The following is a 57,671-nucleotide window of genomic DNA, read 5'->3' as shown; positions in this document are numbered from 1 at the left end:
ATTTCCGGCGAGGGTCTGGCAAAGCTGCCGCAGGACCGCCTGCCGGTGCTGTACTGCAAGACGGGAGTGCGGTCGGCCCGGGCGCTGGCGGTGCTGCGCGAGGCCGGATTCGCCGATGCGGTGCATTTACGGGGCGGGATCGTGGCGTGGGCGCGGCAAATGCAGCCCGACATGATCATGTACTGACTCAGAACGTCTGTTGGACTCGTTAGAGTACCGGTGTGACAGTCGCGCCACCGCCGGACCATGTGCTGTCCGCGTTTGGCTTGGCCGGCGTGAAGCCCGTCTATCTGGGTGCCAGCTGGGAGGGCGGCTGGCGGTGCGGCGAAGTCGTCTTGTCGCTGGTGGCCGACAACGCGCGCGCAGCGTGGTCCGCCCGGGTCCGCGAGACCTTGTTCGTCGACGGCGTTCGGCTGGCCCGGCCGGTGCGCTCAACCGACGGGCGCTATGTCGTTTCCGGGTGGCGGGCGGACACTTTCGTGGCCGGGACGCCCGAGCCTCGCCACGACGAGGTCGTCTCCGCGGCGGTACGGCTGCACGAGGCGACGGGCAAACTGGATCGCCCCCGCTTCCTCACCCAGGGCCCCGCCGCGCCGTGGGGCGACGTCGACATCTTCATCGCCGCGGATCGTGCGGCCTGGGAGGAACGGCCGCTGGCCTCGGTGCCGCCGGGCGCCCGGGCGGCCCCTCCCGCGGCGGACGCCGAGCGATCGGTGGAGCTGCTCCAGCAACTCGCCACCTTGCGCAAGCCCACCAAGAGCCCGCACCAGCTGGTCCACGGAGACCTCTACGGCACGGTGCTCTTCGTCGGCTCGGCGGCGCCGGGGATCACCGACATCACCCCGTACTGGCGGCCCGCGTCGTGGGCGGCCGGCGTGGTCGTCGTCGATGCGCTGTCCTGGGGGGAGGCCGACGACGGCCTGATCGAGCGCTGGAACGCCCTGCCGGAATGGCCGCAGATGTTGTTGCGGGCGTTGATGTTCCGCCTCGCGGTTCACGCGCTGCATCCACGGTCGACCGCGGAGGCGTTCCCCGGTCTGGCCCGCACCGCGGCGCTGGTCCGGCTGGTGCTCTAGCGTCCGGCCGGGAACGTGTAGCGGACCTCGTTCAGTGCGATTCTGCCGTCGGTCGCCAGCACGCCCTCGGCGCGGAGCAACTCCAGCTGCCGGGTCGTCAGGTGACGCGCCGGGCGCCCGGAGGCGGTGATCACCCGGTGCCAGGGCAGGTCCGAGGAGTCGGTGCGCATGATCCAGCCGACGATGCGCGGGCTGGAAAGCCCTGCGACAGTGGCGATGTCGCCATAGGTGCAGACCTGGCCAGCCGGGATCGCGGCGACCAGTGCGCGCACCCGTTCGACCTGCTCGTCGGTCACCGGCGCCACGGTCAGCGGGCTTCCAGCAGCTCGCGGGTCAACGCGGCGACCTCGTCCGGCTTGGCGTACGGCACCATGTGGTTGCAGTCGAAATCCAGCAGCCGGAAATCCGATCCCAACCGCTGCGCCAACCCGTCGATCAGTCGGTCGGTGACGTACGGCGGGGTAGTCCGCTTGGCCCGCACCAGCACGGTCGGGGTCTTCGCCGGCGGCAGCACGGTGTCGCGGGCCAACTCGCTCCAGTACGACATCATCGCCGGCAGGCTGACCCGCCAGCCGTAGCGCCCGCCCGGCAGCGCTATCAGATGCTCGTCGATCTCGGCGTCCAACAGCGCGGGTTCCACATCGGACCAGGAGCCGTGCACCTTTTCCAGGCGCGATTCCTCGGCGTCCGGATAGTCGGGCGAGGACAGCATCGCCTCGGCGATCTCGCGCATCCATTCGCCGTCCAGCCCGACCGCCGGGTCGAGCAGCAACAGCCCCGACACCCGGTCGGGCCGCGCCGCGGCCAGATGCATCGCCAGCCCGCCGCCGAACGAGTGCCCCACGATCACCACGGGCGTGTCGGGTTGCTCGTCGAGCAGCGCGGCCAGCGCGGCGACGTTGGCGTCGATGGTCCACGGCGCGGCCCAGGACGACCGGCCGTGGCCAACCAGATCCGGTGCGGCGAAGCCGATCCCGGGCAGCAGCCCGGACAGATGCTGCCATCGCCGGCCGTGGCCGGTCAGTCCGTGCAGCGCCAGGACCCGCGCTGGACCGGACGGGCCGTAACGGTGGACATGCAACTTTGCGGTCACGCGTCGATGGTGCCAGCCGCCACTACCGACGGCGGCGGGCGGTCCTCACAGTCCATCCCGATCGTCGTCGGCGGGGACGATGTACGCCTGCTCGAGCACGTCCGCCTCATTGGCTTCCCGGTCTCCGGCGGACACGTATTCGATGTCCAGACCCGTATCGTCGTCGGAATCGACGGGCCGCAGTTGGTCCACCGCGTCGGCTTCCGGCGCCTCGTCGCCGGGAAAGCCGCGTTCGTCGTCCTGCATGGTCTTCAACCCCTCTCCACGGTCGCCGGTGCTCCGGCCTCCAGGGTAGGTGCCGGACGGGTGCGCCGAAGCGTCCGATCGTGTCCAAGGCACCAACGGGCGCGTTCGACCACCGGGTGTTGCAGGCCGCCCTCGTCGCGCGCTGCAATCTGTCGGACCCTCGTGATGTCATGCCGTCATGGCCTACACGTGGGATGCCGAAGCGCACACCGTCTTACACCCGGGTGTGCGCGGTGAACTGCGCGTTCTCGGCGGGCCCGGTACCGGCAAGAGTAGCCTGCTGATCGACGCCGCGGTGGCCCAGATCGACGCCGGGGTCAACCCGGAATCGGTTCTGCTGCTTACCGGTTCCGGCCGGCTCGGGATGGCCGAGCGCAGCGCGTTGACGACGGCGCTGCTGCGCTCGCGATCCGGCGGACCGGGCCGGGCCGCCGTCAGCGAGCCGCTGGTGCGGACCGTGCACGGGTACGCCTACGCGGTGTTGCGGCGCGCCGCCGAGCGCGCCGGCGAGGCACCCCCGCGCCTGGTCACCAGCGCCGAGCAGGACGCCATCATCCGGGAGTTGCTGGCCGGAGACCTCGAGGACGGACCGCGCGCCGCGACGGCGTGGCCGGCCCAGCTGCGGCCGGCGTTGAGCACCGCGGGCTTCGCGACCGAGCTTCGAAACCTGTTGGCGCGCTGCGCTGAACGCGGAGTGGATCCCCACGAGCTGGAGCGGCTGGGTCGTCGTTGCCGGCGGCCGGAATGGGTCGCCGCGGGCCAGTTCGCCCGCCAGTACGAGCAGGTGATGCTGCTGCGCGCGGCGGTGGGCACGGCCGCGCCGGAGGCGACCACACCCGCGCTGGGCGCCGCCGAATTGGTCGGCGCCGCACTGGAATCGTTCGCGGTGGACCCCGAGTTGCTGGCGGCGGAACGCGGCCGGCTCCACGTCTTGCTGGTCGACGACGCCCAGCAGCTCGACCCGCAGGCGGCCCGCCTTGTGCGGGTGCTCGCGGCGGGCGCCGAGCTGGCGCTGATCGCCGGGGATCCCCACCAGGCCGTATTCGGCTTCCGGGGCGGCGAACCCGCCGGGTTGCTCGGCGGTGACGCGCCCTCGGTGACGCTGACGACGTCGCATCGGTGCGCCCCGGCCGTGGCGCGCGCGGTCAGCGGTATCGCCGGCCGGTTGCCCGGCGGTGGGGGAGGTCGGCAGATCGATGGCGCCGGGGCGGGGGGTGGATCGGTCATGGTTCGTCTGGCCGCGTCGGCGCATGCCGAGGGGGCGACCATCGCCGACGCGCTGCGGCGCGCTCACCTCATCGACGGCGTGCCCTGGTCGCAGATGGCGGTGATCGTGCGGTCGGTGCCGCGGGCCGGCGCGCGATTGCCACGTGCACTGGCCGCCGCCGGTGTGCCGGTGGCCGCACCTGCGGTACCCCGGCCGCCGTCCGAGGAGCCCGCCGTGCGGGCCCTGCTCACCGTGCTGCTGGCCACCGCCGACGGGCTCGACGGGCAGCAGGCGCTGGCGTTGCTGACCGGCCCCATCGGCCGTGTCGATCCGGTTTCGCTGCGCCGGCTGCGCCGAACGCTGTTGCGCGCCAACCCCGGTCGCCACCCGAGAGATTTTCCCGACCTGTTGGCCGAGGCGCTGTCCAGGCGCGCGACGCCAGCGGCTCCGCAGTTCGCCCCGCTGCGCAGGGTCCGCGCGGTGCTGGACGCGGCGGCGCGCTCCCACCGCGCCGGTGATGACCCGCGCTACACCCTGTGGGCCGCCTGGCACCGGTCCGGGCTGCAGCGCCGCTGGCTATCGGTGAGCGAGCGCGGCGGCCCTGCCGCCACCCAGGCCACCCGGGACCTCGAGTCGGTGACCGCGTTGTTCGACATCACCGACGACTACGTGTCGCGCACGTCGGGCGCGTCGTTGCGCGGCCTGGTCGAGCACATCGCCGCGCTGGCGCTGCCGGGCGCCGCCCCCGAGCCGGTCGCCACCGTCGAGCAGGTCAGGGTGCTCAGCGCGCATGCCGCGCTGGGGCACGAATGGGATTTCGTGGTCATCGCCGGATTGCAGGATGGCTTGTGGCCCAACACCGTTCCGCGTGGCGGTGTGCTGGCCACCCAGCGGCTGCTGGACGTGCTGGACGGCGTCGACGCGAACGCCTCGGTGCGCGCGCCCCTGCTGGCCGAGGAACGCAGGCTGCTGGTGGCCGCGATGGGCCGGGCCCGGAGCCGGTTGCTGGTGACGGCCGTCGACAGTGACACCGGCGGGGCAGGTAACGAGGCCGCGCTGCCTTCGGTGTTCTTCGCCGAAATCGCGCAGTGGGCCGACGACGTCGAGAGTGCCGACGTGCCACCGGTCTCGGCGCCGCGGGTGTTGTCCGCGGCCGCGCTGGTGGGGCGGCTGCGCGGCGTGGTGTGTGCGCCCGATGGGGCGGTGGACGAGCGCGATCGCCGTTGCGCGGCGACCCAATTGGCGCGGCTGGCCAAGGCCGGCGTGCCCGGCGCCGACCCGACCGGGTGGTACGGCCTGATCCCGGTCAGCACCAGCGAACCGCTACGCGACGGTGGCGACGCAATCACCCTGACGCCGTCGACCCTGCAGACCCTCAACGACTGCCCGCTGCGCTGGCTGGCCGAGCGGCATGGCGGATCCGGCCCGCGCGAGGTGCGCTCGGCGATCGGGTCGGTGGTGCACGCCCTGATCGCCGAACCGCATAAGAGCGCCCCGGAGTTGCTGGCCGAACTCGACCGCGCCTGGAAGCATCTGCCCTTTGCGGCGCAATGGCATTCGGCCAACGAGCTGGCCCGGCACCGCGCCATGCTGGAGGCGTTCATCGAGTGGCGGGCGCAGACCCGGGGCGCGCTGACCGAAGTCGGCGTCGAGGTCGAGATCGAGGGCACCGTGGCCACCCGGGACGGCGAGGTGCGGCTGCGTGGCCGGGTCGACCGGCTGGAGCGCGACGCCGCCGGCCGGCTGGTGATCGTCGACATCAAAACCGGCAAGACACCGGTCAGCAAGGACGACGCTCAACAACACGCCCAGCTGGCCCTGTATCAGCTGGCGGTGGCCGAAGGTTTGGTCGGCAGCGGCACCGACACCGTCGAACCCGGTGGCGCGCGACTGGTGTACCTCGCCAAGACCGGGGCGTCCGGAGTGGTCGAGCGCGAACAGGATCCGCTCACCGCTGCCGGCGGCGACGAATGGCGCGACGTCATCGCGCGGGCGGCCGGCGCGACGTCTGGTCCGCAGTTCATCGCGCGGCGCAACGACGGCTGCACCCACTGCCCGGTGCGGCCGAACTGCCCGGCCCACGCCGACGGGCCGCAGCGATGACCCGGCCGCGCTACAGTCCCGCCGAATTGGCCGACGCGCTCGGGCTTTTCCCCCCGACCGACGAGCAGGCCGCCATCATCGCCGCGCCGCCGGGACCGCTGGTGGTCATCGCAGGCGCCGGCGCGGGCAAAACCGAGACCATGGCCGCGCGGGTGGTGTGGCTGGTCGCCAACGGCTACGCCGATCCCGGTCAGGTGCTCGGATTGACGTTCACGCGCAAGGCCGCCGGCCAGCTGCTGCGCCGGGTCCGGTCCCGGCTGGCCAGGTTGGCCGGAGTCGGCCTCAGCGTGCGGGTCGACGCCGGTGCCGCGGCCCTCGACGCCGAGGCCGCGCCGAGGGTCAGCACCTACCACGCCTTCGCCGGCTCGCTGCTGCGCGACTACGGGCTGCTGCTACCGGTCGAGCCCGACACCCGGCTGCTCAGCGAAACCGAGTTGTGGCAACTGGCTTTCGATGTGGTGAACGGGTATCCGGGGGAGCTGCGCACAGACAAGAGCCCCGCCGCCGTCACCTCGATGGTGTTGCGGCTGTGGGGGCGACAGGCCGAACACCTGGTGGACACCGGCCAGCTGCGCGAGACTCACGTGGAGCTGCAGCGGCTGATTCTCTCCCTGCCCGCGGGTCCGTATCAACGGGACCGCGGTCCCAGCCAATGGCTGCTGCGGCTGCTGTCCATGCAGACCGAGCGCACCGAGCTGGTGCCACTGCTCGACGCGCTCAACGACCGCATGCGCGCCGCGAAGGCGATGGACTTCGGCATGCAGATGGCCTCGGCGGCCAAGCTGGCGTCGACGTTCCCGCAAGTCGGCGTCGACCTGCGCAGCCGCTACCGGGTGGTGCTGCTCGACGAATATCAGGACACCGGCCACGCCCAACGCATCGCGCTCGCAGCACTATTCGGTGGTGGAGTCGATGACGGGCTGGCGCTCACCGCGGTCGGCGACCCCATCCAGTCGATCTACGGGTGGCGTGGCGCGTCGGCGACCAACCTGCCCCGGTTCGCCACCGACTTTCCCCGGTCCGACGGTACCCCCGCGCCGATCCTGGAGTTGCGGACCAGCTGGCGCAATCCGCCGTCAACCCTGCGGGTGGCCAACGCCATCTCCGCGGAGGCGCGGCGGCGATCGGTGGCCGTGCACGCGCTGCGCCCGCGCCCGGATGCCTCGTCCGGCAGCGTCCGCTGCGCATTGCTGCCCGATGTGGTGGCCGAGCGGGAGTGGATCGCCGGCCACCTCGAGGCGCAGTACCGGCGGGCCCGCGACGAGGGCGTGAGCCCGCCGACGGCGGCGGTGTTGGTGCGCCGCAACGCCGATGCCGCACCCATCGCGGACACGTTGCGGTCCCGCGGCATCCCCGTCGAGGTCGTCGGGCTCGCCGGGCTGCTGGCCATCCCGGAGGTCGCCGAGGTGGTCGCCATGCTGCGGCTGGTCGCCGATCCGACGGCGGGAGCGGTCGCGATGCGGGTGCTCACCGGATCGCGCTGGCGCATCGGTGCCCGCGACCTCGCGGCGCTGTGGCAACGTGCGCGCTCACTCGCCGGGCCCGCGCAGCCCGCCGAGGCATTTTCGCCCGAGTCGATCGCGAGTGCGGCCGGCCCCGACGCCGATACCGCGTGCCTGGCCGATGCGATCGCCGATCCCGGTGTGGCCGAAGCGTATTCAGCCCGGGGGTATCGGCGCATCACCGCGCTGGCCGCCGAATTGGGCGCCCTGCGCGCCCACCTCGGCCATCCACTCCCGGATCTGGTCGCCGAGGTGCGCCGGGTGCTGGGCATCGACTGCGAAGTGCGGGCCGCGGCGGGGGTGGGGGCCGGCTGGGCCGGCGCCGAGCACCTTGATGCGTTCGCCGACGTCGTCGCCGGTTACGCCGAACGCATCGACGCCGCAACCGGGCGAGCCGACGGTTCGGCGTCCACGGTGGCCGGCCTGCTGGCATACCTGGACGTCGCCGAGTCGGTCGAGAACGGTTTGGAGCCAGCGTCTCTGGCGGTCGCCCGCGACCGCGTGCAGGTACTTACCGTGCACTCCGCGAAGGGGCTGGAATGGCAGGTCGTGGCGGTGGCGCACCTGTCCGGCGGCACCTTTCCGTCGACGGCGTCGAAGAGCACCTGGCTCACCGACGCTGCCGAGCTGCCGCCGCTGCTGCGCGGCGATCGCGCGGAAATGGGTACGCTGGGCGTCCCGGTGATGGACACCTCGGACGTTACCAATCGAAAGCAGCTGTCGGACAAGATCTCCGAGCATCGCCGCCAGCTCGAACAGCGGCGCATCGACGAGGAGCGGCGGCTGTTGTATGTCGCCGTCACCCGGGCCGAGGACACCCTGCTGGTGTCCGGGCACCACTGGGGGGCCACGGGCATCAAGCCGCGCGGCCCGTCCGACTTCCTCTGCGAGATCAAGGCCGTCATCGACGACTCGTCCGCGTCCGGCAACCCCTGCGCAACGGTGGAACACTGGGCCCCCGTCCCCGTCGACGGCGAACGAAACCCGCTGCGCGACAATGTTGTCGAGGCGGTATGGCCGCCAGAACCGTTGGCGGAGCGGCGCGGCGACGTGGAGCGTGGCGCCGCGCTGGTGACGCAGGCGCTGGCGGCCGACACGACCGAGGCCGGCGTCGATGTGGAAGGCTGGGCCGCTGATGTCGACGCACTGCTGACCGAGCGCGCCCGGTCGGCACAGCCGGCGGCCCGCGGGCTGCCCGGTCAGCTGTCTGTCAGCTCCCTGGTCGGCCTGGCACGCGACCCGGCGGACGCCGCGCGGCGGCTGATGCACCGGTTGCCGTCTCGGCCCGAGCGGTATGCGTTGCTGGGCAATGCCTTTCATGCATGGGTCCAGAAATTCTACGGCGCCGAGTGCCTGTTCGAGCTCGGAGATCTGCCGGGCGCGGCGGATTCCGGCGTCGGCGACTGCGCGGAATTGGCAGCACTGCAGGATGCCTTCACCGAATCGCCTTGGGCGGCAAAGACTCCCGTTGCGGTCGAGGTGCCGTTCGAAATGCCGATCGCCGGCACGTTGATACGCGGACGCATCGACGCGGTATTCGCCGACCCCGACGGTGGGGCCACCGTGGTGGACTGGAAGACCGGTGAACCGCCGCGCGGGCCGGAGGCCATGCGGCAGGCCGCCGTTCAGCTCGCCGTGTACCGCTCGGCGTGGGCCGCGTTGGCCGGCGTCCCGGAATCCTCGGTGCGCACCGCCTTTTACTACGTGCGTGCCCGCACCACGGTGGTCCCGGAGGAGCTGCCGAGCGACGCTGAGGTCGCGGCGCTGCTGATGGGTCCCGACGGCGACCGTCGCGTGCGGGGTGACCTGCGCCGCCCGAGTAGGGGGGAGGCTGTGGCCGTGGTTACATAAGACCCGTGCGTCTCTCGTGCGCAGAAGGTAAGCCGATGACGGACCGCCGTGGGCAACGGTAGGTCCCGGAGGCTGAGCAGTCTGGACCAGACCCTGACTGCCCAGCGCGGTCACCAGCTCGTCGGCGTCGTGCGCATCCCCGAGGAGCACGCGAGTCCCATCCGCGTCATCACCCGCAGGCTGGCCATCGCGTTGGTGGTGCTGTTCGCCGCGTCCGTCATCGTCTACCTGGACCGCGACGGCTTCCGCGACGTGCGCAACGAATCGCTGTCGTTCCTGGACTGCGTCTACTTCTCCGCGGTGTCCCTGTCCACCACCGGCTACGGCGACATCACGCCCTACACCGAGACCGCGCGTCTGGTGCACACGCTGATCTTCACCACGCTGCGGATCGCGTTCCTGGCCGTGTTGGTCGGCACCACGCTCGAAGTGCTCTCCGAGCGGTCTCGCCGGGGATGGAAGATTCAGCGTTGGAGGAGCAGAGTGCGCAACCACACCATCGTGATCGGCTACGGAACCAAGGGGAAGACGGCGGTCGCCGCCATCCTCGGTGACGAGACCGTACAGGCCGAGGTCGTCGTGGTCGACACCGATCGCGGCACCCTCGAGCACGCGGAAAGCGCGGGCCTGGTCACCCTGCACGGCGACGCCACCAAAGCCGACGTGCTGCGACTGGCCGGAGCCCAGCATGCGGCCTCCATCGTCGTCGCCACCAGCCGCGACGACACCGCGGTGCTGGTGACGCTGACGGCGCGCGAGATCGCACCCAATGCCAAGATCGTCGCGTCGATCCGGGAAGCCGAGAATCAGCACCTGCTGCAGCAGTCGGGCGCGAACTCGGTGGTGGTCTCGTCGGCCACCGCCGGCCGGCTGCTCGGCCTGGCGACCACCACGCCGAGCGTCGTGGAGATGATCGAAGATCTGCTGACCCCCGACGTCGGGCTTGCCATCGCCGAGCGCGAGGTGGAACAGGCCGAGGTCGGCGGATCGCCGCGGCACCTGCGCGACATCGTGCTCGGTGTGGTGCGCGACGGCCGGCTGCTTCGCATCGGCGCACCGGAAGTGGACGCCATCGAAGCCAACGACCGACTGCTCTACATCCGAAACGCCGACCACTGATGGCGATCGCGGACTTTCAGCTGCGCAGCGTCCCGCTGCTGTCGCGCGTCGGCGCCGACCGCGCCGACCAGCTGCGCACCGACGTGGAGGCGGCGACCGCGGGCTGGGCGGATGCGGCCCTGCTGCGGGTGGACTCGCGCAATCAGGTGCTGGCCGCCAACGGGCGGGTGGTGCTCGGCGCCGCCGTCGACCTGGGCGACAGGCCCCCGTCGGAGGCCGTGTTCTTGGGCCGACTCGAGGACGGCCGGCACGTGTGGGGCGTCCGCGGGGCGCTGCAGGCCGCGGAAGATCCGGACGCCCCCGGCGAGGTGGTGAACCTGCGCAGTCTGGGCCCGATCTTCGACGACACCAGCAGCCAGCTGGTGTCCGCGGCCGTCGCGCTGCTCAATTGGCACGAAAAGGCCCGCTTCAGCTCCGTCGACGGTGCGCCGACGAGACCGGCCCGGGCCGGCTGGTCACGCGTCAACCCGGTCACCGGCCACGAGGAGTTTCCCCGGATCGACCCGGCGGTGATCTGTCTGGTCCACGACGGCGGTGACCGCGCGGTGCTGGCCCGACAGGCTGTGTGGCCGGAGCGGATGTTCTCGCTGCTGGCCGGGTTCGTCGAGGCGGGCGAGTCCTTCGAGGTGTGCGTGGCCCGGGAGATCCGCGAGGAGATCGGTCTGACCGTGCGCGACGTGCGATACCTGGGCAGTCAGCCGTGGCCGTTCCCGCGCTCGTTGATGGTCGGCTTCCACGCGGTTGGCGACCCGGCCGAGGAATTCTCGTTCAATGACGGCGAGATCGCCGAGGCAGCCTGGTTCAGCCGCGATCAGGTGCGTGCCGCGCTGGCGGCGGGGGACTGGTCCAGCGCGTCGGGGTCGAGTCTGTTGCTGCCCGGGTCGATTTCGATCGCCCGCGTGATCATCGAATCCTGGGCTGCGATCGACTGACCGGGCGCTTAGTTGCCGGCCTCGGCCAGCTTCGCCTTCACCTGGGCCGCACTCGGATTGGTCAGGGTGGATCCGTCGGCGAACTTCACCGTCGGGACTGTCCTGTTGCCGCCGTTGACCGAGCCGACGAAATCAGCCGCCGCCGCGTCGTGCTCGATGTCGACGGCCTCGTAGGGGATTCCGTTGGACTTGAGCACCGTCATCAGCCGGTGACAGTAACCGCACCATGAGGTGGTGTAGACGGTGAGCGGGGCAGACGTCATAGCTGGTTAACCTAGCCCGGCGACGATGCATTCCGCGCAGCGGGATGCGGAGGAGCGGGCGGTATCCCATAGACACGCCGGGCAACTCGCCGACGCGCACCGACAGCGTCGGCGCTTTGTCGGCGAGCACTGCCAAGATGGACGCCATGCCGACTGTCGCCGATCCATTGACAGCCGGGCTGGACGACGAGCAGCGCGAGGCCGTGCTGGCTCCCCGCGGCCCGGTGTGCGTGCTCGCCGGCGCCGGAACGGGTAAGACCCGCACCATCACTCACCGGATCGCCCAACTGGTCTCGGGCGGTCATGTCGCAGCCGGTCAGGTGCTGGCCGTCACGTTCACGCAGCGGGCGGCGGGGGAGATGCGTTCGAGGCTGCGGATGATCGACGCCGCGGCGGGCGGGGGCATCACCGTCGGCGCGGTCTCGGCCCTGACGTTCCACGCGGCCGCCCACCGGCAGCTGCGGTACTTCTGGCCGCGGGTGGTCGGCGACACCGGGTGGCAGCTGCTGGACAGCAAATTCGCCGTCGTCGCCCGGGCCGCGGGCCGTGCCCGGATCAACGCCGGCACCGATGACGTGCGCGACCTGGCCGGTGAGATCGAGTGGGCCAAAGCGTCGTTGATCGGGCCGGAGGAGTACCCGGCCGCGGTCGCCGCCGCCGCGCGCGACATCCCGCTGGACGCCGCCCGGGTCGCGGCCGTCTACGCCGCCTACGAGGCGCTCAAGGCCCGCGGCGACAACGTCACCCTGCTCGACTTCGACGACCTGCTGCTGCACACCGCGGCCGCGATCGAAAACGATCCGGCGGTGGCCGAAGAGTTCCGCGACCGCTACCGCTGCTTTGTCGTTGACGAATACCAGGACGTCACGCCGTTGCAGCAGCGGGTGCTGTCGGCGTGGCTGGGCGACCGCGACGATCTGACGGTGGTGGGCGACGCCAACCAGACCATCTATTCCTTCACCGGGGCCTCGCCGCGATTCCTGCTCGATTTCTCCCGCCGGTTTCCCGACGCCACCGTGGTGCGCCTGGAGCGCGATTACCGCTCCACCCCACAGGTGGTGTCGTTGGCCAACCAGGTGATCGCGGCGGCCCGCGGCCGGGTCGCCGGCAGCAAGCTGCACTTGGTGGGGCAGCGGCCCCCGGGTCCGGCGCCGTCGTTCCACGAGCATCCCGACGAGCCGGCCGAGGCCGCCGCGGTCGCGGCGTCGATCAAACGGCTCATCGAATCCGGCACCCCGCCATCGGAGATCGCGGTGCTGTACCGGGTCAACGCGCAGTCGGAGATCTACGAGGAGGCCCTGACCGAGGCGGGCATTCCGTATCAGGTCCGGGGCGGCGAGGGATTCTTCAACCGGCAGGAGATCAAGCAGGCCCTGCTGGCGCTGCAGCGGGCCGCCGAGCGTGGGGGCGACGAGCCCCCGGGGTCCCCGCTGCCCGATGTGGTCCGCACCATCCTGGAACCGCTGGGGCTGACGGCCCACGAGCCCGTCGGCACCCGGGCCCGGGAGCGCTGGGAAGCGCTGAGCGCGCTGGCCGAGCTGGTCGACGACGAGGTGGCCCAGCGCCCGCAGCTCGACTTCCCCGGGCTCGTGGCCGAACTGCGGACCCGGGCCGATGCCCGGCACCCACCGGTGGTGCAGGGCGTCGCGCTGGCGTCGCTGCATGCCGCCAAGGGTCTCGAGTGGGACGCGGTGTTTCTGGTCGGGCTGGCCGACGGCACGCTGCCCATCTCGCACGCGTTGGCCCACGGCGCCGAGAGCGAAGCGGTCGAAGAGGAGCGCCGACTTATCTATGTCGGAATCACCAGGGCCCGAACACATTTGGCGCTCAGCTGGGCGCAGGCACGCAGCCCGGGTGGGCGCCAGAGCCGCAAGCCGTCGCGATTTCTCAACGGCATCGCGCCCCAGGCCCGCGCCGACGCGGCGCCGAACAAGTCTCGGCGCAACCGCGGCACCGCGACCCGCTGCCGGGTCTGTAACAACAACCTGACCACCCCGGCGGCCATCATGCTGCGGCGCTGTGAGACCTGCGCCGCGGACATCGACGAGGACCTGTTGTTGCGGCTCAAGGCGTGGCGGCTGGACATCGCCAAGGAACAGAAGGTGCCCGCCTACGTCGTCTTCAGCGACAACACGCTGATCGCGATCGCCGAACTGCGGCCCGGCGACGACGAGGCGTTGATCGCGATTCCCGGCATCGGCGCCCGCAAGCTGGAGCAGTACGGACCCGACGTGCTGGAGCTGGTCCGCGGGCGCTGACGGCTGAAACCCCCGGTCAGAAAATCGGTTGTGGTCAGCGGCGGTGACCGTTTACCCTCGAATCCGCGACTCGGTACGGCAGAGAAGGAGGGTGGCCACGATGATCAGCGACGCGTTCGGTATCGGTGTGACCCGCCCTGTCCTGGCCGCGGGTACCGCCCATGCCGCCCACGCCGCCACGGCGGCCGCGCGTAAGCATCGCGCCGCCGCCGCGACCGACGCGTCCGTCCCTGTCGGGGGCCCACCGAAGGCAAGGTAAGCACCAGCCCGGTTTTCCCAGATGGCCACGGACCCGAAGTCACCAGGATCCGTGGCCATAGTTGTAGGTCGGCAACTTTCGACCTGGTCCGGATCACTGCCAAAGGACAGCAACCCAGACCAGGAAGTAGGTGGTAGGACATGTCGGCAGCGACGGTCCCCAGACAAGCCCTGCCGTGTCACGTCGGCGATCCCGACCTGTGGTTCGCCGACACCCCGGCCGACCTCGAGCGCGCCAAGAAGCTCTGCGCCGGCTGCCCGGTCCGGCGGCAGTGCCTGGCCGCAGCGCTGGAACGGTCCGAACCCTGGGGCGTGTGGGGCGGTGAGATCATCGACCGCGGCACGGTGCTGGGCTTCAAGCGGCCCCGCGGACGTCCGCGCAAAGCCCGGCGGGAAGACGGGGCCGCCGCGTAGCGAAAGCTAGACGATCGCGCTGTCGGGTTCGGCGAAGCCGGGCACCAGCTCTTCGGACAGCGCCCTGATCGGCACGTGGGCATCCAGCTGGCACAGGATCGCGGCCACCGACATGATCACCCGCATCGGGATGACCAGCTTGGGTGGCAGGTCCATCTGGCGGGCCGTCCGGATCTGCGACACGGACCGGTCGATCTCGATGGCCGACATCTTCTGCAGCCACTTGCGGGTGTAGTGGAACACCTCGACCTCGACCGGTTCGACGTACTGGCGCAGCATGTCGTCGATGTCACGCACCGAGACCTGCTGGCCTTTCTGGATGAAGCCGGCTTTCTCCATCGTCGGCAACAACATGTCGTAGTTCTTATCGCGGGCCAGCCGGATGCTCATGCCGAGCTCGATGGGCAGGCCGTCGGGCAGGGCGGCGACGGCGCCGAAGTCGATGACTCCCATGCGGCCGTCGGAAAGGAGCATGAAATTGCCGGGGTGGGCGTCGCCGTGCAGCATTCCCAGCCGGCGCGGGGCGTCGAAGGTGAGCTCGAGCAGCCGGGTGCCGACCAGGTCGCGCTGCTCGACGGTGCCGTGCCGGATGATCTCGGCCATCGGGGTGCCCTGCAGCCACTCCTGGATCACCACTTTGGGGGCGCTGGCCACGATGTGCGGCACGGCAAAGTGCGGGTGGCCCTGATACGCCTTGGCGAAGGCGCGCTGGTTCTCGGCCTCCAGCCGGTAGTCCAGCTCCATCTCGGTGCGCTCGATCAGTTCGTCGACGACGCCCTGGATGTCGGCGCCGGGCGCGAGCTGCTTGAACACCCCGACCATCCGCTGCATGGTCTTGAGGTCGGCCCGCAGCGCCTCGTCGGCGCCGGGGTATTGGATCTTGACCGCCACCGGACGTCCGTCGGCCCAGACGCCCTTGTGTACCTGGCCGATGCTGGCCGATGCGACCGGCGTGTCGTCGAACGAGCTGAACCGCTCGCGCCACTTGGTGCCCAACTGGGCGTCGAGCACCCGGTGCACCTTCGCGGCGGGCAGCGGCGGGGCGTCCTTTTGCAGCTTGGTCAGCGCTTCGCGGTACGGCTCGCCGAACTGCTCGGGAATCGCGGCCTCGAGCACCGACAGGGCCTGGCCCACCTTCATCGCGCCGCCCTTGAGCTCACCGAGAACGGTGAACAGCTGGTGCGCGGCCTTTTCCAGGAGCTCGGCCTGGACCTCGTCCTTGGACTTCCCGGTCAGTCGTTTACCGACGCCGAGCGCTGCGCGGCCGGCGAAGCCGACCGGAATGCTGGCCAGCTTCGCGTTCCGCGCGGCCCGGCCCCTTTTGATGTCTGCCACGTGTACATCATCCATGATGGCCAGGCCGATGTGGAAAGAAGTCGACAACGCTCGTTGTCACGCACGGTCAGGGCGGCGACCGAAGTGCGCCTCAGCACGAGCACAACGGATGTTTGGCCCACTGCCGGGTGACGATCGTGCCACGGTGCAGGTCGAATTCCAGCGTCGCGTTGAGCGTCTGGGGAGGCCCCGGCTCGGCCGTCGCCTGCCCGTGTACGGCCGCGATCACGCGGTTCACCTGGCTCAGCGCCAGCGCCGCGGTCGCCAGCACGGTGGCCCGATCGGCAACGCCGACGGTCTCGCGCAGCTGCGCGCAGATGACCGGCCACGCCGCGTCGCGGTCCCGGCGGTGCAGGTCCGCGCAGCCCAAACAGCTGGTCACGCCGGGTATCACCAGCGGACCCACCAGCCCGATGCCGTCGCGCACCCGCACCAGCAGATGCGCGACGGCCTGGCTGTGCAGGTCGCGGACCATGCGGGGGTCGGCGACCAGGAAGTCCGACAACACCACTAGATCGACGTCGTGGGCCGTCACCGCGGCGTGCGGTTGGCTGCTGTGCGCGATCCGGGCGCCCGAGCGGCGCAGGGACTCGGTCAGCAGCTCGGAGAGCGGCCCGCGTCCGTGCACCCGCACCGAGGCCGTCCGGGCGCGCGCTCGCCCGCATTCGCTGGCGACCCCCGCACCGACCAATTTCGTAACCAGGTCTCGCAGGCCGTCGGCGTCGGTCAGGCCGCGGTCGAGCGCGCGCCGCTGTAACTCCGCGAGCGGGGTGGGTGCCGACATGGACCGCAAGATCGTGGCCAGCTCGGCCGCGGCCAGACCACCGGGCGGACGGACCAGCACCGCGCGGCGCGGGTCCCAGCCCACCTGGACCGCCCCGTCGGGCCGCAGCAGCACCGGCAGCGCGGGATCGAGCGCATAGGTGGACAGCGCGGCCGACGACATCGCGCCACTGTGTCACGCGGGAGCCGCTGGCCGCGGTCAGTTATCCACAGCGCCACCGTCGGCGCCGGGCCCATCCGGACCCTGGCCCTCGCGCTCGAGTTTGGCGATCGCTTCGTCGATGCCGCTGGTGTCGCCGCCGATGACCCGGTCGATGAAGCCTGCCGGCTCGTCGAGGTCGTCGGCGTCGGGCAGCAAGTCGGGGTGTTGCCAGATGCCGTCGCGGGCGTCGACGCCCGCAGCCTCCGTCAGGCGCTCCCACAACGCGGCGGCCTCACGCATCTTGCGCGGGCGCAGCTCCAGGCCGACCAGCGTCGCGAAGGTCTGCTCGGCGGGCCCGCCGCTGGCCCGGCGGCGACGCATCGTCTCGCCCAGCGCGGCCGCGCCGGGAATCCGGTCGCCCAGCGCCGCTGCCACCACCACTTGCACCCAGCCCTCGATCAGGGCGAGCAGTGTTTCCAGACGTTCGAGTGCCTGGGTCTGGGCCGGGGTCGCCTTGGGCTCGAAAACGCCCTGCCCGAGCAGGCTTTCGATCGCCGCCGGATCGGACAGCGACGCCGGATTGAAGTCGCGCGCGAGTTCTTCGATGCCGGACATGTCGATCTGCATGCCCGTCGCGTAGGCCTCGACGGCTCCCAGCAGTTGGCTCGACAGCCACGGCACGTGACCGAACAACCGGTGGTGGGCGGCCTCACGCGCCGCCAGAAACGTCAGGACCTCGCTACGCGGCCGCTCGAGCCCGGTGGCGAACGACTCCACCGCCTCGGGAAGTATCGCCGCAATTCCCTTGGGCCCCAAGGGCAAACCGATGTCCGTCGAAGTCAGCACCTCGCGCGACAACCGGCCCAGCGCCTGCCCCAACTGGGAGCCGAACGCCATGCCGCCCATCTGCGACATCATCTGCAGCAGCGGCCCGGCCATGCTCTTGGCCTCTTCAGGCAGCGACGCCGCCCACACAGTCGAAATCTGTTGTGCCATAGGGTCGCACAGCCGTTTCCACGTCTCCAGCGTGCCTTCGACCCAGTCGCTGGGCGTCCAGCCCAGCGCCTTGGTGGTGCCCGCGGGCAGGGCCGTGGCCCCGTCCAGCCACGTCTCGGCCAGCCGCACCGCGTCGGCGATCGCCGAGTTGGTGGTGTCCGGAACCGGCGCCACGAAGCCGATCGAATCCGTCGCGACGCGCCGCGCCAATTCGTAATTGACCGGACCCGAGGCGGTTCCATCGGCCCCGGCGGTGCCCGCGCTGCTGAACATCTGACCCAGTTGGGTGAAGATCTGCCCCAGGTCGCCCATGCCGAACTCCCCGCCCATGCCGAAAGCGGCGAAGGGGTCAGACGGGTTCGAGCCCGAATCAGGATCCTTTTTCCCGTGTTTCTCGGGGTCGTCCCCAGAGGAGAAGCCGAAAGGCAGGTCAGCCATGCCCTCAACGGTACTCACCACGAGGTCGCATGGCGCGACCTCGGGTCAGCTTGTAGCTGAACCGGTAGCCCGACGTTGTAGCTGAACGGCCACCGCGGCCGCCGTCTAGTCTGATCGGCGTGAACAGGCGCATCCTGACGTTGGTGGTCGCGCTGGTGCCGATCGTGGCGTTCGGCGTGTTGCTTGCGGTCGTGACGGTTCCGTTCGTGTCGCTGGGGCCCGGTCCCACCTTCGACACGCTCGGCGAGGTCGACGGCAAGCAGGTGGTGGCCATCGAGGGCACCCAGACGCACCCGACCACCGGCCACCTCAACATGACGACGGTGTCCCAGCGTGACGATTTGACGCTGGGCACGGCGCTGACGCTGTGGCTCTCGGACCAGGAACAGCTGGTACCGCGCGACCTCATCTATCCGCCCGGCAAGTCACGCGAGGAGGTCGACAAGGCCAACAACGCGGACTTCAAGCAGTCCGAGGACAGCGCCGCCTATGCGGCCCTGGGTTACCTCAAGTACCCGGCGGCGGTGACGGTCGCCAAGGTCAACGAGCCGAGCCCATCGGTGGGCAAGCTCAAGGCCGGCGACGCCATCGACGCGGTCAACGGCGTGCCGGTGGCCACGGTCGAGGAGTTCACCGGACTGCTGAAGAACACCAAGCCGGGCCAGTTGGTGACGATCGACTACCGCCGCAAGAACGAACCGGCCGGTGTGGCGCAGATCACGCTGGGCGCCAACAAGGACCGCGACTACGGCTTCCTCGGCGTCGCGGTGCTCGACGCGCCGTGGGCGCCGTTCACGGTGGACTTCAACCTGGCCAACGTGGGCGGCCCGTCCGCCGGGCTGATGTTCAGCCTGGCAGTGGTCGACAAATTGACCACCGGGGACCTGGCCAAGTCAAACTTCGTCGCGGGCACCGGGACCATTTCGTCCGACGGCAAGGTGGGCCAGATCGGCGGCATCACCCACAAGATGGTCGCCGCGCACGCGGCCGGGGCCACGATCTTCCTGGTGCCGGCAAAGAACTGTTTCGAGGCCGGCTCGGACAACCCGTCCGGGCTGCGGCTGGTCAAGGTAGAGACGCTCGGTCAGGCGGTGGATGCGCTGCATGCGATCGGGTCGGGCGGGCAGCCGCCAAGCTGCTAGCGAACCCCGGCGACCACGGGTAGTGCCATGCGTAGAGTTGTCACCGTCTAGCAATCGATCAGGGAGCGTAGCCAGTGGGGATGCGGCCCACCGCACGGATGCCGAAGCTGACTCGGCGTAGCCGGATTTTGATCCTGATCGCACTGGGTGTGATCGCTCTGCTGCTCGCGGGTCCGCGGCTGATCGACGCCTACGTCGACTGGCTGTGGTTCGGTGAACTCGGCTACCGCTCGGTGTTTTCCACCGTGCTCGTCACCCGGTTCGTGGTGTTTTTGATCGCCGGTCTGCTGGTGGGCGGCATCGTGTTCGCCGGGCTCGCGGTGGCGTATCGCACCCGTCCGGTGTTCGTGCCGAGCAACGACAACGATCCGGTAGCGCGCTACCGCGCCCTGGTGCTGTCCCGGTTGCGACTGGCGAGTGTCGGAATCCCGGTGGCCGTCGGCCTGCTGGCCGGCATCGTCGCGCAGAGTTATTGGGTGCGGATCCAGCTGTTCTTGCACGGCGGCGAATTCGGGATCAAGGACCCGCAGTTCGGCAAGGATCTCGGTTTCTACGCGTTCGAGCTGCCGTTCTACCGGCTGCTGCTCAGCTACCTGTTCATCGCGGTGTTCCTGGCTTTCCTCGCGAACCTGCTGGCCCACTACATCTTTGGCGGGATCCGGCTTTCCGGTCGTGCCGGCGCGCTGAGCCGTTCGGCGCGGATCCAGCTGGTCACCCTGGTCGGGGTGTTGGTCCTGCTCAAGGCGATTGCGTACTGGCTGGACCGTTATGAGCTGCTGTCGCACACCCGCGGCGGCAAGCCCTTCACCGGCGCCGGATACACCGACATCAACGCGGTGCTGCCGGCGAAGCTGATCCTGATGGCGATCGCGATCATCTGCGCGGCCGCGGTGTTCTCCGCGGTGGTGCTCCGGGACTTGCGGATCCCGGCGATCGGACTGGTCCTGTTGCTGCTGTCGTCGCTGATCGTGGGCGCCGGGTGGCCGATGATCGTCGAGCAGATCAGCGTCAAACCCAATGCGGCGCAAAAGGAAAGCGAATACATCAGCCGGAGCATCACCGCGACACGGCAGGCCTACGGACTGACCTCGGACCAGGTCACCTATCGCAACTACACCGGCGACGCGCAGGCCACCGCCCAGCAGGTCGCCGACGACCGCGCGACCACGTCGAACATCCGGCTGCTCGACCCGACGATCGTCAGCCCCGCGTTCACCCAGTTCCAGCAGGGCAAGAACTTCTACTACTTCCCCGACCAGCTCTCCATCGACCGCTACCAGGATCGCACCGGCACGCTGCGTGACTACGTCGTGGCGGCGCGTGAACTCAACCCCGACCGGCTGATCGACAACCAGCGCGACTGGATCAACCGGCACAGCGTCTACACCCACGGCAACGGGTTCATCGCGTCGCCGGCCAACACGGTGCGCGGAATCGCCAACGACCCCAACCAGAACGGCGGCTACCCCGAATTCCTGGTCAACGTCGTCGGCGCGAATGGCAACGTGGTGTCCGACGGTCCGGCGCAGCTCGACCAGCCGCGCGTCTATTTCGGGCCGGTGATCGCCAACACGCCGGCCGACTACGCGATCGTCGGGCGCAACGGCGCCGACCGCGAATACGACTACGAAACCAGCAACGAAACCAAGAACTACACCTACACCGGACTCGGCGGCGTTCCGCTCGGGGACTGGTTGTCGCGCAGCGTGTTCGCCGCGAAATTTGCCGAACGAAACTTCTTGTTCTCCAACGTGATCGGCTCGAACAGCAAGATCCTGTTCAACCGCGATCCGGCGCAGCGGGTGGAGGCGGTGGCGCCGTGGCTCACCACCGACAGCGCGGTGTATCCGGCGATCGTCAACAAGCGGCTGGTGTGGATCATCGACGGCTACACCACGCTGGACAACTACCCGTACTCCGAACTCACGTCGTTGGAATCGGCGACAGCGGATTCCAACGAGGTGGCGTTCAACAAGCTGGCACCCGACAAGCGGGTCTCTTACATCCGCAACGCGGTGAAGGCGACGGTGGACGCCTACGACGGCACCGTCACGCTGTACCAGCAGGACGAACAGGACCCGGTGCTCAAGGCCTGGATGCAAGTGTTCCCCGGCACGGTGAAGCCGAAGAGCGACATCAGCCCGGAGCTGGCCGAGCACCTGCGTTATCCCGAGGACCTGTTCAAGGTGCAACGGATGCTGCTGGCCAAATACCACGTCAACGATCCGGTGACGTTCTTCTCCACCTCGGATTTCTGGGACGTGCCGCTGGATCCGAACCCGACGGCCAGCAGCTACCAGCCGCCGTACTACATCGTCGCCAAAAACATTGCGAAGAACGACAATACGGCGTCATATCAGCTGACCAGCGCGATGAACAGGTTCAAGCGCGACTATCTGGCCGCCTACATCAGCGCCAGCTCCGACCCGGCGACATACGGCAGGATCACCGTGCTGACCATCCCGGGTCAGGTCAACGGGCCGAAGCTGGCCAACAACGCGATCACCACCGATCCGGCGGTCTCCCAGGACCTCGGTGTGATCGGGCGCGACAACCAGAACCGGATCCGGTGGGGTAACTTGCTCACCCTGCCGGTGGGGCAGGGCGGCCTGCTCTACGTCGAACCCGTGTACGCCTCCCCGGGGGCGAGCGACGCGGCGTCGTCCTACCCGCGGCTGATCCGGGTGGCGATGATGTACAACGACAAGATCGGGTACGGTCCCACCGTCCGGGACGCCCTGACCGGGCTGTTCGGTCCGGGCGCGGGGGCTGCCGCCACGGGCATACAACCCACCGAATCCGGAACGCCCGCGGCGAGTCCGCCGGCCAGTCCGCCGGCGCCGGTCGCTACACCGGGATCGCCGCCTGCGGTCGCCGCACCGCCCGTGCCGGACGGGTCGGTGACGCTTTCGCCCGCTAAATCCGCGGCGCTGCAAGAGATTCAGGCGGCGATCGGCGAGGCACGGGACGCGCAGAAGAAGGGCGATTTCGCCGGCTACGGCGCGGCGCTGCAGCGGCTCGATGACGCGATCACCAAGTACAACAACACCAAATAGCTTTCAGGCGTAGGCTGTTCGGAACCTGTCCCGGTAGGCCTTCGGGCTGATGCCCAGCTGATTGACGAACACCCGTCGCAGCGTTTCGATACTTCCGAAGCCGGCCATGCCCGCGGTCTCGGTGACCGACCGGCCGGATTCGAGTGCGCCCCGGGCGACGTCGATCCGGACCAATTCGACATAGCGCGCCGGGCTCATACCGAGCTCGGATTGAAACAGCCGGGTCAGTTGGCGGGTGCTCAAAGAAGCCAGGGCCGCAAGCTTTTTCACGCTCCATTCGGCGCCGGGGTCGGCCGCGATCGCGTCGGTGACCGGGCGCAGCGGCGACTGCGGCGGGGGATCGGCCTCGAGCAGTACCGAGAATTGTGATTGGCCGCCCGCCCGTTTGAGGTAGACGACCAGCCACCTGGCCACGTCGCGGACCAGTTCGGTCCCGTAATCCATTTCGACCAGCGCCAGCGCCAGGTCGATCCCCGACGAAATGCCGGCCGAGGTGAAGATGTCGCCGTCGCGCACGAAGATCGCGTCCGGCTCGACGGTCACGTCGGGGAAAGCCCGGGCCAGCAACCGGGTGTCGTGCCAGTGCGTGGTCGCGCGCCGGCCGCGCAGCACCCCGGCCTGCGCGAGGATGAACGATCCCGTGCAGATCGACGCCAGCCGCCGGGTCCGCGCCGACACGGATCGGACGGCCTCGACCAGGGCGGGGTCGACGGGTCGCCCGGGCAGGTTGTCGCTACCGGCGACCATGACGGTATCGGCGGTCGCGATCGCCGAAATGCTGTCGGTGACGCCCAGCGTGGCCCCGATCGAGCTGGTCACGTCACGCCCGTCCACGGACGCGATCTTCACCTCGTAGTCGGCGCCGAATCGGTTGGCCTCGACGAACACTTCGCCGGCCCCCGCGACGTCTAACAGCGTCACCCCGTCGAAGACGACGATCGCCACCACCCGAGAACTCGTATTGCCCGCAGCCACGCAGGCCATTGTCGCTTTCTGTGGAGAGGACGGCTCGAACGGGCGGGGTCGGATTGTTCGAGCGGCCGCACACTCATACCAACAGCCACTTGAAAGGAGGCGAGAACATGACCACCAGCTCCATCGACGCCATCGCCGGCATTCACGTACCCGACACGGCCCTGGCGCGTGAGGCCACCGAGTTCATCCGCGACACCGAGGATGAGCTGCTCTTCAACCATTCCCGGCGGGTGTTCTTCTTCGGCGCACTGCAGGGCCTGCGCCGCGGTCTGCGGCCGGATGTGGAGTTGCTCTACGTCGGTGCGATGTTTCACGACCTCGGCCTGACCGAGCGCTACCGCGATTCACAAATCCGCTTCGAGGTCGACGGCGCCGACGCGGCGCGGGACTTCCTGCTCGGCCACGGCGTCGACGAGGCAGACGCGGCCAAGGTGTGGCTCGGCATCGCCCTGCATACCACCCCCGGCGTGCCCGAATTCCTGGCGCCCGAGGTCGCCCTGCTGCAGGCCGGTGTGGAGGTCGACGTGCTCGGCGTCGGGCGCGAGCAGTTGGCCCCCGAGGCGCTGGCCGCGGTGACGGCCGCCCACCCGCGGCCACAGTTCAAACGACGGATCCTGGCGGCGTTCAACGACGGGATGAAGCACCGCCCGCAGACCACGTTCGGCACCATGAACGCCGACGTGCTGGCGCACTTCGATCCGACCTTCGAACGCGACGATTTCGTGGTCAACATCCTCGACAACGACTGGGCAGAATAGCGTTGCGGCGCAATGGTATTCGGACGAAGGTGGGTCATATGACCGAGCTGAACGACATCGGCGTCACCGTGGTGCGGCCGGGTGAGGGCGACGTCGTCGACCTCCCGGGCTTCGGGGCGGTGTTCAAGCTGTCCGGCAAGACCAACGGCGGCGAAGTGTCCATCGTCGAGCACCCCTTCGCGGTCGGCCTGCTCACCGCGGCGCACCGGCACACCCGCGAGGACGAGCACTCGATCGTGCTGGCCGGCGAGATCGGGTTCCGCTCCGACGACAGCGAAGTGGTCCTGGGCCCCGGTGGCTACATCACCAAGCCCCGCGGTCAGATGCACGCGATGTGGAATGCCGGCAGCGAACCGGGCCGCATCGTCGAGATCATCACCCCGGGCGGCTTCGAAAACTATTTCCGCGAACTCGGCGAGCTGCTTCTCGAGCGCGACGGCGACCCGGCCGGCAAGCCGCTGCACGAGTTGCCCGAGTTCGGCGAACTCGCCGACAAGTACGGGCTGACCTACGGAACGCCGGACTGGATGGACGACGTCGCGCGGCGGTACGGGCTCAACCCGCCGTCACACTGAGCCCTTCGTGGTGTTTTCCCGTGTCTTCGCGCACGCTGAACGCCGAGACTGCCGTGACGGCTGCGATCGCGGTGTGGACCGCGATCCTGGCGGCAAGCTCTGCGCGTCGACCGCCGCTGAGCGTGCGATTTGGCCGCCATGACACCGGTTCGGTAACCTGGCATTCACCAACGCGGGGTGGAGCAGCTCGGTAGCTCGCTGGGCTCATAACCCAGAGGTCGCAGGTTCGAATCCTGTCCCCGCTACCAGGTAAAACGGCCCCCGGAGGACTCTCAGTCCGGGGGCCGTTTTCGGTGGAGTCGGCGATGCAGACTTCTGCCTTGCAGTCCCCCCGGCCGCCGAAGCTGTGCATGCTCGAGGACGGCAGGGTCCGGGCGGCCTCGATCGGTCTCCGTGATTGTCAGGCTCTGATGCACTCCGGTTCGGACCACTCGGCTCGGCGTCCCTGGCCGTAGTCCCCGGCGATGGTCGTGCGCTGCATGTGGCGCTTGAGCCCGAATGGGATGCCGCGCGCACAGTGCAGCACCCCTCCAGTTGTCCCACAGCACCATGTCGCCGGCCTGCCAGTCGTGGAAGTAGGCGTAACGCTCGTCGACCATGACGGCTGCGACGCGGTGGAGGATACTGTCGGCGCGAGCTTGATCCATGCCCTCGATGCCGATCGCGAACCACGGCGAGAAGTTGAGCACTCGCCGGCCGGTCTCCTCCTGGGTGTAAACGAGCATCTCTGACGACCGGATGGGGTTGAGCTCCAACGGGCACCGCATGTTTGGGTCCGGCGAGCCAAGCGCAGATTGGACGAAGGGCCGCGACTCGGGAATCGGCACGCTGTGTATCCGCAGCTTTGCCGGCGGGCCGTAGCTGTCTGCTGCGCCGTGCGCATCATGTGGCTTCGGTCGGCGCGGTCATGATGCCCGATCCTGACGAATAGCGGCCGGTATGGGCTCCGCGGGAGCGGTGGCTTTGGCTAACATCCGACCGAACAGCGCGGTCATCCACGAACTCGGGATCACGTACTTGCCGAGCCGGTCGGTGAAGCGGTTCATCACACCGGGAATGACCAGTGCCCGGCGCCCAAGCTTTTTCAGCGCGAAGCGCACCACCGCCTCGGTCGACATGACCGGCATGGGCAGCGCAGTGAAATCGATGCCCTCCGTCTCGTGAAAGCCCTCGGTGTCGGTCGGGCCGGGCGCCAGAGTCAACACATCCACCCCGGCCGGTTTGAGTTCGTAGTGCAACGCCCGGCCCAGCGACGAGACATAGGCCTTGCTCGCCGCGTAATTTGCGGTATAGGGCACAGCAGCATGGCCGACGGCGGAGGCCAGCAAGATCAATGCGCCCCGGCGTCGGCGCGCCATCGCCGCACTGAAGCGCTGAGCGAGCTGCATCAGCGCAAGAACGTTGACCTGCACGGTGGCCGTCTCGGCAACGAAGTCATTGTCCGCGAACTTGCCGGCCACCATCACTCCGGCGGCCGCTACCACCAGCCCAATGTCTAGTCCGTTCGTTTGCCTGATCAGATCGTCGACGGCGCCAGGGGCCGCGAGGTCCGCCGGCGCGATGAACACGTGTCGTCCGGTGCGGCTCTGAATCTTTCCGGCCAATGCCTCAAGGCGGTCGCGGCGCCGCGCCACGACCACGAGGTCGAAGCCGGCGTAGGCGAGCTGGGCGGCGAATTCGGCGCCGATGCCCGACGAGGCGCCGGTGACGAGGGCGTATCTACCGTACTTAGCGGGGAGGTCGGTCATCAGAGAATCCTTTCCGCGGGACCTGGACTCCCGCATATTCACCATACTGGCAGTCTTACTAACAAGCCATTAATCCAGCCAATTCCCGATGGGCCGAGCGCAGCGGGATCGAACCCGGCCTGACGGCGACAGGGGGCCGACATTCGTTGCGCCGGGGCCGTCGCGTTCACGACTATGCCGAGCAGGCATCGTCAACTGCCCCCGGGAATATCGCCGGTTGAAATTACGTAGACCGATAGTATGCTCAATAGACTCATAGTCAGGTATGTGCTGTCTTGTCGGTCGACGAAGTTTGGCCCGAAACCGTGCGGTCCCTGCGTCGACGCCCCGTGCGTCGGCGGCCCAGTCAGTTCGGGGGACCGTGACACTGGTTGTCGAAAGGCGTTCGTATGAAGAGAATCTCGATTGCCAGATGGGCGGCACGAGGATGGATGCCGATCGTCGCCGTCGCCGTCGTGGCAGTCGCCGGGTTCAGCATTTTTCGGCTACACGCAATCTTCGGCTCCGACCCCGAAGGGTCAGTGGCGCGCGCGACGGCCAACGACATCACGGAGTTCAACCCCAAACACCTACTCCTCGAGGTATTCGGGCCACCGCGAACCGTGGCAACGATCAATTACATCGACGTCAATGCTGCGCCCCAGCGCGTGGATGACGCCACACTGCCGTGGTCGTACGAAGTCACCACAAACCAGCCGGCAGTCTTCGCCAACGTTGTGGCACAAGGAGACAGCAACTCCATCGGTTGCCGCATCAGCATCGATGGCGTCGTGAAAGTCGAAAGAACGGTGAACACCATGAGCGCCTACACCTTCTGCTTGGACAAATCCGGATGAGCGACCACCACGGCAAGACTTCGTCGACAGCGCGGTGGATTCGCCGGCTCGCGGTGCCGATCGTGCTTTTTTGGCTGGCGGCGGCGGGGATCACCAACACTGTTGTCCCGCCGTTGGAAAAAGTCGCCGAAGCCCATGACGTGTCGCTGAGTGCGCGGGATGCGCCCTCGCTGAAAGCGATCAAACACATCGGCAAGGTGTTCGGGGAGTTCGATTCCGACAGTGCCGCCATGGTGGTGGTCGAGGGCGACAAGCCCTTGGGTGCCGAGGCCCATCGGTTCTACGACGCCGTGGTGCACAAGCTGGCCCAGGACACCAAACACGTTCAGCACGTGCAGGATTTCTGGGGGGATCCGCTGACTGCGGCGGGCTCGCAAAGCTCCGACGGCAAGGCCGCTTACGTGCAGGTGTATCTGGCAGGGAACCAAGGCGAAACATTGTCCAATGAATCGGTCAACGCGGTGCGCGCTGTGGTGTCCCACACCCCGCCACCGCCGGGGGTCAAGGCCTACGTCACCGGCGCGACCCCGTTGCTGACCGATCAGCTCCAAGTCGGTAACAAGAGCGTCGCGAAGGTCACCCTGGTCACGCTGGCGGTTATCGCCATGACCTTGTTCATCGTCTACCGTTCGGTGTCCACCACCGTCCTGGTGCTACTGGCGGTGCTGATCGGCTTGGCCGCGGGTCGCGGCATCGTCGCCGTCTTGGCGTATCACGGTCTCATTGCGCTGTCGACCTTCTCGGTGAACCTGCTCACGTTGCTCGCGATTGCCGCCGGTACCGACTACGCGATCTTCTTCGTCGGCCGCTATCAAGAAGCACGCCATGCCGGGCAGGACCGCCACGCGGCCTTTCGGGACATGTTCAGCGGCATCGCACACATCGTCTTGGGATCCGGCCTGACGATCGCCGGCGCGGTGTACTGCTTGAGTTTTTGTCGTCTGCCTTACTTTTACAGCCTCGGCCCGCCTTCGGCGATCGGCATCGTGATCGCCCTTGGGGCGGCGCTGACCCTTACCCCGGCAGTCATCGCGATCGGTGGCCGGTTTGGCCGCTTTGAGCCTAAACGAGCACTCAGGACCCGGGGGTGGCGGCGCATCGGCACGGTCATCGTGCGTTGGCCCGGGCCGGTACTGGCCGCGACGATGGCGGTCGCTCTCGTCGGGGTGCTCACCCTGCCCGGGTACGCCACGAATTACGACGTGCGTCCCTACATGCCCGCGTGGACGCCGGCCAACGTCGGGTATGCGGCGGCTGAGCGGCACTTCTCGGAGGCGCGGCTCAATCCTGAACTGCTGATGATCGAAACCGATCACGACATGCGCAACCCGGCGAGCATGATCTTGCTGGAGCGAGTGGCCAAGGCGGTCTTTCACACCCCAGGTATCGCCCTGGTGCAGTCGATGACCAGGCCGTTGGGCAGCCCGATCGACCACAGCTCGATCCCGTTTCAGATCAGCGCGCAAAACTTCGGGCAAATCGAAAACCTGAAATACCAGCACGACCGCGCCGCTGACTTGCTCAGGCAGGCCGACCAGATCAACAGCACGATCGCGATCTTGGGCAAGCAATATGCCTTACAACAGCAATCCGGTGCAGCGACTGGCGAACAGACCAAGGCGTTTCACGAAGCCGTTGGCACCGTGTCCGACCTGCGTGACGAGATCGCCGATTTTGATGACTTCTTCCGGCCGTTGCGCAGCTACTTCTATTGGGAGAAGCACTGTTTCGACATTCCGCTCTGCGCGGCATTGCGATCGATCTTCGATGCGGTCGACGCGATCGACAAGCTGACCGATCAGTTTCAACGAATCGCAGCGAGCTTCGACAAGCTGAACGCACTGCAACCGCAACTGTTGGCGTTGCTGCCGCCCCAGATCGCGATACAGCAGGCCAATCGGGACCTGATTATGAAGAACTACGCCACCACTTCGGGCATCAATGACCAGGCCGCCGACGCGCTGCAGAACTCGACCGCCATGGGACAAGCCTTCGACGCGGCCAAAACCGACGACTCTTTCTACTTGCCACCGGAGGCGTTCGACAACCCCGAATTCCAACGCGGCCTGAAACTGCTTTTGTCGCCGGACGGCAAAGCCGCCCGCATGATCGTCACCCACGACGTCGATCCGGCGACCCCCGAAGGCATCTCACACATCGACGCGATCAGAAAAGCAGCCCACGAGGCCATCAAAGGAACGCCCCTGGCCGAGGCCAAGATCTACCTGGGCGGCACCGCCTCCACCTACAAGGACATCCAAGACGGCGCCAAATACGACCTGATGATCACCGCGGTAGCGGCGCTGTGCCTCATCCTGCTGATCATGATGTTCATCATTCGCAGCCTGGTCGCCGCACTCGTGATTGTCGGGACCGTGGCGCTGTCGCTCGGCGCATCATTTGGGATCTCGGTGTTGGTCTGGCAAGACCTCCTCGGCATCAACTTGTACTGGATCGTTTTGGTCCTTGCCGTTATTTTGCTGCTGGCCGTGGGGTCCGACTACAACCTGCTGCTGATTTCGCGCTTCAAGGAGGAAAATCGGGCCGGCCTCAAGACCGGCATCATCCGTGCCATGGCCGGCACCGGCGGCGTCGTGACCGCCGCCGGGCTGGTATTCGCCACCACGATGTCGTCATTTGTCTTCAGCGATTTGCAGGTTCTCGGTCAGGTCGGCACCACAATCGGGCTAGGACTGCTCTTCGACACGCTCATCGTGCGCTCGTTCATGACCCCGGCTATCGCAGCACTGCTCGGCCGATGGTTCTGGTGGCCACAACACGTGCGCCCCCGCCCAGCCAGCCAGATGCTGCAACCCTACGGATCGCGTGCGGCGGTGCGCGAACTGCTCAGGGACACAGCAGAAGCCGGCCCACCGACATCGACCGCGACCGACGGGCCGAATGTGGCGGTTGGCTCGCTCGAGTCACGATGAGCACTGGTGGCATGCAACTGCGGATGCTCAGCAACCCAAGCGGATTGCCGCGGCAACCGGCGCGGAGCACGCCAGTGGGGGACATCCAACGGGATACGGGGGGTACCGTTAATGCATTATGAGTCCGGCGAATCTGCGGTCGACCAAAAGGAAACCCTACCAATCGCGGCTGCGCGCCGAGCAGACCGCGGCGACCGGCCGGCTGGTGCTCGACGCAGCGACGCAGTTGTTCATCGAGCGCGGTTACGCGGGCACCTCGATCGACGCCATCGCCGATGCCGCCGGGGTGGGCCGTTCCACGGTCTTCACCGCCGCCGGCGGCAAACCCTGGCTGCTCAAAATTGCCTACGACCGTGCGGTTGTCGGCGACGACGCACCCGTGCCACTGAAAGACCGCCCCGAGGCCCGGCGCCTGTACGAGATGACCGACCCCGTGCGCATCCTCGGAGCGTACGCGGGCATCATCGCCGATGCGGCCCGGCGTGTCTCGGCGATCTATCAGGTGATCACCTCGGCCACCGGGTGCGACCCTGAAATTCATCAGCTGTGGGTGACCATCGGCGAAGAGCGCTTCACCGGCGCCGGCCAGATCGTGGACCTGCTGGCCGAACGCCGCGGACTGCGCAAAGGACTGCCACGCGCGACCGCCCGCGACATCATCTGGGTGTACAACGATCCCAGCCTGCACCACGCACTGGTCGCCACCCGTGGGTGGTCGCAGAAGCGCTACCGCGACTGGATTGCCGACACCCTGCGCCACCATCTGCTCGGCTAGCGCACCAAGACATCGGTCAGAATCACTGCGGCAGCGGCAATCCCATATGCCGGACAGAACGGTACGCCAAAACGCGTTTGCGTGGCGCCAGTCTCTGCGTCGCACCGCTGTCGGCGATTCTGCGCGCCCGCGGGTGTTGATCGGAGCGCAGCACGACGCGAAGGAATAAACGGGACTGGGACGTATTAATCAGACTAAGAGTCTGATAGATCATATAGTGGACACGCGACGCGCCGGCTATCGTTACAGCTGCGCACCTATGACGCAGGGCGAAGTGTCCTATGTGTCCGGGAACGGGGAAATTTCATGAGGGTTGGGACGCGGTCGTTGTCGGTGAAGCTCGGCCAGCCCCCATCGTGATCGGCGCAAGCGCGGTAGCGGCCGCAACCCGAGTCGGGTTGGTGTGTCCGGATTCAGTTGATCTCGCAGGCGACATCGTCCACGGATCCGCTTCGAAAGGTCGCCGCGAGTCTGCGGCGACTACTTGCCCAGGCGTCGGCCGGTCCACTGCACGGTGCGAGCGCGACCTGATAAACCGTCCACCCGTTGACATTGTCTGCACTCAATGCATAATTGCATTATTGCAATAATCTGACGTGGATGTGATCCGCTCGAATGTCGACAGACCTCGAGGACCTAGCGTGACCGCACCATCTCCGATTGCCACTCACGGCAGCTCGCTGAGGGAGCGCAAGAAGGCCGCCACCGAGGCAACGCTTCGTGATGCCGCGATCGAACTCTGCTCCGAGGGCGGCCCGGACGCCTTCACCATCGACGACATCTGCCGTCGTGCCAACGTCGCCCGACGAACGTTCTTCAACTATTTCCCTCGCAAGAGGTCCGCGATAATTGGTTGGGGTACAACGGATCACGCTCGTATCGTCCACTTGATCGTGAGCCGGTCGCCCGATGAAGATCCATTGACAGCCGTAGAGGCGGTTTTGTGCGACCACGTCGGAAGCACAACCGAAGCACCGTTGTGGGCGCGGCAGGTAGTTCTGCTCGCCGAGTATCCCACCCTGCGAGAACAGTTTTCGGAGTACTCCCGGGACATGGAAGCCTCGGTCGCGCAGGGCATCTCACTGCGTACCGGCATTTCTGCCGATGATATCCGTATCACGATGCTCGCCGCCGTGATGGCTGCCGCGGTACGAACAACGTTGACCGCTTGGTTCAACACCGACGCAACGTCCGACGTGCGGAAGCTGTTCACGGCTCATGTATCAGTCCTCCGTGAAGGTTTCACGGACGAGAAATCGACGATAGGAAACGCCAATGAGTGATGTGTCAAAGCGGACCCCGCTGGAGACATTCGACGAGTTCGTCCGGGCGTACAACGCGCACGACCGGGCGGCGACGCACGCCTGTTTTTCCCACGAGTTCGTCCGCTACGGGCTGACAACCGGCTGGAAACCGATGGGGTGGGACTCGTACAAGGGCATCTTCGACCCGTATCTCGTCGCGTTTCCCGACTTCAGGTTCGAAGTGATCAGTGCGTTCGCGTCCGGCGAGTGGGTGTCGAGCGAGGTCTGGGAGTACGGGACTTTCGAAGCCGACTACGCGTATCGACCGGATTTCGTCATACCGCACACGGGGGAGTCCTACAGGTGCCGTTACGCGATCATCGCCCGTGTGGTGGACGGTCTGATCGTCGACTACCGGTTCTACGAAGACGCCTCGTGGGCCAATCAACTCAAGATCGACTTCAAGGCGTTGTCCGAGCAGCACATGTTGACCTGAGCGTTCTGACCTCGTCCGACCGTTGCTGTCGGTGCCGTTACGGCGATCTGGTCTCGAGCACCGCGCCAAGATCCGTGGCGATCTTGTCCACCAGGATGCGGCACGGGCCCTCGTACAGATTCTGCGAACCGGGTGGGACTCGTTGCCAGCTACCGGATTTGGATTGGTAGCGCTGGCCGACCAGAACAACGACTTCTTGTGGCGATCCACCGGCGAGCTCAGCTTGCCGGGAATGCCAGATGAGCCCTTGCAGCGGCGTCGCATGCGTCTGCGCGAGTGCAGCGATGGCCAGCCTCCGCGTGCACGGGTAGTGCTCCGCAGGACTCGACACCACCTGAGGGGGTTCAGCCCGAGGTCACCCAGTGCCGGATCACGAAGATCTCCGAGCATGGCCGCTACTGGAACCACGATGTGCGCCAGCAGTTTTCCACCAGGAGCTGTGCGTAGACGACGTTGCTTCCTCGGTCATGGACGTCGTGGAAGATAGTTTCGAGCAGCACCGTGGTCGGCGTCTCGCCCAAGTACATGTTGGGTAGCCGCGTGTCGCCGAAGCCCGGATTGAGTTCCTCGACCAGTCGCTCACCGGTGATGGAGCGCTCGACGATGTTCGACAGTGACTCGCGGGTGTGCTCATCGAGCATCGACGCGATCTTGATCGGACTCGTTCACTGGGAACACGCCAGTCGCGCTGCTGGTCTCTGACCGCGGTCGATGGATCACCAGCGCCAACTTCATGGTCGACGGCGGCTTCAGCACTCTGTAGTACCGCACCGCTACTGGCGCGACGGTCATGGATTCGAAAGGTTTGGAAGCTCTCGCGATACAGCGCCTCTAACTGGTCAGCGAGCCGCCGTTGAGTCCGATCGTCTGGCCGGTGATCCAGGACGCCTCTGCCGATGCCAGGTAGACCGCGAGAGCGCCAACGTCCGCTGGCGTACCCATTCGCTTGACCGGGATCGTGTTTGCGAGCGCCTCAACGATGCCGGGATCGTCGAGAACCAGGCCGAGGGAGATGGTGTTGGCCGTAATGCCATGCCCGGCGTTCTCGATCGCCAAGTGCCGCATGAAGCCGATCGCTCCGGCTTTGGCCGCTCCGTAATGGGAGACCCCGAGGTCCATGCCTATCTCGCCGGCGCCAGAAGAAATGGTGATCACCCGTCCCCAGCCGCGGTCGATCATCGAACCGATTGCGGTCTTGGCGCAGTTCATCGGCCCGAAGAGATTCACTGCGACGACCGGACGCCATTGTTCGGGTGCCATGTCGGCGAACTTGGCTACTTGCAAAGGCGTTGTAGGGCCGCCGGTGCCGGCATTGTTGACGAGGATGTCCACCGGGCCAACGCGGTTCGACACCGTATCGAAGCCCGCTTCCACGGCATCAAGGTCGGTCACATCGAAGGGGGTCGCGATGGCCAGCCCGCCGGCGTCCTGGATTTGCCTGGCGATCCGTTCGGCACGGTCGGCGTGGAAATCGTTGACGGCCACCGTGGCACCCCGGGCCGCCAGCGCCTGGGCAATGCCTGCCCCTACGTTTTGTCCACCGCCCGTCACCAAAGCGACATGGCCTGTCAGATCAAACATTTCTTCGCGTCCCTTCCGTTGCACTCGACCTCTGCCGCGCGTTTTCGTGAGCCAGATCTGGCTGACTCAACTGTCTGAAACGAGACGTCATTGGCTGGTCTCTCCGTCGGTCATTTCCAGAGCGGATGGGGTCTGGCTCAACGAGTTGCCCGTGGGCCATGGCATCGCTTCGAGCAATCGTTGCCCGTCTAGGGTGCGAATCGGGCGCCCAAGGTGCTCGAGCAGAGTCAGCGACTTGTGCACTCCGCCGTTGAGCCCATCGCGATCACTAGTGCACAGGGCCAGTGCCGCCTCGGCCATTGCCTCGACAGGTTCCAGGATGCCCTCGCCCGCAACGGTATCCGCCGAGAGTGTGGCCTGAACGCCTTCGGTCAGGACAGCTTTCACCGGAGCAAGAGCGTTGGACACGATCGAGTACTCGTAGAACTCCGATGCCAATCCTTCGGATAGTCGATTCAGCGCAGCCTTGGATCCGCCGTAAGCGGTGCCTTGGAGGTGGTAAATCGGGTCCGGTGGTGGTGTCGGAGGTATGTCTCCGGACATGGAGCTGATGTTCAAGATCCATCCAGCCCCATGTTCACGCATAGCGGGAATGACGCGCTGGCACAGGTCGAACGGCGCGAAGTAGTTGAGCGTGGTGATGAGTCGCAAGCGTTTCTCGGAGATGTCGGTGAACGGCGCGAAGATAGAAGTAGCGGCGTTGTTGACCAGGATGTCGACGGGACCGAGGTCGGCGTTCACGCGAGTGACGAGGTCGGCCCGCGATTCAGAGGAGGTCAGGTCGACCTGGTAGGCATGTGCACGGCCGCTAGCGGCCTCGATGTCTGAAACGGTGCCTTGCAGGGTGCCCGGAACACTGCCCTGCGCACTGTGATCCAAGCTCCTTGCTGCGACCGCGACGACGGCCCCCTCGCAGGCGAATCGCTTTGCGATAGCGGCGCCGATGCCGCGGCTGGCGCCGGTCACAAGTGCTAGTCGGCCCTGCAGAGGCCGCTCCGTCCCGCCCTGGTGTGGAGTCATGGTTCCCTTTTCGTTTGTCAGATTGCTCCGGCGATGCCGGCGCTGGTGAAGATGGCAAGTTGTTCCACGAATTCCGCGTCAAGACCGTCCTGGCGCAGTGGGCGTCCGTAGATCGGGCGGTCGACTCGTGTCAGTAGTTCGAGCATTCCGAGCATGCCGAACACCATTCGGCACCGATCGCCCTCGTCGAGCTGACGGCCGAGAGCGCGTTCCAGTACGGCGGTCAGTAGCGCGACGACCTCTGGATCGATACCCGAATTGATGACGTCCGTCGGATCGTCACTGGTGCTGAGAGCAGAGAACAGTCGCATCCAGCGGACACCGCTAATGGGTTCACGTTCCAGGAGTTCGACGACCGGCATCAGCACCGCATCGATGGCTTCACGAACGGTCAGGGGGCCTCGGCGGTCGCGCAGGGAGAGTAAGCGTTTCGTGATGCTTCGCGAGATCACGCCGGAGCGGCGTTGGATAACCGCCTGCAATAGTTCTTGTTTCGTCGCGAAGTGGTAGGACAGCGCCCGCGGCGCCACGTTCGCCTCACGTGCGATCGCTCGCAGTGACACCGCATCGGGATTAGTGAGCCCGGCCATCGCCTCGGTCACGTCGAGGATGACCTCGCGCACGTCGACGTCAGACCGGGGTCCTCGGCGCTTTTGGGACTGATCTGTCACTGCCACGTCAGTCCGACATCATTGACCGAGCTGGTTCTGGGTGATGTATTGTCCCTCTTCCACTTTCGGTGGCCACAGCGTCGAGGGCAGATCGGCGTAGTGGTAGCGGCCCGGCATGTCCATCATCGGGATGGCGATGCGTTCGAGGAAGGCCTGGGAGGCCTTGCCGGACTTCGCGATCTCGATGAACGTATGTGCGGTCGAACCGAGGTCGAACCAGTCGCGTTGCCACGCGAAGCGTAGGTTGCCGTCGGTGTCGCGTGCCACTCCGAACCAGCTGCCACCGATGCCCCGGATTTCATACTCCTGACCGTTGTCGTCCAGGACACCAGAGCGTTGCTTCCAGAACCCGACGATCATGGCGTTCTCCTCGTCGAGGACGGTGGCCATGTAGTCGTAGTGCCAGCATTCGAGTCCCTGCATCTCGCTGCCGACTGCCCAACGTCGAATCTCTTCGCGTCCCATTGCCATGAAGTGCTCGTCGGGTGTGAACATCCATCCGTAGGTTGCGTCCTCGACGTAGCAGTCGGCGAGAAGTCCCCAATCACCGGACCGCTCCGCCTCGCGGTTCACCTCGAGCCATTCGGCCCAGAACTTCTTGATTTCGGCGCGGGTGAAGCTGTCACTCATAGTGATTCCTCTGGAGGAGTTTTTGGAGACCTCAAAACTGGCGGTAGCGGCGCTGAACGTGCTGTTGACGAACGCGCACCTGCTCACGCCGTTGCGCAGCGGACACCCGCGGTGTGGACGGCGGCAGGACGTCGTTGATTTGGTCGTATGAGACCTTGTGGACCGCCACCGTGGGCAGACGGTCAGTCGGTTGAGGGTAGGTCCACCGCATCGCCATGAAGCCTTCGCGTAGCCCCGTGGTGTCAAGCCAATTCGGTACGCCCGGATCCCGGTGGGCGACGACGTAACGGAAGTGGCCGTCGTCGTCCCGCACGGCCTGGGTGCCGTTCAGACTGCTGATGTGGTTGGCGTAGTCATGGGATTCACCCCACATATTGGACAAATGAAAGCCCATATACGCCGGAGTCTCGAAAACTTCAGTATCGACGACGAGAGCCTCATCTTCGGCCAGCTCGTAAACGCCACCGCTGTAGACGTTAGTGCTCTGCCCTCCGCCGGTTGCCAGGGATGCCCCGGCCGGAGCGTTGAAGCCGTTGCGGGGCATGAAACCTGCGCCGTCACCGTGAGCCTGCAGAACGACGTCATAGAACTTGTTCCAGTAACGGACCTGATTGTCGACAATCTCACCGACGCGGCGCACGGCCGCTGCCGCAGTTTCCGGCTCAAGCGCCGGTGGATGCTCGCCGACCTTGTCGAGTCGGTAGATCTGCAACTCCGGTGATTCTTCACGTTCCCAGTCATGGAACAACGCGCGAACCGTCACGTGCTCGGCGTGGAAGGTCTCACCGCTGCGGCGTGAGATCCTTTGAGTGCCAATAAAGTTGGCACAATATCCCGCTGGCCTGTGAGGGGCCAGTAGCACCTCGAAGCGGCCATCTGCGCCGACTACCAGTTCGCTGGAGTCGAGCTTGTCGGTGTTGCCACGCGCACCAGGTTGCAGTTCGGCCAGGTCTCCGCTGTCGCCGGCATAGCCCGTGTGTGCCTCGATGATGAGGTACTGCGGCGCAAGAGGGCCTGACAGTGCTCGTGTCTCGCCACGCCAATGCCGCGAGTCTTGGACCCGGCCGATGATCCGGTAGGAGAAGCGTCCATCCACTGGCGTCGACAGGTACATCGCGTCGGAGTTGTCGATAGTGGCCTTGTTGAGTACCTGCAGGCTGCGGCGGAAGTACGGAAACGCGGGGTCGCCGAAGAAGGCTCGCTCGATCGCGGAATATGTGAAGCCCAGGAGGTAGCGGTAACCTTCCGCGAGGTCACGCGGTCCAGCCCCCGGCGGGGCGTGCAATTCGGGCGAATCCAGCGCGTTGCGTGCCTGGCCGAGCCGGTCGATCATGTCGTCCCAGGCGGCGCGCAGAGCCGCGGCGTGATCAGTCGGCACGGTCCGACTCCCATCCGAATCGGTCGAACAATGGGGCCAAGTGCGTGCGGATGTCGTCTGCTTCCAGGCCGAACTCTTCGAGACTGTAGGAGTGCCCGGAACGGTATTCGCGGCCCTTCTCGGCCCTCAGTGCCTGCTCCTGCTCAGGCACCATCTCGATGCCGATCTCGTCGTAGAGGCGATGCATCGTCCCGGCCGGATCTGTCACGAGGTCGCTGTAGTTCAGCACCATGCTCGGGACCTCCGGGTGGGCTTCCAGGACGTCGAGCGGGTGCTGGTAGTAGTGATAGGACGATTCGACGAAGGACCGGAACGAATTCTTCATGTCGGCTTCAGCGCGCTTGCGGGCGGACCAGGCGAAATGCATGAGCTTGAGGAAGCTGGGAATCGTCTCGTAAGGATTGCGGACCGGCACCACGAAACGTGCGTCGGGGAACGTCTCGATGAGGCTCTCGACCCGGCCGCAATGGATTGGCGCTTTTGACAGGTGCGTGAGGCCAGAGCCGTTGAGGACCAGTTGTCGGCGGACGCATTCCTTGTAGAACCGCATCGCCCGGTCCCGCTTGGCTTCGGGCCAGCGGTCGTCGACGTAGTAGAAATCCAGGTCGTCGACGTAGGGGAACTGCACTACCCAGAATCCCGACGCGCAGGACAGGGTCAGGAGAAACTCGTCTTCTTCGGGCGCGAAAAGTCCTGTCTCGTGGATATCTTGATTCTTCGCGAACAGCCGTTGATCGAGCTTGTCGATACGTTTGCGCAGTCGTCCACCCCGCCGTTGATCCCACCTCAACACCGCCCGCAGCGCCTTCTTCTCGATGAGCGAGGGGAAAAACATCTCCCACAGCAGCACGTAGGAGAACCGCGGATCGTTGGCCAACATACGGTGCAGGTACGTAGTGCCGCTTCGGGCATGGCCCACGACGAAGACAGGCTCGCGGACCTCGGTGCGGCGCAACGCTGGAAAGACGAGTGGATCGAGTGCGAACGTAACTGTATGCAGCAGCGCCAAACTGGGCACCACGACACAGAGCGTGCGGTAGTGATTGCGACGTTTTGCGGGATCCTGCTCACGGCGAACCAGGCGAACCATCGTCCACCACGTGTGCCAGTCGAAATAGAAGGCGTTTTTCACTCTTGCCTCAGGGATCGATCTTGCTGATGACGTTTTCGGCGAAGCGTTCCAGCTTGGCGATCTTGTCTTCGAGCGGTTGAGGGTCCTCGCCCTTGGTGTAGGGGTTACGGAACCCGATTGCTACGTCGGTCACGCCCATGTCCTGTAGGCGCTTGCACCCTTCGACGGTGCGCGCATCCGGGCTGACCGCGTGGATCTCGAACGCCTCGTTGGACTTTCCAGCTTCGGCGCGATATGCGTTCAGCTTTTCGAGCATGGTCTCAAGCAGTTCGTTTGGGCCGCCGGCATGCATCCAGCCATTGCCCTTGGTTGCCGCGCGCCGCAGTGCTGCATCAGAGTGGCCACCCACCAGTAGCGGTATCGGCTGCGTCGGAACCGGGCAGAGCTTGACCGATGGCACGTCATAGAAGCGACCGTGAAACTCGAAGAACTCACCGGATTCAAGACCGCGGAAGACGTCGATGGCCTCATCCATTCGCGCGCCTTTGTGTGCGGGATCGACGCCTGCCATCAAGTAGTCATCCGGAAATGGACTCGTACCGATGCCGATGCCGAGGCCGAGCCGATTGCCGGTCAGCTTCGCCACTGAGAAGGCCTCCTTCGCGGCCAGCACCGGAGATCGCAAAGGAAACTTCACCACAAACGTGTTGAAACGAAGCCGCTCGGTGATAGCGCCCAGATACGCCGCAAGAACGAAAGGTTCGATGAACTCCTTGCCCTCCAGAAAACTCCGGTCGCCGTCGGCGGTGTACGGGTAGACCGCCTCGGACTGTTCCGGATAGCCGATCGAATCAGGGATGGTGAAACCGTCGTACCCAGCAGCTTCGGCGGCGGCGGCGAGCCGTGGCAGGTACTCGGACCGCGTCATGGTGTCTGTGAACGTGAAGCGCACCGACCGCCCTCTCCTGCTTCTTGGACGGTGCCATCTTCATCGACGGTGACAGTTTAGTCAAGTGAGGAAATTCGCCTGGATCGCTGACGATCCGCCAATCGATCGACTGCAAACATCGGCTCGTATACCGAGCGGACGACAACGAAGTCAAGATCCTCACAGCGCGATACCACTACTGATCTAGCGTGATCTAGCGCCGCCAGGTGGGCATGGGCTTCCTGGCAGGCCGCCCATCCGCGATGATGGCGTGACTTGATACATAGTGGAGTGTGGCCGCCCAGGCTCACAGCGGGCTCGGCGGCCTGAACTCTGACGGTACCAGCGCGCGGAGGAACTGACGTGCCAGGTGAAACACACACGGACGAAGCGCATTTGACGGTCGAGCGAGACGGCAGCGTCGTCATCCTGACGATGAACAATCCGCGGCGCAAGAACGCGTTGACGCCCGAGATGATCACGTTGATGGCGCAGGCATGGGACGAGATCGACGCGGACGACGGTATCCGCGTGGCCATCCTCACCGGCGCGGGATCGTCCTATTGTGTGGGCGGCGATCTCGCCGATGGGTGGATGGTCCGCGGAGCGAAGCCCGAAACTCGATCACCGCAAGCGAAGTTGAAAGGCAGCGTCATCACCGACGGCTTGCTCCTGACCCGCTCTCTGGCAAAACCGCTCATCGCCGCGGTCAACGGCCCCTGCCTGGGCGGCGGATGTGAAATGCTGCAGCAGACCGATATCCGCATCGCCGAGGAACACGCCACGTTCGGTCTGCCCGGGGCCAAGTTCGGCTTGATCGCCGGCGCCGGTTCGACCGTCTGGCTCAAGCGCCAGATTCCCTATACGAAGGCGATGGAGATGATCCTGACGGGGGAGCCGCTCACGGCGGCGGAGGCCTATCACTTCGGCTTGGTCGGACATGTCGTCCCCACCGGGGCGTCGTTGAACAAGGCACGCGAGATCGCGGCGCGCATCGCCGCCAACGGGCCGCTGGCGATCCGCAACGCCAAGGCGTCGGTGACCAACAGCGGCTGGATCGACGAGGAGGATGCTCGCCGGATCGAGCAGCGCCTCGTGGTCGAGGTGATGCGCTCGGAGGATGCGAAGGAAGGCCTGGCCGCCTTCGCCGCCAAGCGCGAGCCCCGCTTCACCGGCAAATAGCTCGGAGGTTCAGCGGTGCCGAGACGCCCAAGCTATGCCTACCGGGGCAGCACGGTCTCGATGGCGCTGATGACCTCGGGGGCGTCGGGCTCGGTGCGGGGCCGGAACCGGCGCACCACCTCGCCGCCGGGAGCGAGGAGGAACTTCTCGAAGTTCCACTGGATGTCTCCGGCCTGGCCATCGGCGTCGGCGGCCTTGGTCAACTCGGCGTACAGCGGGTGCCGATCCTCGCCGTTGACGTCGGTCTTCGCCAGCAGCGGGAACGTCACCCCGTAGGTCGTCGAACAGAACTCTCGGATCTCGTCGGCCGTGCCCGGCTCCTGGCCCATGAACTGGTTGCAGGGGACGCCGACGACCGTCAGGCCGCGGTCGCGGTAGTCCTTGGCCAGCTTTTCCAGCGCCGTGTATTGCGGGGTCAGCCCGCATTTCGAGGCGACGTTGACGACCAGCGTTGCGCCGCCGGACAATTCGGCCAGCGTGGTGGGCCTGCCGTCGAGGGTGGTCAGGGCTAGGTCTTTGAGGTCCTTGGAGGTCACGTCACGACGCTAACGCACGTCAGAGCCAGCCGGTGCGGGCGGCCGCAACCGGCTCGGCCGGGGCCGGGGCCAGGTCGCCGTCGCGCACCCCGTCGAGCAGCCGTTTCACCGCGGCGACGATCTCCGGGGCCGCGGCGGCCAGTCCCGTCTTGTCGGCCTCGCTGACCGCGTCGGGGTCGACGCCCGCCCGGGTCAGCACAGCGGCCGGGTCGGCCAGCTGCCCGGCCAGCCAGGACACCGGGTCGGCGGTCAGCTCGGGGACGAAGTGCCGGCGACCGGGCTCCCAACCGTCGAAACGCGGGTGGTGATGGGCCCGGTCCAGCGTCCCCGGCGGGCTCTCGGTGGATCCGAACAGGTCCACCCGCCACACCGGGCGGTCGAAGGAGATCGGGACACCGGCATAGATCGAGCCCTGAGGCGCGGCCCGGTCGGTGAGGCGCAGTTCCAGTCTGACCCCCCGCTCGGGGGTGGCCTGGCCTTCGAGCGGGTTGGGGTCGATGAAATACATGTCCCCGACGACCACACCCAGGGATTCGAAGCCGAACGCTGCCAGCATCGCGCACCTCTCTATCCGTCTCGATGCATGTCTCGAACTCATTGTCGAGGGTAGACGGCGACCGCGGCTCAGTCGGTGGACAGATCGCGGGCGCGCTTGTTGGCATACATGTGCTGGTCGGCGAGGCGGATGTGGTCCTGCCCGCCGACCGCGATTCCGGCGCTGAATCCCACCGGGGCCCCGCTCTGGCTCCAACGCTCGCGAAGCCGGGCGAGGACCTGCTCGGCCTCGGTGCGCTGGGTCCCGACGATCAGCACGACGAACTCGTCGCCGCCGATGCGAAAAGCGGTGCCCGCGTCGCCGACCGACCAGCGCAGCGCGTCGGCGAAAGCGACCAGAAGTTCGTCACCGGCCTCGTGGCCGTGGGTGTCGTTGTAGAGCTTGAAGTTATCGAGGTCGATGAGCATGACGGCCGAACCGCCGGCATTCTCCGACAGCTGGGGTCCGAGCGCGCGCCGGTCGAGCAGTTGGGTCAGCGCGTCGGTGTGCGCGAGCTTGTGCAGCAGCGCGCTCTGCTCTTCCAACCGGGCGATCAGCCAGGCGGGGACCTCGGCCACCATCACCCACATGACCGCGGGCATCACCACGCTGATCGCCCCACCCGGGAACGATTTGGCTCCGCCGACGATGAACGCCGCGACGCCGAGCGGGACGAAGGCCAGCGACCGCCAGCGCGGGCAGGTCAGACCGATGTAGGCGAAGGTGATCGTGATGGTGCCGGGGAAATTCTGGGTGATTCTGGGGTCGATGGCGCCCACCAGCGTGGTGAGGGCCAGCGACGCGAACGGCCAGCCGGCCAGCAGAGCGCGCCGATGTTGCCAGCCGCGACGGTGCCCCAGCCACGCGACCGCACCGGTCAGGGCAACCGTGCCACCGAGGAGGACGTCCAGACGTGAGTCGGCTACACCGGCCAGGTACGCCCTACTCCCGTATATCGCTATCAGCCACACAGTCGCGACGAGGCCGATCGCGTGCCATCGCCCCACCGAGGGCTGCGCGTCGGGCTGGCTGGACACGTGCCAAGGATAGGCTCGCCGGCCAGCCCATGATGCCGAATGGGCTGGCGACCACTTTGCGTTCACGACCGCTCGGGGGTCAGCACGGCGAGGCGGGCTTCGGTGGAGTACTCGACAAGCCCATCACTAGTGGAATCTGTTGTACCGCAGATCTATTCGAAGTAGGGCGCCGCCAGCCCGCCGGACAGGATGACGGCCTGCAGCCAGCCCGGGGGGTATCGCCCGCATCCGCGGGACTGGGAAACGCCAGGTGGCTGACCCGGTCCACGAACGCCGGGGAGGTGACTGCCGCGAGGAGGTTGCTCAGCAGCCGTTGCACGGCCCGCTCATAGGCCGCCAACACGCACCGGTATCGGGGAAGTTCTCATAGAATTGGCGTGGGCTGACGCCGGCGGCGCGACAGACTGCGCGCACACCCAATGTCCCGGACCCGCCGGCCGCGACGAGGTCCTTGCAGGCGTTCAGCGGCCGTTCGCGCCGTTCGTCCGCTGGTTCATCTGAAGACGTTCTCCGCCAACGGTTCTCGTCGATAACTACGCAGCCACATCTCGGGAAGGAACGAAAGGCGTTCACGCATGGCCGGGTTCGGCGACACGGGTGCGGACCTGTTCAACAAGGGCGGGCCGTATCTGGCGCGCGGCGTCGCCGACTTGGTGCCCACGGCTCAGCTGCTGGACACCTACAGCCCGGAGATCTACTGCACGCTGCACAACTACCACGACATCGTGCCCGTCACCGGTGCCTCCGAGGGCGGATTCAACGGCTACTCGCTGAACATGGACACCGAGGTCACATCGGGGCTGGGGCTGTTACTCAATCCGGTGGCGACGGTGCCGGTCATCGCGTCGCTATTGGGCGGCATCGCCGGTGTGGTCGGTGGTGCGCCCAACCCCTACATCTATCCCGAGAACCTGCCCCGGGTGAACGGGCGCGGCGGCCCCGGCGGTGCGCCGGGTTGCTGGCAGCCGATCACCCACGACCTGTGGCCGGCGCCGGAGCTGGTGATGGACACCGGCAACAGCCTTGCGCCGTACAACCACCTGGACACCGGATCGCCGTATGCGATCGAGTACGTCTGGGGCCGTCAGGTCGGCGACAACACCATCAACCCGTGAGCCGGACGGGCGCGCGAAAGACCTGCCCGGTAACATCATTCGGCTGCCGGCACGCTCGGTGGACCGGCGCTCGCGGGCCCGGCTACCCGGGAGATGGCCTGGCGCGGCCACCGATTTCGCCGTTGCTTGGTTTGTGCCACCGCGGCGCGGTACATTTCATTGGTCGTCGTTATTGCATGTGTGTATAGAACCGCTGGTCAAGGACGTTGAGAGATTTGCCGCAACGCCGAGGCGCGGCGGCACCGAGATAGGGGCAGCGGTGGTGACGGTCGGTTACCTGAACAGCCAACCGCGAGCGTGGCCGCCCGCCGTCAATCCCGCGGTCCTCGGACGCACGGTGTAACGCCATGGAAGGGTCACCCGTTCAGGTCAACTCCTCGCGCGAGCCTCCCTACAAGCTCGTCACCTTGGTCATGGTGGTGGTGCTCGCGGTGATCTTCAGCCTGGTCTACGTCCAATTCCGCGGAGGTTTCACGCCCAAGACCGAGTTGACCATGTTGGCGTCGCGGGCCGGGTTGGTGATGGATCCGGGTTCGAAGGTCACCTACAACGGGGTGGAGATCGGCCGGGTCGGGTCGATTTCGGAGACGGTGCGTGATGGGAAGCCGGCGGCGAAGTTCACGCTGGAGGTGTATCCGCGGTACTTGAAGCTGATTCCGTCGAATGTGAATGCCGATATCAAGGCGACGACGGTGTTCGGCGGTAAGTATGTGTCGTTGACGACGCCGGCCAATCCGTCGCCGCAGAAGATCTCGGCGCGCACCGTGATCGATGCGCGGTCGGTGACCACCGAGATCAATACGTTGTTCCAGACGATCACGTCGATTTCGGAGAAGGTTGATCCGGTCAAGCTGAATTTGACGTTGAGTGCGGCGGCGCAGTCGCTGGCGGGGCTGGGGGAGAAGTTCGGCCGGTCGGTGACCAACGCCAATGTGTTGCTCGATGATGTGAATCCGCAGATGCCGCAGGCGCGTAAGGACATTCAGGGGTTGGCGGCGCTGGGTGATACGTATGCGAACGCGGCGCCGGATCTGTTCGACTTCTTGAACAATGCGGTGATCACCTCGCGCACCATCAACGCCCAGCAGAAGGATCTGGATCAGGCGTTGCTGTCGGCGGCCGGGTTCGGCGACACGGGTGCGGACCTGTTCAACAAGGGCGGGCCGTATCTGGCGCGCGGTGCCGCCGACCTGGTCCCCACGGCTCAGCTGCTGGACACCTACAGCCCGGAGATCTACTGCTTGATGCGCAGCGAGGCCGGCGCGCTGCCCGCCACCGGCGCGGCCGAGGGCGGATTCAACGGCTACTCGCTGAACATGAACACCGAGGTGCTCTCCGGGCTGGGGTTGATCGCGAACCCGGTGTCCGCGGTGCCGGTCATCGCGTCGCTGGTGGGCGGCCTCGCCGGTGTGGTCGGTGGTGCGCCCAACCCCTACATCTATCCCGAGAACCTACCCCGGGTGAACGCGCGCGGCGGCCCCGGCGGGGCGCCGGGCTGCTGGCAGAAAATCACCCGGGATCTGTGGCCGGCGCCGGAGCTGGTGATGGACACCGGCAACAGCATCGCTCCCTACAACCACCTGGACACCGGATCGCCGTATGCGATCGAGTACGTCTGGGGCCGTCAGGTCGGCGACAACACCATCAACCCCTGAGCCCGCCGGCTACGCGTCGAATCGCTTGGTGGACACCGGAATTCGCTCTTTCGAGGACCGGGGATGTTCGATCAGCGGAATGCTTATCGGCACCCGCTCCGCCCGACTGGAAAACTTAGGTAAGGCTAACGTAAGCTCATATGCTTGTGCGCCGTTGCCGTGATCGGGCGCGCAGACGGGTCGGCCGGTAACGAGCTAGGAGGGTATCACGCATGCGCATCGTCTTCTTCGGATTCCAGACCTGGGGCTATCGAACCCTGCAGGCGCTCACCGAGATGGACCGGCACGAAGTCGCTTTGGCCGTCTCCCACCCCTCGAGCGAGGAATCGTACAAGGCGATCTGGTCGGCGCCGGTCGACGACCTCGCGCGTGAGCACGGCATCCCCCTGCACCTCACCGAGACGGTCGACGCCGAGACCATCGACCTGGTCAAGCGCGCGCAGCCCGACGTCATCGTCGTCAACAGCTGGTATTACCGGATGCCGGCGGAGCTCTACAGCCTCCCACCGCACGGAACGCTGAACTTCCACGACTCACTGCTGCCGCGCTTCACCGGGTTCTCCCCGGTGCTGTGGGCGTTGATCAGCGGTGAGTCGGAGTTCGGGTTGACCGTGCACCGCATGGACGACGGCCTGGACACCGGGGACATCCTGGTGCAGCGTTCGGTGCCGATCGGCCGCACCGACACCGGCACCGATCTCGTGCTGCGCGGCATGGACCTGATCCCGGACGTGCTGGCCGAAGCGCTCGCCGAGCTGGAGTCCGGTAGCGCGGCCTGGCGGCCGCAGAACAAGGCCGAGCGGACCTACTTCCACAAGCGTACGGAGCGCGACAGTTTGATCGACTGGGGCTGGTCGGCCGAGAACCTGGAACGATTCGTGCGCGCGTTGTCCGAGCCGTATCCCCGTGCGTTCACCTTCTATCGCGGTGAGCGGATCGAGATCCTGGAGGCGCGCGTCTCGGAGGCCGGGTACGGGGGAACGCCGGGTCGGGTGATCGTCCAGGAGGAGGGCGGAGCCGTGGTGTGCGGGTCCGACGCCTTTCGTGGCCGCAACCGTGGCCTGGTGATCACCCGGATCCGTTCCGCGGATGGCGTCGAGTGCGGCGGGGAGAAGTTCTTCAGGCGGGGCGGGTACCTGACCGGTCAGCCGTGAGTCGTGGTCATTGCCTGAAAGACTGCCATGGACAACGCATCTGCCGTGACTTCGGCATCGCCGATGCCCGCCGCTTCCGTCGGGCAATCGGTCGCGGGCGCGGCTGAGTACCCGGACAAAATAGACGCCAGGCTGCTCTGGATCGGCGCGGTCTGCGGCCTGGCCAGCATGTTGGGGAACCTGGACGGCACCGCGGTCGCCGTCGCTCAACGGACCTTCGCCACCGAGTTCGGCTCCACGCAGGCCGTCGTCTCGTGGACGATGGCCGGTTACATGCTGGCGTTTGCCGCGGTGGTCCCGGTGACCGGTTGGGCGGCCGACCGATTCGGCACCAAGCGCCTCTTCATGGGCGGTGTCGCGGTGTTCACGCTGGCGTCACTGCTGTGCACGATGGCACCGAACATTGCGCTGCTCATCGGTTTTCGTGTGCTCCAGGGAATCGGCAGCGGCATCATGACGCCGCTGTGCTTCGTAATCTTGACCCGCGAGTCGGGCCCTAAGCGGCTCGGCCGCTTAGTCGCGATCGGAGCGGCTCCCTTCCTGCTGGGCCCAATGGGCGGGCCGATCCTGGGCGGGTGGTTGATCGGCACCTACGGCTGGAAGTGGATATTCCTGATCAACCTGCCCATCGGGCTGATCGCGGTGGCACTCGCGGCGGTGATGTTTCCGAAGGACCATCCCGCGCCATCGGAGGCACTCGACGTGACCGGCCTGCTGCTGCTGTCACCCGGCATGGCGGCCTTCCTGGCCGGCCTGTCAGCCATTTCTGGCCGTCGCACGATAGCCGACCACCATGTGCTGGTCCCCTCGATTGCCGGCCTGGCATTGATCGCCGCCTTCATATTTCATGCCTGGCGGCGCACCGATGCCCCGCTGATCGACCTGCGACTGTTGAAGAACCGTGTTGTCAGACAGGCCAACGTGATCTTGCTGATGTTCGCGGCCACCTATGTCGGAGTCTTATTGCTTGTCCCAAGCTATTTCCAGGTCGCGCTGCGCCAGACGCCGATGCAGTCGGGGATGCACTTGATCGCACTCGGGGTCGGGGTCGTATTGACCACGCCCATCGCCGGGGTAGTTATGGACAGATACGGGCCGGGAAAGATTGTGCTGATCGGCTTCTGCTTGATGGCAGCGGGATTGGGCATCTTCACCATCGGAGTCGCGCGACAAGCCGACTATTCACCGACGCTGATGATCGGCCTGCTGCTCGTGGGTATGGGTACGGGCTGTGCCGCGGCGCCACTCTCTGCGGCGTGTGTGCTGCCGTTGGCGCCGCATCAGATCGCTCGGGGCACGGCGCTGCGCGCCGTCAACAATCAGGTGGGCGGCGCCGTTGGGGCCGCATTGCTGACCGTGCTGTTGACGAATCAACTCACTCCACGGCAGGACACAGCGCCGACGGACAAGCCGGCGGTATCGCAAGCGGGATTGGGCAACCGCACATCCGTTGACCCGTCGGCGATCCCGCCGCACCCGCTCGCCGCCGACCTCGCGGAGACCGCCTCTGGCCACCTCGGAAACGCTTACACGATGGTATTTGCGGTGGCCGCCGCACTGGCGGTCGGCGCGATCATCGCAGCGGCGTTTCTGTCGATCAAGGCGGACAAGAAACGAGATGCAACACAATCCTTTTGATGATGAGGGCTGATTGCGAAATGGCATGTGTCCGGCGGACCGGCTCTGACGTAACGCAGCTCAACGAGGCCAACGTTGCGGGCGCCGAGGCGCTCGCCTAAAAGAAAGTTTGTCGTCATCATGCTCAACTACGGCACCCAACCGGACCTGCTCGGGCCGCTGACCGAGGCTCAGCGAGCGATTTGGGCCGCCCAGGAATTGCAGCCGGAGGTCCCTTACAACTTCGCCGGCTTTCTCGCCATCGATCACTTCGTCGACGCCGAGAAGCTGATGGCCGCCTGCGAATCGGCGGCCACGCGATTCGGCTCACCTTGCGCGCGGGTGGCGATCGTCGATGGCGAACCGGTCTTCGTGCTCGATCACGCGGTCCCGCAGACTCTGAACTGTCTCGATCTGCGCGCCGAGTCTGATCCGCAAGCCGCCGCCCGCAGCTGGATGGAAGACGACTACCGCCGACCCGTCGATCTGGTCCATGACCGACTCACCAACTTCGTGCTGCTGCGGATCACCAACGATCTGTCCTACTTCTACTTGCGCACACATCACGTCCTTTTGGACGGCTACGGCACCAACAACTTCATGAGGCGGGTTGCGGCCGTCTACTCGGGGGAGGCCCCCGACGCCGGGGAAGTCGATTTCTCGGGTTTTGCCGTGATCCGTGACGCGGATCAGAAATACCTGCAGTCTTCGCGCAGTCATGCCGATGCCGAGTACTGGAAGGACGTCGTCCGGGGGCCGCTGGAAGTCACCGACCTGGCGGGCATGCAGCGGACGGTGGCACCGCGCCATCCGCTGGTTCGCGAGTTGACATGTACGCAGCGGCTGCGAGAGAGCGGCCGGGCCCGTTTCGACGTGGCCAGGGTTATCACGGCAATGGCGGTTTTCCTCGCCAAAACGACGGGCCGGCAGCATGTCTCGTTGTCGTTACCGGTTTCCGCACGCACCACCGCGGCATTGAAACGGTGTGCCGGCATGGTGTCGAACATGGTTCCGTTGGTCATCGACGTCGCCGACGACGACAGCATCGGCGCTGTGACCGATCGGGTTGCCCAGGCCGTGGTCGGCGCGCTGCGCCATCAGCAGTTTCGCCGCTTCCCGGACATTGTGGGTGACGCCGCCCGCGACATGAACATCGAGTTCGGCCCTGTCGTCAACGTGCTTGATTTCGCCGCCCCGCTGTATTTCGGGCCGTCGCGAGCAACTGTCAACATCCTGACCAATTTCCCCGTCCAAGACATTGCGGTCAACATCTACCCGCAGCTTGGTGACGGCGTGCCCCGGGTGCATTTCGCGTGGAATCCGGACCGCTACTCCGCCGACGAGATCGGTGGTCACATAAGCCGTTTGGAGTCATTCTTCGACCGCATCCTGACGGCGGACGCCTCGGTGCTGATGGGCGACATCGACGTGCTGGATGAGGCCGAGCGCGGGTGGCTGGATGACGCCGGTAATCGCGCGGTGTTGGGCCGGACGGTGGCGGGGGTCTCGGTTACGGAGTTGTTCGCCGCTCAGGTGGCCCGCACCCCGGATGCGGTCGCGGTCAGTTGTGGCCGGAGTTCGTGGACGTATCGGGAGGTAGACGAGGCGTCTAATCGGTTGGCACATTTGTTGGTTGGTGCGGGTGCGGGTCCTGGTCGATGTGTGGGGGTGTTGTTTGCGCGTTCGGGTGAGGCGATCGTCACGATTTTGGCGGTACTGAAGTCGGGGGCCGCGTACCTGCCGATCGATCCGGCGGTGCCTGATGCGCGGATTGAGTTCATGCTTGGTGACGCGACTCCGGTGGCGGTGGTGACGAGTGCGGCACTGACGGCACGGTTGGACGGGCGTGGGGTGCGGGTCATCGATGTCGACGACCCGGCGGTCAACGACCAGCCCAGTGGCGGCCTGCCAGTGCCGATGCCCGACGACATTGCGCACATCATCTACACCTCGGGGACTACGGGTGTGCCCAAGGGGGTGGCGACCAGTCACGCCAATGTGACGCAGTTGCTGGCCTCGATGCATGTGGGGTTGCCGTCGGGGCCGGGTCAGGTGTGGTCGCAATGGTATTCCTACGCGTTCGACGCCTCGGTGGAAGAGATCTGGGGCGCGTTGCTGCACGGGAGCCGGCTGGTGGTGGTGCCCGAAGCGGTGGCCGCGGTGCCAGAAGACTTCCAGGACTTGCTGATTGCCGAGCGGGTGACGGTGTTGCATCAGACTCCGTCGGCGGTGTCGGCCTTGTCGCCGCAGGTGTTGGGGTCGGTGGCGTTGGTGGTGGCTGCCGAGGCCTGCTCGGCCGAACTGGTGGATCGATGGGCGCCGGGACGGATCATGACTAACGCCTACGGGCCGACCGAGACCACGATGTGTGTGGCGGTCAGTCCGCCATTGACTGCGGGTTCGGGGACACCGCCCATTGGTGGGCCGGTACCCGGGGCGGCGTTCTTCGTGCTGAACCGGTGGTTGCGGCCGGTGCCGGTGGGGACCGTGGGTGAGTTATTTGTGGCCGGACGTGGTTTGGGGGCCGGCTACCTTGGCCGGGCCGGGTTGACGGCGTCGCGGTTTGTGGCGTGCCCGTTCGGTGGGCCAGGACAGCGCATGTATCGCACCGGGGATTTGGTGTGCTGGCGGGCCGATGGGCAGCTACGGTATCTGGGCCGCACCGATGAGCAGGTCAAGATCCGCGGGTATCGCATCGAACTGGGCGAGATCCAGACCGCACTGGCCGCTGTGGAGGGCGTGGATCAGGCGGTGGTGATCGTTCGCGAGGACCGGCCCGGGGACAAGCGCCTAGTCGGCTATGTCACCCAAAACGGCGGCGGCGCAGTCGATCCCACCTCGGTACGTACCGCGCTCGCGCAGCGGTTGCCGGCGTACATGGTGCCCGTAGCGGTGCTGGAGGTGGAGGCGTTGCCGTTGACGGTCAACGGCAAACTCGACACTCGCGCGCTGCCCGCCCCCGAATATCACGACACTGACTACCGGGCCCCGTCCAACCCGATCGAACACACCCTGGCCGACATCTACGCGCAAGTCCTGGGCCTGCCCCGCGTCGGTATCGACGACTCCTTCTTCGACCTCGGCGGCGACAGCATCATGTCGATGCGGATCGTGGCCCTGGCGCGAGCGGCCGGCGTGCTGTGTCGGCCGCGTGACATCTTCATCGAACAGACCGTGGCCGGGCTGGCCCGGGTGGCCACCGTGGCCGTTGGGGAAATCGATGCGGTCGACGAGGGTGTGGGCGAAGTGATCGCCACCCCGATTATGCGCTGGCTGCACAGCGTGGACGGCCCGGTCGACCAGTACAACCAGACGCTGGTCGTGCAAACCCCCTGCGGTGTAACCGAATCCAATGTGCGCGTCGTCCTGCAGGCGATACTTGACCGACACCCCATGCTACGGTTGCGGGTAGCCGACGACGGGGCGGGGGGATGGTCCCTGCACGTGCCCGAGCCGGGCACGGTACGCGCCGAAGACTGCCTGCGCTCGGCCGAGGCGTTGTCCGACGCGGCGCTGGTCGACGCCCGGTCGCGGCTGAATCCGGGCGCCGGGGTGATGGTTAGCGCCCTGTGGGTCGCGGCGGCCGGTCAGCTGGCCTTGATCATTCACCACTTGGCCGTCGACGGGGTTTCATGGCGAATCCTGTTGGAAGATATGAATATCGCCTGGGCCCAGTATGACCGCGGGCAGCCGGTCGCGCTGCCGGCGGGCGGCACGTCGTTTGCCCGGTGGTCGTCGCTGCTGGCCGAATACGCGCGCAGCGCCGAGGTGGCGGCGCACGCTGCGGCATGGCGAAAGGTTACGGCCACCCCGCCGGCGTTGCCGGCGGTGCAACCCGCCGTGGATACCCATGCCAGCGCGGGGAATCTGTCACTGTCACTGGATGCCGAAACGACCGGCATGCTGCTCGGTGCGGTCCCCGCGGCGTATCACGCTGGCGTGCAGGACATCTTGTTGATCGCGTTCGCGCTGGCATATGCGGAATTCCTGGGCGCCGGCGGTGGGCCGATCGGCATCGATGTGGAAGGCCATGGGCGCCAGGAGCAGCTGGACGCCACCGTGGACCTGTCCCGCACGGTAGGTTGGTTCACCGCCAAGTACCCGGTGGCACTGAGCGTGGGGGAGCTGCGCTGGACCCAGGTGGTCGGCGGTGACGCCGCGCTCGGCGCGGTGGTCAAGGAGGCCAAAGAACAGCTGCGCGCCCTGCCCGACGGCCTGACCTACGGTTTATTGCGGTATCTCAGTCCCGATGCCGATCTCAGCGAGGCGGACCCGGCGATCTGCTTCAACTATCTTGGCCGCCTCGGCGCCCCCGCCGACCTGGCCGAGGACGTGTGGCAACCCAGCGCGGGCGCGCTGACAGCCGCCACCGCAGCGACGGCGGTGCCCGTGCCGCTGGCCCACACCGTGACACTCAACGCCGGCACCCTGGACACCGGGGACGGCCCGCATCTGCATGCCGACTGGACCTGGGCGCCGTCGGCGATCGACCACGCCCAGGTAACGCGGTTGGGCCAGTTGTGGTTTGAAGCCCTGACCGGCATCTGTGCGCATGTCTGCGGCGGCGGGGGCGGGCTGACCCCGTCCGACATCCTGCCCGCCCGGCTGACGCAGCAACAGATCGATGAACTCTCACAACAGCATCGCATCGCCGACCTGTTGCCGTTGACCCCGCTGCAGCAGGGACTGTTCTTTCACACCACCATCGCCCAGCACAGCGACGCCGATCCGTACGCGCCGCAGCTCGACATCACCATGTCCGGCCCGGTCGACCACGACCGGCTGCACCAAGCGGTGCACGCCGTCGTCGTCCGTCATCCCAACCTCGCGGCACGCTTCTGTCCTCAATTCGATCCGCCGGTGCAAATCATCCCCGTCGATGCTGCCCCGGCATGGCGATATGTCGACCTGTATGGTGTTGCCGACATCGACGAACGGATCGCGAGGCTGTGCGCCGACGAACGCGCAGCGGTCTGCGACCTGACCAGTCCGCCGGTCTTTCGGGTGGCGTTAATCCGCACGGCCCCAAACCAATACCGGTTTGTGCTCACCAACCACCACATCGTGCTCGATGGCTGGTCACTGCCGATCCTGCTGCAGGAGATCTTCGCGAGCTATGACGGGCAGCGGCTGCCCGCGGCGGTGCCGTACCGCAGGTTCGTCAGCTGGCTGGCCGAGCGGGACCTCGAGGCTTCGCATGCGGCCTGGCGGAAGGTGCTGGCCGGCTTTGACACACCCACATTGGTCGGGGCACAGCACCGGCAGGACCCGGGGCGGCGCGGCGGGGCGTCGTTCCGGCTGTCCGAGCGGACCACGCGGGCATTGGCCGAACTTGCCCGCGCCCAACGGACCACCGTCAACACGGTGCTGCAGGCCGGCTGGGCGCAGCTGCTGATGGTGCTGACCGGACAGCACGACGTGGCCTTCGGCGCCGCCGTCTCGGGTCGTCCGGCCGAGCTGCCCGGGGCCGAATCGATGGTGGGCCTGCTGATCAACACGGTGCCGGTGCGGGCCCGCGTGACCGCGGCGACCACCGCCGCCGAGCTGCTCGACCAACTACACAACGCCCACAACGACACGCTGGAACACCAGCTCGTCCCGCTTCTCGAGATACACCGCATCACCGGTCTCGACCAGCTATTCGACACAGTGTTCGTCTACGAGAACTACCCGATCGACGCAGCCGTCTCGGCGGGCCTCGGCGAGCTGGCCGTCACCGGCTTCACCAGTCACGAATCCACCCACTACCCGCTGACCCTGCAAGCCACGCCAGGCCCCCGACTGGGGCTTGGCATCGAATACGACTCCACAGTATTCGACGCGGGAGCTGTTGCGGCCCTTGCCGATCGGCTGGAGCGGGTGCTGGCGGCGATGACGGCCGATCCGTCGCGGCGGTTGTCGTCGGTGGAGGTGCTCACGGTGGGCGAGCACGATCGCCTCGACGGGTTCGGCAATCGGTCGGTGCTCGGCCGGCCGGTGACGGGGCCGTCGATTCCGGAACTGTTTGCCGCGCAGGTGATTCGGACACCGCAGTCGGTGGCATTGAGTTGCGGGCCGGCCTCATGGACCTACCGCGAGGTGGACCTGGCGTCAAATCGCCTGGCGCACTTACTCACCGGGCACGGCGCGGGTCCCGGCCAGTGCGTGGCGGTGATGTTCGGCAGGTCGGCGCAGGCCATCGTCGCGATCCTGGCGGTGCTGAAGTCCGGAGCGGCGTATCTGCCGATCGATTCGGCGGTGCCCGACGCGCGGATCGATTTCGTGCTCGACGACGCCGCGCCGATCGCAGCGGTCACGACGACCGAGCTGGTCTCGCGGTTCGCCGGGCGCGGCGTGATCGTGGTCGACGTCGATGACCCCGCCATCGCCGCCCAGTCCGATGCGGGCCTGCCGTGCCCGTCCGGCGACGACGTTGCCCACATCGTGTACACCTCGGGGACGACCGGGGTGCCCAAGGGTGTGGCGACCACTCACCACAACGTCACCCAGCTGCTGGAGCCGTTACACCCGGGACTGCCGTCGGGGCCGGGACAGGTGTGGTCGCAGTGGTATTCGTATGCGTTCGACGCCTCGGTGGAAGAGATCTGGGGTGCGCTGCTGCACGGGAGCCGCCTGGTGGTGGTGCCCGAGTCGGTGGCCGCCGTGCCGGCGGACTTCCAGGCGTTGCTGGCTGACGAACAGGTCGGCGTGCTGCATCAGACCCCCTCCGCGCTCGCGGCGTTGGCGCCGCAGGACGTGCGGTCCGCGGCGTTGATCGTGGCCGCCGAGCCGTGCGCGGTGGACCTGGTGCAGCGATGGGCCCCGGACCGCATCATGACCAACGCCTACGGCCCGACGGAGACCACGTTGTGCGTGACGGTCAGCGTGCCGCTGGCGGCCGAGGGCGGGGTGGTGCCCATCGGGAAACCGATTCCGGGTGCGGCGTTGTTCGTGCTCGACGGGTGGCTGCGGCCGGTGCCGGTGGGCACGGTGGGGGAGTTGTACGTGGCCGGCCGGGGTGTGGGCGTCGGGTATGTCCGCCGGGCGGCCCTCACGGCGTCACGGTTCGTGGCGTGCCCGTGTGCGCCGGGTGAGCGCATGTACCGCACCGGGGATCTGGTGTCGTGGGGCGCCGACGGGCAGCTGCGGTATCGGGGCCGCGCCGACGAGCAGGTCAAAGTTCGCGGTTACCGCATCGAGCTGGGCGAAATTCAGGCCGCCCTGGGCGGTGTGGAAGGGGTGGACCAAGCCGTGGTGATTGTGCGCGAGGACCGCCCCGGCGACAAGCGCCTGGTGGGTTATGTCACCGAATCGGTCAGCGGCGCGGTCGATCCCGCCGCCGCACGCAGCGGGCTCGGCGAACGGCTGCCGGCCTACATGGTTCCGGCCGCCGTCGTGGTGGTGCCGGCGCTACCCCTGACAACCAACGGCAAGCTGGACACCCGGGCGCTGCCGGTGCCGGAGTACGGCGAGGCCGCCTACCGTGCCCCGCGCAGCGCCGTCGAGGAAATCTTGGCGGGTAGCTACGCCGAGATCCTGGGCCTGCCCCGCGTCGGTATCGACGACTCCTTCTTCGACCTCGGCGGAGACTCGCTGTCGGCGATGCGCCTGATCGCCGGCGTCAACAAGGCCTTCCAGACCCGGCTGAGCGTGCGCACCCTGTTCGACGCCCCCACCATCGCAGGGCTTTCACCCCGGATGCACGAAACCGCAAGTGCGGACGTGCCATTGGTCGCCGCCGAGCGGCCCGCGCGGGTTCCGCTGTCGTTCGCCCAGAACCGGTTGTGGTTCCTCGGCCAATTGCACGGCGCGTCACCGGTTTACAACATGACGGTAGGGCTGCGGCTGAGCGGGCGACTCGATGCCGGCGCGTTGGGTGCGGCGCTGGCCGATGTGGTGGCCCGTCACGAGTCGCTGCGCACCGTCTTTCCTCACGCCGAAGGTGTGCCGTATCAGGAGGTGGTGTCGCCGCAGCGGGCGGAGCTGGGCTGGGAGGTGGTCGACGCCACCGCATGGCCGCCCACGCGGCTGGACGAGGCCATCGGCGCGGTCGCACGCCACGCCTTCGATCTGGAAACCGAGACACCGCTGCGGGCAAAGCTTTTCGCCCTCGCCGAGGACGAGCACGTGCTGGCGGCCACCGTGCACCACATCGCCGCCGACGGGCTGTCGATCGCCCCGCTGGTGCGCGATCTGGGGACCGCCTACGCCGGCCGCTGTGCCGGACAGCCGCCCGCCTGGGCCCCTCTTGCGGTGCAGTACGCCGATTACACGCTGTGGCAGCGCGCCCGGTTCGGCGATCTCGAGGACAGCGACGGCCCCATCACCGACCAATTGGCCTACTGGGAAACGACTCTGGCGGGGATGCCCGAGCGGCTGGAACTGCCGACCGACCGGCCCTACCCGCCGGTCGCCGACTATCGGGGGGCCACCGCGGCCGTCCAATGGTCCGCCGACCTGCAGCGGGGCGTGCGCGCGCTGGCGCGTGAGCACGACGCGACGAGCTTCATGGTGCTGCAGGCCGCGCTGGCGGTGCTGCTGGCGAAGGTGTGCGCGACCGACGATGTGGCGGTGGCGTTCCCGGTCGCCGGCCGCAGCGATCCCGCGCTGGATGACCTGGTGGGCTTCTTCGTCAACAGGTTGGTGTTACGGGTCGAGCTGGCCGGTGACCCCACCGTCGCCGAGGTGTTGGCGCAGGTGCGCGCGCGCAGCCTGGCCGCCTACGAGCACCAGGACGTGCCCTTCGACGTGCTGGTGGATCGGCTCAACCCGACCCGGTCGATGGCCCATCACCCGCTCGTCCAGGTGGCGTTGGCATGGCAGAACCTGCCCGGGCAGCACGACGACCCGGCGGCCGGACTGACGTTGGGCGATCTGCGGATCACCCCGATGCCGCTGGACACCCACACCGCTCGGATGGACCTGACCCTTTCGCTGGCCGAGCGCTTCACCGGGGATGGTGAGCCCGCGGGGATTGCGGGGGCGGTGGAGTTTCGTACGGATGTGTTCGATGTGGGAAGTGTTGAG

Annotated in this window: 46 protein-coding genes, 1 tRNA gene and 1 pseudogene (1 of these 48 running past the window's edge); 25 read left to right on the top strand and 23 right to left on the bottom strand. The window is 66.9% G+C overall.

Annotated elements, in window-relative coordinates; all coding sequences use genetic code 11:
• Positions 1 to 186, top strand: partial view of an adenylyltransferase/sulfurtransferase MoeZ gene (moeZ, locus tag OQ789_RS22410; protein WP_324688365.1) — the 3' portion only. Its footprint begins 993 nt before the window's first position; only the last 186 of its 1,179 coding nucleotides appear in the window; its start codon lies beyond the left edge, outside the window; it ends in the stop codon at positions 184 to 186.
• A gap of 35 nt (positions 187 to 221) precedes the next feature.
• Positions 222 to 1,076: a TIGR02569 family protein gene (locus OQ789_RS22405; RefSeq protein ID WP_324688364.1), complete on the top strand. Its 855-nt coding sequence runs from the start codon at positions 222 to 224 to the stop codon at positions 1,074 to 1,076.
• Here the strand turns inward: OQ789_RS22405 and OQ789_RS22400 are convergent.
• The 3 genes from OQ789_RS22400 to OQ789_RS22390 are packed head-to-tail and all read right to left on the bottom strand — an operon-like array spanning position 1,073 to position 2,415.
• Entirely contained in the window at positions 1,073 to 1,381 is a 309-nt protein-coding gene (locus tag OQ789_RS22400; RefSeq protein ID WP_324688363.1) for an MGMT family protein, read from the bottom strand. The two genes, OQ789_RS22405 and OQ789_RS22400, sit on opposite strands and share 4 nt — an antisense overlap.
• 2 nt (positions 1,382 to 1,383) lie before the next feature.
• On the bottom strand, positions 1,384 to 2,169 hold the full coding sequence (locus OQ789_RS22395) for an alpha/beta hydrolase (RefSeq protein ID WP_324688362.1): 786 nt from the start codon (positions 2,167 to 2,169) through the stop codon (positions 1,384 to 1,386).
• A 45-nt stretch (positions 2,170 to 2,214) separates the two neighbouring features.
• Positions 2,215 to 2,415: a hypothetical protein gene (locus OQ789_RS22390; RefSeq protein ID WP_324688400.1), complete on the bottom strand. Its 201-nt coding sequence runs from the start codon at positions 2,413 to 2,415 to the stop codon at positions 2,215 to 2,217.
• A 178-nt stretch (positions 2,416 to 2,593) separates the two neighbouring features.
• Between OQ789_RS22390 and OQ789_RS22385 the strand changes: the two genes are divergently transcribed.
• Genes OQ789_RS22385 through nudC form a run of 4 tightly spaced genes read left to right on the top strand, consistent with a single transcriptional unit; the run spans position 2,594 to position 11,129 of the window.
• Positions 2,594 to 5,725 (top strand): ATP-dependent DNA helicase, encoded by a 3,132-nt coding sequence (locus tag OQ789_RS22385; protein ID WP_324688361.1) that lies wholly within the window; start codon positions 2,594 to 2,596, stop codon positions 5,723 to 5,725.
• Positions 5,722 to 9,078, top strand: coding sequence for an ATP-dependent DNA helicase (locus tag OQ789_RS22380; RefSeq protein ID WP_324688360.1), 3,357 nt, complete (start codon positions 5,722 to 5,724; stop codon positions 9,076 to 9,078). Before OQ789_RS22385 ends, OQ789_RS22380 begins: the two co-directional genes overlap by 4 nt.
• A 48-nt stretch (positions 9,079 to 9,126) precedes the next feature.
• Positions 9,127 to 10,197 carry a potassium channel family protein gene (locus OQ789_RS22375; RefSeq protein WP_324688359.1) on the top strand — a complete coding sequence of 357 codons (1,071 nt, stop codon included), beginning with the start codon at positions 9,127 to 9,129 and terminating at the stop codon, positions 10,195 to 10,197.
• Complete coding sequence (gene nudC, locus OQ789_RS22370) at positions 10,197 to 11,129, top strand: NAD(+) diphosphatase (RefSeq protein ID WP_324688358.1); 933 nt, start codon at positions 10,197 to 10,199, stop codon at positions 11,127 to 11,129. The genes OQ789_RS22375 and nudC overlap by 1 nt, the downstream gene beginning before the upstream one ends.
• 8 nt (positions 11,130 to 11,137) lie before the next feature.
• Here the strand turns inward: nudC and mrx1 are convergent, their stop codons facing one another.
• A complete protein-coding gene (mrx1, locus tag OQ789_RS22365; protein ID WP_324688357.1) occupies positions 11,138 to 11,392 on the bottom strand; it encodes a mycoredoxin Mrx1 in 255 nt (84 codons plus the stop codon).
• Between the two features lie 146 nt (positions 11,393 to 11,538).
• Here mrx1 and OQ789_RS22360 point away from each other — a divergent pair, with 146 nt between their 5' ends.
• Together OQ789_RS22360 and OQ789_RS22355 are read left to right on the top strand one after the other, a co-directional pair.
• Positions 11,539 to 13,650 carry an ATP-dependent DNA helicase UvrD2 gene (locus OQ789_RS22360; protein WP_324688356.1) on the top strand — a complete coding sequence of 704 codons (2,112 nt, stop codon included), beginning with the start codon at positions 11,539 to 11,541 and terminating at the stop codon, positions 13,648 to 13,650.
• 399 nt (positions 13,651 to 14,049) lie between these two features.
• A complete protein-coding gene (locus OQ789_RS22355) occupies positions 14,050 to 14,322 on the top strand; it encodes a WhiB family transcriptional regulator (protein ID WP_324688355.1) in 273 nt (90 codons plus the stop codon).
• Positions 14,323 to 14,328: 6 nt separating this feature from the next.
• Here OQ789_RS22355 and OQ789_RS22350 read toward each other — a convergent pair whose 3' ends face one another.
• The 3 genes from OQ789_RS22350 to OQ789_RS22340 all read right to left on the bottom strand — a co-directional run bounded on the left by OQ789_RS22350 (position 14,329) and on the right by OQ789_RS22340 (position 18,034).
• Entirely contained in the window at positions 14,329 to 15,672 is a 1,344-nt protein-coding gene (locus OQ789_RS22350) for an ABC1 kinase family protein (protein WP_324688354.1), read from the bottom strand.
• Between the two features lie 76 nt (positions 15,673 to 15,748).
• Entirely contained in the window at positions 15,749 to 16,603 is an 855-nt protein-coding gene (locus OQ789_RS22345) for a cyclodehydratase (RefSeq protein ID WP_324688353.1), read from the bottom strand.
• 36 nt (positions 16,604 to 16,639) lie between these two features.
• Entirely contained in the window at positions 16,640 to 18,034 is a 1,395-nt protein-coding gene (locus OQ789_RS22340; RefSeq protein WP_324688352.1) for a zinc-dependent metalloprotease, read from the bottom strand.
• Between the two features lie 101 nt (positions 18,035 to 18,135).
• Here OQ789_RS22340 and OQ789_RS22335 point away from each other — a divergent pair, with 101 nt between their 5' ends.
• Positions 18,136 to 19,158 (top strand): PDZ domain-containing protein, encoded by a 1,023-nt coding sequence (locus OQ789_RS22335; protein ID WP_324688351.1) that lies wholly within the window; start codon positions 18,136 to 18,138, stop codon positions 19,156 to 19,158.
• A 74-nt stretch (positions 19,159 to 19,232) separates the two neighbouring features.
• Positions 19,233 to 22,214 (top strand): UPF0182 family protein, encoded by a 2,982-nt coding sequence (locus OQ789_RS22330; protein ID WP_324688350.1) that lies wholly within the window; start codon positions 19,233 to 19,235, stop codon positions 22,212 to 22,214.
• Between the two features lie 3 nt (positions 22,215 to 22,217).
• Here OQ789_RS22330 and OQ789_RS22325 read toward each other — a convergent pair whose 3' ends face one another.
• Positions 22,218 to 23,162, bottom strand: a complete 945-nt coding sequence (locus OQ789_RS22325) for a GlxA family transcriptional regulator (RefSeq protein WP_420716182.1) — start codon at positions 23,160 to 23,162, stop codon at positions 22,218 to 22,220.
• A 134-nt stretch (positions 23,163 to 23,296) separates the two neighbouring features.
• Here OQ789_RS22325 and OQ789_RS22320 point away from each other — a divergent pair, with 134 nt between their 5' ends.
• The 3 genes from OQ789_RS22320 to OQ789_RS22310 all read left to right on the top strand — a co-directional run bounded on the left by OQ789_RS22320 (position 23,297) and on the right by OQ789_RS22310 (position 24,770).
• The gene (locus tag OQ789_RS22320) at positions 23,297 to 23,947 is read left to right on the top strand and encodes an HD domain-containing protein (RefSeq protein ID WP_324688348.1); all 651 of its coding nucleotides are present in this window, start codon (positions 23,297 to 23,299) and stop codon (positions 23,945 to 23,947) included.
• A 38-nt stretch (positions 23,948 to 23,985) separates the two neighbouring features.
• The gene (locus OQ789_RS22315; protein ID WP_324688347.1) at positions 23,986 to 24,522 is read left to right on the top strand and encodes a cupin domain-containing protein; all 537 of its coding nucleotides are present in this window, start codon (positions 23,986 to 23,988) and stop codon (positions 24,520 to 24,522) included.
• 171 nt (positions 24,523 to 24,693) lie between these two features.
• Positions 24,694 to 24,770 (top strand) — tRNA-Met (locus OQ789_RS22310).
• A 24-nt stretch (positions 24,771 to 24,794) separates the two neighbouring features.
• Here the strand turns inward: OQ789_RS22310 and OQ789_RS26055 are convergent.
• Together OQ789_RS26055 and OQ789_RS22305 are read right to left on the bottom strand one after the other, a co-directional pair.
• Positions 24,795 to 25,289 (bottom strand): TauD/TfdA dioxygenase family protein, encoded by a 495-nt coding sequence (locus tag OQ789_RS26055; RefSeq protein WP_420716180.1) that lies wholly within the window; start codon positions 25,287 to 25,289, stop codon positions 24,795 to 24,797.
• 138 nt (positions 25,290 to 25,427) lie between these two features.
• On the bottom strand, positions 25,428 to 26,270 hold the full coding sequence (locus OQ789_RS22305) for an SDR family NAD(P)-dependent oxidoreductase (protein WP_324688346.1): 843 nt from the start codon (positions 26,268 to 26,270) through the stop codon (positions 25,428 to 25,430).
• A gap of 389 nt (positions 26,271 to 26,659) precedes the next feature.
• Between OQ789_RS22305 and OQ789_RS22300 the strand changes: the two genes are divergently transcribed.
• The 5 genes from OQ789_RS22300 (at position 26,660) to OQ789_RS22280 (ending at position 32,554) form a co-directional block, all read left to right on the top strand.
• On the top strand, positions 26,660 to 27,106 hold the full coding sequence (locus tag OQ789_RS22300; protein ID WP_324688345.1) for an MmpS family transport accessory protein: 447 nt from the start codon (positions 26,660 to 26,662) through the stop codon (positions 27,104 to 27,106).
• On the top strand, positions 27,103 to 30,039 hold the full coding sequence (locus OQ789_RS22295) for an MMPL family transporter (protein ID WP_324688344.1): 2,937 nt from the start codon (positions 27,103 to 27,105) through the stop codon (positions 30,037 to 30,039). The genes OQ789_RS22300 and OQ789_RS22295 overlap by 4 nt, the downstream gene beginning before the upstream one ends.
• Before the next feature lie 118 nt (positions 30,040 to 30,157).
• A complete protein-coding gene (locus tag OQ789_RS22290) occupies positions 30,158 to 30,814 on the top strand; it encodes a helix-turn-helix domain-containing protein (RefSeq protein ID WP_324688343.1) in 657 nt (218 codons plus the stop codon).
• Positions 30,815 to 31,455: 641 nt separating this feature from the next.
• Entirely contained in the window at positions 31,456 to 32,097 is a 642-nt protein-coding gene (locus OQ789_RS22285; protein ID WP_324688342.1) for a TetR/AcrR family transcriptional regulator, read from the top strand.
• Positions 32,090 to 32,554 (top strand): ester cyclase, encoded by a 465-nt coding sequence (locus tag OQ789_RS22280; RefSeq protein WP_324688341.1) that lies wholly within the window; start codon positions 32,090 to 32,092, stop codon positions 32,552 to 32,554. The genes OQ789_RS22285 and OQ789_RS22280 overlap by 8 nt, the downstream gene beginning before the upstream one ends.
• Before the next feature lie 37 nt (positions 32,555 to 32,591).
• On the opposite strand, the gene OQ789_RS22275 is transcribed toward OQ789_RS22280, so the two are convergent.
• From OQ789_RS22275 to OQ789_RS22235, 9 genes are all read right to left on the bottom strand, one after another.
• Positions 32,592 to 32,885: a hypothetical protein gene (locus tag OQ789_RS22275; protein WP_324688340.1), complete on the bottom strand. Its 294-nt coding sequence runs from the start codon at positions 32,883 to 32,885 to the stop codon at positions 32,592 to 32,594.
• A 64-nt stretch (positions 32,886 to 32,949) separates the two neighbouring features.
• Positions 32,950 to 33,195 (bottom strand): hypothetical protein, encoded by a 246-nt coding sequence (locus tag OQ789_RS22270; RefSeq protein ID WP_324688339.1) that lies wholly within the window; start codon positions 33,193 to 33,195, stop codon positions 32,950 to 32,952.
• Positions 33,196 to 33,385: 190 nt separating this feature from the next.
• Positions 33,386 to 34,135, bottom strand: coding sequence for an SDR family NAD(P)-dependent oxidoreductase (locus OQ789_RS22265; RefSeq protein WP_324688338.1), 750 nt, complete (start codon positions 34,133 to 34,135; stop codon positions 33,386 to 33,388).
• 87 nt (positions 34,136 to 34,222) lie between these two features.
• A complete protein-coding gene (locus OQ789_RS22260) occupies positions 34,223 to 35,101 on the bottom strand; it encodes an SDR family oxidoreductase (RefSeq protein ID WP_324688337.1) in 879 nt (292 codons plus the stop codon).
• Between the two features lie 71 nt (positions 35,102 to 35,172).
• Positions 35,173 to 35,778, bottom strand: a complete 606-nt coding sequence (locus OQ789_RS22255; RefSeq protein ID WP_324688336.1) for a helix-turn-helix domain-containing protein — start codon at positions 35,776 to 35,778, stop codon at positions 35,173 to 35,175.
• A gap of 66 nt (positions 35,779 to 35,844) precedes the next feature.
• The gene (locus tag OQ789_RS22250; protein ID WP_324688335.1) at positions 35,845 to 36,456 is read right to left on the bottom strand and encodes a nuclear transport factor 2 family protein; all 612 of its coding nucleotides are present in this window, start codon (positions 36,454 to 36,456) and stop codon (positions 35,845 to 35,847) included.
• 31 nt (positions 36,457 to 36,487) lie between these two features.
• Positions 36,488 to 37,834: a hypothetical protein gene (locus OQ789_RS22245; RefSeq protein ID WP_324688334.1), complete on the bottom strand. Its 1,347-nt coding sequence runs from the start codon at positions 37,832 to 37,834 to the stop codon at positions 36,488 to 36,490.
• Positions 37,824 to 38,855 (bottom strand): sulfotransferase, encoded by a 1,032-nt coding sequence (locus tag OQ789_RS22240; protein ID WP_324688333.1) that lies wholly within the window; start codon positions 38,853 to 38,855, stop codon positions 37,824 to 37,826. Before OQ789_RS22240 ends, OQ789_RS22245 begins: the two co-directional genes overlap by 11 nt.
• Before the next feature lie 118 nt (positions 38,856 to 38,973).
• On the bottom strand, positions 38,974 to 39,858 hold the full coding sequence (locus tag OQ789_RS22235) for a TIGR03619 family F420-dependent LLM class oxidoreductase (RefSeq protein ID WP_324688332.1): 885 nt from the start codon (positions 39,856 to 39,858) through the stop codon (positions 38,974 to 38,976).
• A gap of 83 nt (positions 39,859 to 39,941) precedes the next feature.
• On the opposite strand from OQ789_RS22235, the gene OQ789_RS22230 reads away from it, so the two are divergent.
• Both OQ789_RS22230 and OQ789_RS22225 read left to right on the top strand, forming a co-directional pair.
• Positions 39,942 to 40,037, top strand: coding sequence for a type II toxin-antitoxin system YoeB family toxin (locus OQ789_RS22230; RefSeq protein ID WP_324688399.1), 96 nt, complete (start codon positions 39,942 to 39,944; stop codon positions 40,035 to 40,037).
• A gap of 160 nt (positions 40,038 to 40,197) precedes the next feature.
• The gene (locus OQ789_RS22225; protein ID WP_324688331.1) at positions 40,198 to 41,016 is read left to right on the top strand and encodes an enoyl-CoA hydratase-related protein; all 819 of its coding nucleotides are present in this window, start codon (positions 40,198 to 40,200) and stop codon (positions 41,014 to 41,016) included.
• 38 nt (positions 41,017 to 41,054) lie between these two features.
• Here the strand turns inward: OQ789_RS22225 and OQ789_RS22220 are convergent, their stop codons facing one another.
• The 3 genes from OQ789_RS22220 to OQ789_RS22210 all read right to left on the bottom strand — a co-directional run bounded on the left by OQ789_RS22220 (position 41,055) and on the right by OQ789_RS22210 (position 43,124).
• Positions 41,055 to 41,552 carry a glutathione peroxidase gene (locus OQ789_RS22220; RefSeq protein WP_324688330.1) on the bottom strand — a complete coding sequence of 166 codons (498 nt, stop codon included), beginning with the start codon at positions 41,550 to 41,552 and terminating at the stop codon, positions 41,055 to 41,057.
• 19 nt (positions 41,553 to 41,571) lie between these two features.
• On the bottom strand, positions 41,572 to 42,108 hold the full coding sequence (locus tag OQ789_RS22215) for a hypothetical protein (protein ID WP_324688329.1): 537 nt from the start codon (positions 42,106 to 42,108) through the stop codon (positions 41,572 to 41,574).
• Positions 42,109 to 42,176: 68 nt separating this feature from the next.
• Positions 42,177 to 43,124, bottom strand: a complete 948-nt coding sequence (locus OQ789_RS22210; RefSeq protein WP_324688328.1) for a GGDEF domain-containing protein — start codon at positions 43,122 to 43,124, stop codon at positions 42,177 to 42,179.
• Between the two features lie 578 nt (positions 43,125 to 43,702).
• Between OQ789_RS22210 and OQ789_RS22205 the strand changes: the two are divergent.
• From OQ789_RS22205 to OQ789_RS22195, 3 genes and pseudogenes are all read left to right on the top strand, one after another.
• Positions 43,703 to 44,239: pseudogene (locus tag OQ789_RS22205) on the top strand (MCE family protein); the annotation flags it as partial.
• A gap of 347 nt (positions 44,240 to 44,586) precedes the next feature.
• Positions 44,587 to 45,894, top strand: coding sequence for an MCE family protein (locus OQ789_RS22200; RefSeq protein WP_324688327.1), 1,308 nt, complete (start codon positions 44,587 to 44,589; stop codon positions 45,892 to 45,894).
• Positions 45,895 to 46,106: 212 nt separating this feature from the next.
• Positions 46,107 to 47,048, top strand: a complete 942-nt coding sequence (locus OQ789_RS22195) for a methionyl-tRNA formyltransferase (RefSeq protein ID WP_324688326.1) — start codon at positions 46,107 to 46,109, stop codon at positions 47,046 to 47,048.
• Here OQ789_RS22195 and OQ789_RS22190 read toward each other — a convergent pair.
• A complete protein-coding gene (locus OQ789_RS22190) occupies positions 47,039 to 47,218 on the bottom strand; it encodes a hypothetical protein (RefSeq protein WP_324688405.1) in 180 nt (59 codons plus the stop codon). The two genes, OQ789_RS22195 and OQ789_RS22190, sit on opposite strands and share 10 nt — an antisense overlap.
• On the opposite strand from OQ789_RS22190, the gene OQ789_RS22185 reads away from it, so the two are divergent.
• The gene (locus tag OQ789_RS22185; protein ID WP_324688398.1) at positions 47,169 to 48,686 is read left to right on the top strand and encodes a DHA2 family efflux MFS transporter permease subunit; all 1,518 of its coding nucleotides are present in this window, start codon (positions 47,169 to 47,171) and stop codon (positions 48,684 to 48,686) included. The two genes, OQ789_RS22190 and OQ789_RS22185, sit on opposite strands and share 50 nt — an antisense overlap.
• A gap of 120 nt (positions 48,687 to 48,806) precedes the next feature.
• Positions 48,807 to 57,671 (top strand): amino acid adenylation domain-containing protein (locus tag OQ789_RS22180; protein WP_420716179.1); only part of this gene is annotated, 8,865 nt, incomplete at its 3' end.

Source organism: Mycobacterium sp. 94-17 (assembly GCF_035617725.1).
Taxonomy (GTDB): domain Bacteria; phylum Actinomycetota; class Actinomycetes; order Mycobacteriales; family Mycobacteriaceae; genus Mycobacterium.
This window is presented reverse-complemented; position numbering and strand designations above follow the sequence as displayed.

What these genes read in the sequence shown, in the direction of transcription:
- OQ789_RS22390 (WP_324688400.1), bottom strand. Translation starts at nt 2,415, where the DNA reads ATGCAGGACGACGAACGCGGCTTTCCCGGCGACGAGGCGCCGGAAGCC.
- OQ789_RS22385 (WP_324688361.1), top strand. Translation starts at nt 2,594, where the DNA reads ATGGCCTACACGTGGGATGCCGAAGCGCACACCGTCTTACACCCGGGT.
- OQ789_RS22380 (WP_324688360.1), top strand. Translation starts at nt 5,722, where the DNA reads ATGACCCGGCCGCGCTACAGTCCCGCCGAATTGGCCGACGCGCTCGGG.
- nudC (WP_324688358.1), top strand. Translation starts at nt 10,197, where the DNA reads ATGGCGATCGCGGACTTTCAGCTGCGCAGCGTCCCGCTGCTGTCGCGC.
- mrx1 (WP_324688357.1), bottom strand. Translation starts at nt 11,392, where the DNA reads ATGACGTCTGCCCCGCTCACCGTCTACACCACCTCATGGTGCGGTTAC.
- OQ789_RS22360 (WP_324688356.1), top strand. Translation starts at nt 11,539, where the DNA reads ATGCCGACTGTCGCCGATCCATTGACAGCCGGGCTGGACGACGAGCAG.
- OQ789_RS22355 (WP_324688355.1), top strand. Translation starts at nt 14,050, where the DNA reads ATGTCGGCAGCGACGGTCCCCAGACAAGCCCTGCCGTGTCACGTCGGC.
- OQ789_RS22350 (WP_324688354.1), bottom strand. Translation starts at nt 15,672, where the DNA reads ATGGATGATGTACACGTGGCAGACATCAAAAGGGGCCGGGCCGCGCGG.
- OQ789_RS22345 (WP_324688353.1), bottom strand. Translation starts at nt 16,603, where the DNA reads ATGTCGTCGGCCGCGCTGTCCACCTATGCGCTCGATCCCGCGCTGCCG.
- OQ789_RS22320 (WP_324688348.1), top strand. Translation starts at nt 23,297, where the DNA reads ATGACCACCAGCTCCATCGACGCCATCGCCGGCATTCACGTACCCGAC.
- OQ789_RS22315 (WP_324688347.1), top strand. Translation starts at nt 23,986, where the DNA reads ATGACCGAGCTGAACGACATCGGCGTCACCGTGGTGCGGCCGGGTGAG.
- OQ789_RS26055 (WP_420716180.1), bottom strand. Translation starts at nt 25,289, where the DNA reads ATGCGGTGCCCGTTGGAGCTCAACCCCATCCGGTCGTCAGAGATGCTC.
- OQ789_RS22305 (WP_324688346.1), bottom strand. Translation starts at nt 26,270, where the DNA reads ATGACCGACCTCCCCGCTAAGTACGGTAGATACGCCCTCGTCACCGGC.
- OQ789_RS22300 (WP_324688345.1), top strand. Translation starts at nt 26,660, where the DNA reads ATGAAGAGAATCTCGATTGCCAGATGGGCGGCACGAGGATGGATGCCG.
- OQ789_RS22295 (WP_324688344.1), top strand. Translation starts at nt 27,103, where the DNA reads ATGAGCGACCACCACGGCAAGACTTCGTCGACAGCGCGGTGGATTCGC.
- OQ789_RS22290 (WP_324688343.1), top strand. Translation starts at nt 30,158, where the DNA reads ATGAGTCCGGCGAATCTGCGGTCGACCAAAAGGAAACCCTACCAATCG.
- OQ789_RS22280 (WP_324688341.1), top strand. Translation starts at nt 32,090, where the DNA reads ATGAGTGATGTGTCAAAGCGGACCCCGCTGGAGACATTCGACGAGTTC.
- OQ789_RS22270 (WP_324688339.1), bottom strand. Translation starts at nt 33,195, where the DNA reads ATGCTCGATGAGCACACCCGCGAGTCACTGTCGAACATCGTCGAGCGC.
- OQ789_RS22265 (WP_324688338.1), bottom strand. Translation starts at nt 34,135, where the DNA reads ATGTTTGATCTGACAGGCCATGTCGCTTTGGTGACGGGCGGTGGACAA.
- OQ789_RS22250 (WP_324688335.1), bottom strand. Translation starts at nt 36,456, where the DNA reads ATGAGTGACAGCTTCACCCGCGCCGAAATCAAGAAGTTCTGGGCCGAA.
- OQ789_RS22215 (WP_324688329.1), bottom strand. Translation starts at nt 42,108, where the DNA reads ATGCTGGCAGCGTTCGGCTTCGAATCCCTGGGTGTGGTCGTCGGGGAC.
- OQ789_RS22200 (WP_324688327.1), top strand. Translation starts at nt 44,587, where the DNA reads ATGGAAGGGTCACCCGTTCAGGTCAACTCCTCGCGCGAGCCTCCCTAC.
- OQ789_RS22195 (WP_324688326.1), top strand. Translation starts at nt 46,107, where the DNA reads ATGCGCATCGTCTTCTTCGGATTCCAGACCTGGGGCTATCGAACCCTG.
- OQ789_RS22190 (WP_324688405.1), bottom strand. Translation starts at nt 47,218, where the DNA reads ATGCTGGCCAGGCCGCAGACCGCGCCGATCCAGAGCAGCCTGGCGTCT.